Below are 56,101 nucleotides of genomic sequence, written 5' to 3'. Positions count from 1 at the left end.
CGACGCAGCGCAGGCGTAGCCGTACAAGCAAGAGCACCGCAATAGAGCGGTCAGCGCACACCTGACGATGAAATCCGGGCATGACGATGCACCAATGCCGTGCAATACTCGGTGCCGTTAGAGAATGGTGAATTTTCCTACATGGCCAGTTGATCGGACCGGCCTGGCGGCTTGACGCGACAATTCTCGCTGAATCCCGTGTTTTTAAGAGTGAAAAGACCTGCACCAAGGTTTTTATACTGACGTCCCGCTGATCTTTCAGGTTGCCCTGCAAGACGCGTCTGCCCACGAAGCCGACGCGGTTTCCTGCCCAGCCAAGGCCTATCGGCCGACGCTTCGAAACCCGGTGGTCATATCCAATAACAAGACGAGGTTGTACCCCTATGCCAGTTGGCAATCCTCCACCGTACGGCGACACCGCTCAGGGCGGTCCGCTCAAACGTGAACTCGGCGAACGGCATATTCGCCTGATGGCGCTCGGTGCCTGTATCGGCGTCGGTCTGTTTCTCGGTTCGGCCAAGGCCATCGAAATGGCCGGGCCGGCGATCATGCTCTCTTACATTCTTGGCGGTCTGGCGATCCTGGTGATCATGCGCGCCCTCGGTGAAATGGCGGTGCATAACCCCGTGGCTGGTTCGTTCAGCCGCTACGCGCAGGACTATCTTGGCCCGCTGGCCGGATTCCTCACCGGTTGGAACTACTGGTTCCTGTGGCTGGTGACCTGCGTGGCGGAAATCACTGCGGTGGCGGTGTACATGGGCATCTGGTTTCCCGATGTGCCGCGCTGGATCTGGGCGCTTGCAGCGCTGATCAGCATGGGCTCGATCAACCTGATTGCGGTGAAAGCCTTCGGCGAATTCGAATTCTGGTTTGCCCTGATCAAGATCGTCACGATCATCGCGATGGTCATCGGCGGCGTCGGCATCATCGCGTTCGGTTTCGGTAACGATGGCGTGGCGCTGGGGATTTCCAATCTTTGGGCGCATGGCGGGTTCATGCCCAACGGCGTGACCGGTGTGCTGATGTCCCTGCAAATGGTCATGTTCGCCTACCTCGGTGTCGAAATGATCGGCCTGACTGCCGGTGAGGCGAAGAACCCACAGAAGACCATTCCTGACGCAATCGGCTCGGTGTTCTGGCGGATTCTGCTGTTTTACGTTGGCGCGTTGTTCGTGATTCTGTCGATCTATCCGTGGAATGAAATCGGCACCCAGGGCAGTCCGTTCGTGATGACGTTCGAGCGTTTGGGCATCAAGACTGCCGCCGGCATCATCAACTTCGTGGTGATCACCGCCGCGCTGTCGTCGTGCAATGGCGGCATCTTCAGCACCGGGCGCATGCTCTACAGCCTGGCGCAAAACGGCCAGGCCCCGGCCGGTTTCGCCAAGACCTCGGACAACGGCGTGCCACGTCGTGCGCTGCTGCTGTCGATTGCGGTATTGCTGCTGGGTGTGATGCTCAACTATCTGGTGCCGGAGAAAGTCTTCGTCTGGGTCACTTCGATCGCGACTTTCGGTGCGATCTGGACCTGGGTGATGATCCTGCTGGCCCAGCTGAAATTCCGCAAAGGCCTGAGCGCCAGCGAACGTGCCGGCCTCAAATACCGTATGTGGCTGTATCCGGTCAGCTCGTATTTCGCCCTTGCGTTCCTGGTACTGGTGGTCGGCCTGATGGCGTACTTCCCCGATACGCGCGTGGCGCTGTATGTCGGGCCGGCGTTTTTGGTGTTGCTGACGGTGTTGTTTTATGTGTTCAAGTTGCAACCGAATAATCTGTCGCGAGATGAGGTGCGTTCCGCGCCGTAAGTTTTAAAGCGCGCAAGGTCATCGGAAAAGATCGCTGCCTGCAGTAGTGTCTACACGTAAAGTGATGTAGATATTGTTGCAGGAAGCGATCTTTTTTTGTTGTTGCAGTACTTGAAAGGTTCTCTTTTGTAATTTGGGGAATTAGCTTTACGAGTATTCCACGTCATGTGATTTGATGCCTGATGCCGGTTTTAGTGTGAGCGATAGTGGCCAGTTTTACGCGGAATATTATTTGGTGGTATTTATTCGGTAATGCTTTGTATTGTTGCGTAGTTGACTGATGTCTGGTCGTGCTGTTCTGGTTTATTGGTAATACTTCTCGACTTCAGTTTTTGCTGGGTTCTATTGCTTACTTTGGATTCCATTTTATTTCCTTCAAAGTAAGATCCAATGTCAGAATTCAATATGAACGTAGTTGACGAAGTGTCGACGTCCGAGAGTGATCAGCTGGAAAAAATTGCAGCCAGTCTTGAACTCGAAAAAAACAATCCCCACCGATTGGGTGACTTTGCCGGGGCGTTGTCCTGGCCTGTTCCATTGACGGTTGCGCAACAAAAAGAAGTTTTGCAAGCCACCGGTGTTTATCTCGATAGTCTCGATTTCATTGCGCTGCCGGGTGCCGGAGTGCTGGACTATCTGGACGCTGACGAGCGGCTTTCGAATGAGGCGCTGAGTGATCCGCCCACGGCATTGGAGAGCCTCATCAACAGTCCTCGCGGGCAAGCACTGGGACTTGCAATCCAGACCCGCTTGAACGGCATCGCCACCGATGTCAGCGCCAGCGAATACGCAATGGCCGGCATCCATTTGAGTGTGCATCAGGGCGATATAGATCAACCGTTACGCGGCAAAGTTGCCGGTTTCGATCTGGCCGCAGAGACACTCTGGGGCAAACCCGCTCTGCAAGTATTCAATAATCTGGCGGATTACCTGGTCAAGGAGCGTTTGAGCAGCCGCAGACTGGCCGGATTGACCGCCGCCCTGTTGCTGGTTCGCAAGGCGCCCGAGTTTCTCATCGAAAAGTTGCCCCCTGACTTGAAATACGGCACCACGGCATGGTTCAACCTGACCGTCGCGGCGCGAACGATCGAGGCTCACACACCCGGGAAAGTCGCCTACATGACGTTCGCCCAAGTCATGGCCGGCGCTGAAAGCGCTGCGCGGATCAACTCGCAAGTTGTTCAGCACGTCCAGGCCGCCGCGCTGGCCGATTGGGGTGTAGTAACGGGGTGACGAAAAAGAACCACAATGAACATTACACCCATGACGAGCTGGAAAACGCCAAGACACACTTCAACCTGCAACTGGCCGATCGGCTCAATACCTCGATTCTGTTGAACAGCGAATTACCAAGCCGCAAGGCCATCGCTTTGGCGAGACTGAGGACGAAGTTCAAAGGCGACATACCGTTTGAAGAACGCCTTCTGGAGCAGCGCAAGGTCGCCGCAGTCGATGGTTACTTCCTGCATCCGACACTTAACGGGCAATATTCGCTGCTCGACATCGCCATGATGGGAGGGCCTCCCTACTATCAATGGACGACCCGCGATCCACGCTTGTTGCCCCTGCTTGACCAGATCAATGCACCGCTGGAACTTGGCGTGGCAGGGGCCTTCCAGGCGCAATTTGAAAACGCGGTCAGCAATCTCAAGCAGGGCGCGCGGCTGTTTGTCAAACATCTGATCGCCGAGTTGCCGCTGGAGGACAGAAAAAATCTCGAATACGGCCACGTCTCGTTTTACCAATACAAGACCTATCGCTTGAGTCTTGATCTGTGGGGCTGGAACCTGATATCCACAAGCCGCATCCTGAGAGTGAAGGTTAATTTGGGAGACGAATCGAAGCTGTATGAAATCGACCTGAAGAAGGGAGTGATTCAATCCACAAACTATGATTCAGCAGAAGCGACCGAGCGCACCAACCCATCCGTTCCGAGCATCAAGTACACCATCGAGCCATTCACGCTGGCTGACGAGGCGAAAGCCGGGAAGTTGCTGGCACAGACCTCGAACGGTTTGTCGGTGCCCGCCAGTTATTCCAGCGAAAGGACCGAGCTGATTGCCCAGGCTTTCGTTGAACATCTGGATCTGGATAGCGAGGATATTCTCAAGGTAGCCAAGGGCCAGACTACGCAAGACCGGGAAAATGCGATTGCGCAGAAGGTTATCGATTTCATGGTGGACCTGATCCCGTTCAAGTCAGCGATCACCAATTTCCTGAACGGCAAGTATTTCGACGGTGCAGTGGATTTGTTTTTCGATGTATTGGGCTTCGTTACTGCCGGTGCGTCGACGGTGGCGAAGTTGACGCAGATTGTCGGCAGGAGTGCTTCGGCACTCAGCCGGGGGCTCAGGGCGGCAAGGGTCATCGGGGCCTTCGTCATCAGCGAACTCAATCCGATCACTGCAATAGTGTCGGGAGGCAGGCTTCTGGTTACGGGAGGCAAGTATCTGGGCTTGAAAGGTTTGCAGCAATTGGACAGGTTTCGCGACGCTGTGGTTGGCTACGACCTGCTGCTTGGCGTGAGCAAACAGCACGGCCCGGCCGCGCTGGGGACATTCAAAGTGGGTGAGCACAGTTATGAAAGCGTGGCCGTGTTGAAAGGCGCTGGCTGGTATCCCTATAGTCCTCTGACCCAACGGCCGTATGGTGTATCGAGCAACTTTCGGCCCTCTGGACTCGGCGGGTTTGGCAACAGTGAGATGCTTGGTTTCGCCATCAAACCATCGGTCGTTGCCGTTCTTGAAGCCAATGCCAAAGGCATTTTCCGAAGTACTGACGGCCAGAGCTTTTACATTCGCAATATCGATGCAGCCGGCCAACAGGCTTACTACAGAATCAGCAGCGATTTCTCCCTGAATGCAGATTTTACGGATGTCGTCATTGTCGACCGCGCAACCGGTCGAGCGCACGGCAGCCGGCTCAGGCAAGTTGCGCCTGATCAATGGCAAGCGGTGTCGCTGCGCGGCGGCGAACTACCGTCGGGGCCGGGGGAAGTGCCGACGGGGGTAATTGTCGATGAAGGGACGCGTCTGGCCAATCAGCTTGTCCACACCTCGAACAATCCGCTGCGTCCCGACACGGCATTTGTGCGCGAACGTCTGCCCAACGGTTTATGGGAGCCAGCCATTGAGGTTGTTCCAGCCAATCAGGTTGCGCATCTGGGGTACGACTGGGGGAAACCTGCGCTGACGCATTATTCGCTCCAAAGCACCAGAATCCACCAGGCCCTGGCGCCCTCTGAACTGAGCCGGTTCCCGGTGGCGACAGAGTTGCTGCAGCCGGGGCGAGTCAACTACAGCGCCGAAATCGCTGCACAACTGGTCAACAAGGAGGGCGGTTCAAGCTTCGTTTTTGTCATGGAGCGCGTTCAGCCTGCCAATGCGGTTCGGGCTGAATTCAATGCGCTGAAAATTCATGACCCACACATCGACAAGCTGCCCGAACCGTCGAATGCCGTGGTGGGCTACTGGGCGGCTCAAGGAGGCTATGTCGATATCCCTTTACACCCCAAATGGGGCCAGCCGGATCACGTGTTTACGCCTGGTTTCAGTGGTTGCTCGTTGGTGGTGGATCAGATGGATAGCAGCCGCCTGCGGGTCAGACACGTTGAAGGCGGAAAAGAGCTCGCGCAGTACAACGGCCTGGCCAGGCATGAACATGGTCTGGGTCTCAGTGCGTCGATGGAGTATCCCGATTATGGTTTGCGCGTGGATGCAAGCGGTCAGGCGGACTCGAGGATGCTGGGTTTCGCGTTCATGAAATATGACCGTTCGGGGCAAGCCTGGAAGCTTTATTTGCAGTCCAGCGAAGGTGTTGCCTCGATCATGAAATATTCCTCGGCGAAACCCGGCTGGTTAACCACGCCAGACACGCTGGTGAGCGTTTATCCAAACACCAGTGTAAGGAAAACCGTCATCCGGTCACTGACGATAACGGACGGCGCCGTGGCCGCGTGAGGTAACAAATACAAAGCGCCAATCCATCTTTCAGATTGGCGCTTCGTGGTTACGCCGCTACGACCTCCATTGGCTCAAAGCTGTCCGCCCGCGCCATCTGCCACATGCGTGAGTAAAACTCGCCATTTACTTCACCAGTGAGCAATTCCCCCGGTTTCAAAAACACGTGCAGCTGCGAGAACAACTTGATCTCGGTCGCCGACATGCGTCGCACCAGATGCTTGGCGGACAGTTGCGATGGATGTTCGAGACCGGCCGCCGCGAGCATTTCCGCCAGCGCTTTGAGCGTGCTGCGATGGAAGTTGTAGACGCGCTGGGCCTTGTCCGGCACCACCAGGGCACGCTGGCGCAGGGCGTCCTGCGTGGCGACACCGGTCGGGCATTTGTTGGTGTGGCAGCTTTGCGACTGGATACAGCCGATAGCGAACATGAAGCCGCGCGCGGAGTTGGCCCAGTCGGCACCGATGGCCAGTACGCTGGCGATGTCGAAGGCGCTGACGATCTTGCCGCTGGCGCCGAGTTTGATCTTGTCGCGCAGGTTCAGGCCGACCAGCGTGTTGTGCACGAACAGCAGGCCTTCACGCATCGGTACGCCGATGTGGTCGGTGAACTCGACCGGTGCCGCACCAGTGCCGCCTTCCTTGCCATCGACGACGATAAAATCCGGAAGAATGCCGGTTTCCAACATGGCCTTGGCGATGCCCATGAACTCCCACGGATGGCCGAGGCAGAACTTGAAGCCCACCGGTTTGCCACCGGACAGTTCGCGCAGTTGCTGGATGAACTGCATCATTTCGATCGGCGTGGAAAACGCGCTGTGGCGTGACGGCGAAACACAGTCTTCGCCCATCAGGATGCCGCGTGTGTCGGCAATCTCCTTGGTGACCTTGTGCTTGGGCAGGATGCCGCCGTGGCCGGGTTTGGCGCCCTGACTCATCTTGATCTCGATCATTCGCACTTGCGGATTCTGCGCCTGAACGGCGAAGCGCTCCGGGTCGAATCGGCCGTCGCTGGTGCGGCAGCCGAAGTAGCCGCTGCCCAGTTCCCAGGTCAGGTCGCCGCCGTGTTCGCGGTGATACGGGCTGATGCTGCCTTCGCCAGTGTCGTGGGCAAAGTTGCCGAGTTTCGCGCCCTGGTTCAGCGCGCGAATGGCGTTGGCGCTGAGCGAGCCGAAGCTCATCGCCGAAATATTGAAGATCGACGCCGAATACGGCTGCGTGCACTGCGGGCCGCCAACGATGACACGGAAGCCGTTCGGGTCGCTCAACGGCGCCGGGCGCATCGAATGACCAATGAATTCGAAACCCGATTGATAGACATCGATCAGCGTGCCGAACGGTTTGTCAGCGGTTTCGTTTTTCGCTCGCGAATACACCAGCGAACGCTGGGCGCGGGAGAAGGGCAGGGCATCACTGTCGGATTCGAGCAGGTACTGGCGAATCTCCGGGCGGATGCCTTCGACCAGATAACGGATGTTGCCCAGAATCGGGTAATTGCGGCGCACTGCATGGCGCGTCTGCAGCAGGTCGAACACGCCGAGCAGGCTCAGCACGCCAGTAACGGCGGTGATCGGCCACAGCCAGTCATGTTCGAGGAAGGGCAGGCTGGCGAGGGTGAAAATCACACAGACGGCAAAGAAGGCGTAGCGGCTCAGCAGCGACAGGCTCATACGGTTTCCCTGGGTTCGGACTCAAATTTGTACAACGTCACACATCCCTGTGGGAGCGGGCTTGCTCGCGAAGGGGGGGTATCAGATGACATCCATGTTGAAAGTGAAGGCCTCTTCGCGAGCAAGCCCGCTCCCACAAAAGCTGTTCGAGATTGCAATCAGGCGTTCTGCGCCTGTAGAAAAATCGAAAACAGCTCGGACTGGGACTTGATCCCCAGCTTGCTGTACATGTGTTTCTTATGGACTTTCACGGTTTCCACGGAGATTTCCAGCTTACGGGCGATTTCCTTGCTGGAACAACCGCTGAGCATCAAGCGCCCGACATCCAGCTCGCGAGCGGTCAGTTGGGCGCCCTTGAGTTGTTGCACCGACGCCTCCAGTTGCACGCGCCAATTGGCTTGCGCTGGCGCGGCGGCGAGGGCCACGGTTTCGTTGATCTCGTATGGCAGGCGTTGACGCAACAGACCCAGTACCCACGGCTGAATCAAGGACAGCAAAGCGATCTGTTCGCCAGTGAAGTATTTTTCACTGCCCAGCGACAGGCACAGCGTGCGCTCGCCTTCGAGCTGGCAATTGAACTGGATTTCATCGGCCACCACATTCAGACGAAAGTATCGCTGGTAGTACTCGGTCAGCTCGAAATGCTCCGGCGCGACTTCCGACAGCCGATAGAGCCCGGTTCGCGACTGCTCGCGGCAGGCGATGTAGAACGGGTCGAGCAGATACAGGCCGCGCAGATAATCCTGGAACAACGGGTCCGGACTGCCGTCCTCGCCGGGGCATTCGGCGAAGACCTGCGGGTGCTGATCGGCACTGAACAGCAGCACCACCCAGCTATCGAACGCTACGTACTGCTCAAGCAGGCGCACCAGTTGCGCCCAGAAGTTCGGCTTGTCGAGCGCGTCGATCAGTTGCCCGACGGCGCGGTGCCAAGTGATGTCATTCAACGAAAGTGTCATCGATCTACCCCTATCGGGTTACCCCGGCCGCGTGATTCCCTGGCCGGTTCCTTGCTGCGCATACTGGCCCACAGACAGGCACCGGGCAATCTTTCCAGGCCCGGCGCCCATAACAAGGGATACCCATGAAAGTAGAACTCGCCCAATTGGCGGGCCGTGACAACGACACGGCTTACAACCTGGAGCGCGCACTGGCGGCCATCGCTGCCTGCGCGGCCGACACGCAAATGATTGTCTTCCCGGAGACCCACCTGATGGGCTTCCCCAATGCCGGGACCGTGGCGCAGGTCGCCGAAGCGCTCGACGGCCCGACCGTCAGCGCCGTCCTCGCGGCGGCGCGCGAGCGCAACATCGCCGTGGTGATCGGCATGGCCGAAAACGACAACGGCCGCTTCTACAACACCACGCTGCTGATCACCCCCGAAGGCATTGCCCTGAAATACCGCAAGACCCATCTGTGGGCCTCGGATCGCGGCGTATTCGAGCCCGGCGACCGTTACGCCACCTGTGTGTGGAACGGTGTGCGCGTGGGCCTGCTGATCTGCTACGACATCGAGTTTCCGGAGTCGGCCCGCGCCCTGGCGCAACTGGGCGCCGAACTGTTGATCGTGACCAACGGCAACATGGACCCGTACGGCCCGACCCACCGCACCGCGATCATGGCTCGAGCTCAGGAGAATCAGGCGTTTGCATTGATGGTCAATCGTGTCGAAGCGGGGGATGACGGTCTGGTGTTCGCTGGCGGCAGCGCGCTGGTCGATCCGCTGGGGGCGCTGCTGTTCGAGGCTGGGCGCGAAGAAGGGCAGTTCGGGGTCGAGCTGGATCTGCAGCAGTTGGCAGTGGCGCGCAAGGATTACCGCTATCTGGATGATCAGCGTTTGAAGTTGCCGGGTGAGGTGGTGGAACAGGCTTGCGGTGTTCGCGAGCTATTGATTCCCTAATCCCTTACTCCGATCGTTCCCACGCTCTGCGTGGGAATGCAGCCCGGGACGCTCCGCGTCCCAAGAGCGGACGCAGAGCGTCCATTGAGGCGTTCCCACGCAGAGCGTGGGAACGATCAGCCACACCCGAAATTTTCGCCGAACCCGGCTCTGCCATAAATCCAATAACATTCGGAGTAAGTCGCCCATGGCTCGTTTGCAACGCACCCTTTCGCTAGGGTCGGTGGTGCTGTTCGGCATCGCCTACATGACGCCGATCATTGTCCTCGGCACCTTCGGCATCCTCGCCCAGTCCACCGCCGGCATGGTGCCGGCCGCTTACCTGGCGGCGCTGGTGGCGATGTTCTTCACCGCCATGAGCTACGGACGCATGGCCGCCGCTTTCCCGGTCGCTGGCTCGGCTTACAGCTATGTGCGCAAAGCGATCAGCCCGAAACTCGGTTTCATTGCCGGCTGGGCGGTGTTGCTCGATTACCTGTTTCTGCCGATGGCGATCTGGCTGATCGGCTCGGCCTATCTGGCCTCGGCGTTCCCGTCGATTCCGCAGTGGATCTGGGTGCTCGCCTTTATCGGCATCACCAGTGCGATCAACATCGTCGGGCTGAAACTGGCCAACGGCATCAATGCCTTGCTGATGCTGGTGCAGTTCCTCGTATTGATTGCGTTCGTGGCGCTGTGCGTGCACTACATCGGCGGCGACGCGAGCACGCCGCTGTGGTCGATCAAACCGTTCTTCAACGGCGACATGCAGATGCCGCTGATCATGAGCGGCGCGGCGATTGCCTGCTATTCATTCCTTGGCTTTGACGCTGTCAGCACCCTGACCGAAGAGACCCGCGATCCACGCCGCACCATTCCCCGGGCGATCATGCTGATCACCTTGATCGTTGGCCTGATCTTCGTCGGCGTCTCGTACTTCGTGCAGATCGCTCATCCGTCGTTCCAGTTCGACAGCGTCGACTCGGCTGCTTATGAAATTGCGCGCAATATCGGTGGCGACCTCTTCGTGTCGATTTTCCTGATCGGCCTGATTGTCGGCCAGTTCGCCTCGGGGCTGTCGGCCCAGGCCAGCGGTTCGCGACTGTTGTTCGCCATGGGCCGCGACGGGGTTTTGCCGAAGTCGTTTTTCGGCACCTTGCACGCGCGCTTCGGCACCCCGGTCAACAGCATTCTGCTCTGCGCGGCGGTGGCGTTGCTGGCGCTGAAACTCGACGTCACCACCTCGACCTCATTCATCAACTTCGGCGCGTTCCTGGCGTTCAGCCTGGTCAACCTGTCGGTGATCTTCCATTACTGGATCGGCGGCGAGAAAAAAGGCCCGCGCGAGCTGCTGCTGTTTTTGCTTTGCCCGCTGATTGGTCTGGTCGCCGACTTGTGGCTGATGGTCAGCCTCGATCACCTGGCGGTCTGGCTGGGCCTGAGCTGGCTGGCGATTGGCGTGGTGTACCTGGCCGTGCTGACGGGTGGTTTTCGCCGTCAGCCACCGGAACTGGATTTTCAGGAAGCGACCTGAGGCTGGCGGCTTGGCTTACCTCTGACGGGCATGGGATCCTTGGCGCTTTTGCGCCAAGGGATTCCTTTATGTCGACCATTCATATCGCCGCTGCGCTGTTGCTCAACGCCCAAGGCCAGACCCTGCTGGTGCGCAAGCGCGGCACCACGGCGTTCATGCAGCCGGGTGGCAAGATCGAAGCCCACGAGTTGCCAGTACACGCATTGGCCCGTGAACTGGAAGAAGAACTCGGGCTGCAGATCGACCCGGCGCAGGCGACTTTCCTCAACAGTTTTTCCGCCCCCGCCGCCAACGAGCCGGGCTTCATCGTGCATGCCGAGATCTTTCAACTGACGATCGATTGCGACGTCTGCCCGGCGGCGGAAATCGAAGAGGTCATCTGGGTCGATCCGGCCACTGATCCGGCGCTCGAGCTGGCGCCATTGACACGCGAACACATCCTGCCGTTTTATCGCCGTTCACTGACTGCACTCGTCTGACCATTCCCGCAAAGGACGTTGCCATGATCCCGTTGCAAGACCTGCTGATCTTCGCCGCCGCCGCACTGCTGATGGTGCTGACGCCGGGGCCGAACATGATCTACCTGATCTCGCGTTCGATCTGTCAGGGGCGCCGCGCGGGGGTGACTTCGTTGCTTGGTGTGGTCGGCGGGTTCTTCGTGCATATGTTCGCCGCGGCGGCGGGTTTGACGGCGGTGTTTCTGGCCGTGCCGATGGCTTATGAAGTGTTGAAATGGGCCGGCGCGCTGTACCTGCTGTGGCTGGCCTGGCAAGCGCTGAAACCCGGCGCACGTTCGCCGTTCGAAGCGCAGCAATTGCCGCCGGACTCGTCGCGCAAGCTGATCACCATGGGCTTTCTTACCAGCGCACTGAACCCGAAAATTGCTGTGTTCTATCTGTCGGTGTTTCCGCAGTTCATCAGCCCTGAGCACGGATCGGTGTTCACCCAAAGCATCATCCTCGGCCTGACGCAGATCAGCGTCAGCTTCAGCGTCAATCTGTTGATCGCGCTGTTCGCCGCAGGCATCGCCTCGTGGTTTGTGCGCAACCCGACGTGGCTGGCGATGCAGCGTTATTTCATGGGCCTGGTGCTCGGCGGCCTCGCCGTACGGCTGATGCTCGAACAGCGGCGGACCGCCTGAAATGTCGATCGAAAGGCTGGATGCCAGCCATGCCCTGGCTTACCGCGAACTGATGCTTGAAGCCTACGACCTTCATCCGCAGGCGTTCACCTCCAGCGTGCGCGAACGCGCGGTGATGCCGTTGAGTTGGTGGGAAGGGCGCCTGACCAGCAAGTTCGACGTGGTATTGGGCGCGTTCGAGGATGGCAAGCTGGCCGGGATCGTAGGCCTCGCCTTCGAACCGCGGGAAAAGGCCCGGCACAAAGCGACGCTGTTCGGCATGTATGTTTCGACCGATTTTCGCCAGCACGGCCTCGGTTTCGCATTGGTGCAAGCGGCGGTTGGCGAGGCGCAAAAAAACCTCGCGCTGAAGGTCCTGCAACTCACGGTGACCGCCGGCAACGATGCGGCCTTCAACCTCTACCAGCGTTGCGGCTTTATCCAGTACGGCCTCGAACCGCTGGCCATGCGGGTGGGCGAAGAGTATTACGACAAGATCCACATGTGGCGTGAAATCTGAGCCGCGCAGATGATCGTTCCCATGCTCTGCGTGGGAATGCCTCTACGGACGCTCTGCGTTCGGCTTCAGAAGGGACGCGGAGCGTCCCCGGCTGCATTCCCACGCGGAGCGTGGGGAACGATCGAACACGGGCCTCCATGTAGGAGGGGGGCCTCCTACTGCTCAGGCGGTTCAGCGGACGGCGCTGACGCCATCCAGCGTCGAGAACGAGGTGTCTTTCGCCGTCAGCAGGAAATCGCGCATGTACGGCGCATCGAGCATGTCCGTGCGAATCGCCGCATACAGCGTCGCAAACAAGCCTTTCTCGCCCAACCGCTTGCCCTTCACATACCCCCGCGAGCTGTATTCGTGCAGCGCCCAGTGCGGCATGCCGCAGACGCCCCGGCCGCTGGCGACCAGTTGCATCATCATCACCGTCAGCTCGGAAGTGCGCACCTGCGCAGGCTCAATGTCGGCCGGTTCGAGGAAGCGGGTGAAGATGTCCAGGCGATCGCGTTCCACCGGATAGGTGATCAGCGTTTCTGTCAGCAGGTCTTCGGGAACGATGTACGCCTTGCTCGCCAATACATGCTGATTGGCCACCGCGAGCATCGCTTCGTAAGTAAACAGCGGCACGTAAGTGATGCCCACGATGTCCAGCGGATCGGAGGTCACCACCAGATCCAGATCGCCCCGCGCCAGCGCCGGTAAGGGCGCGAAAGCGAAACCAGAGGCGAGATCCAGCTCCACTTCCGGCCAGGCATCGCGGAACTGGTCGATGGTTGGCATCAGCCACTGGAAGCAGCTGTGGCATTCGATGGCCATGTGCAAACGCCCGGCGGTGCCACCGGCCAGACGACTGATGTCGCGCTCGGCAGCGCGCAGTAACGGCAAGGTGGCGTCGGCCAGCTGCAGCAGGCGCAGACCGGCGCTGGTGAAGCGCACCGGTTTGGTCTTGCGCACGAATAGTTGCATGCCCATGCGCTCTTCGAGCTCTTTGAATTGATGGGACAGGGCCGATTGCGTCAGGTGCAAGCGGTCAGCGGCATCAACCAGACTGTCCGCCTCGCGCAGGGCGTGCAGGGTTTTCAAATGTCGGATTTCAAGCACTGGCGGGGCTCCATGAGGAAAACTTGTGACGACGGCGTGGAAGGTGAGTTTGTCTCATGAAGCTCGCTTTGTCGATCTGCCGGCCAAGATCCGGCGATGCAAACTACAGCCGACCGCTCGGCACTCTTCATCAAATTGTCATGTAAGTGTGGCAGCGCGCTCGCACGAACTTCATCACACTCGCGCTCTACTGGGGTGCTGCGTTTTGGTGTTTTTCATGTTCAGGAAATTTGTTTCAGTCGCGGCCGCGTTGGCCGCGCTTTTGTTCGGGGCCGGCTCGTTTGCCGCCGGGCGCTGCGATGTGAACGTGCCGACCGAGCACGCCGAGCTGGCGCAGGTCAGCCTTGCCTATCAGAGCATCGGCCGCCCTTCGGACCCGGCGCTGTTGCTGGTCATGGGCCTGGGCGGGCAGTTGATCCACTGGCCGGACGAAGTGGTGGTCGCGCTGTGTCAGCAGGGTTTTCGGGTGATCCGCTATGACAACCGCGACGTCGGATTGTCGACCTGGCGGCAGGCGCCGATCGAGGCCAATCTGACCTTCGAAGTGCTGCGCTACAAGCTCGGTTTGCCGGTCTCGGCCCCTTACAGCCTGACCGACATGGCCGACGATGCGCTGGGTTTGATGACGGCGCTGAAGGTTGAGCAATTCCACGTGCTTGGCGCGAGCATGGGCGGGATGATCGCCCAGCACATGGCGGCGATGGCGCCGCAGCGTGTGGAAAGCCTGACCCTGATCATGACCACTTCCGGCGCCGAGGGCCTGCCGGCTCCGAGTGCGGCGCTGGTGCAATTGCTCTCGCGGCGGGGCGCGCCGAACCGTGAAGTGGCGCTGGAACAGCAGGCCGATCTGCTCGCTGCCCTGGGCAGCCCGGCGGTGACTGATGATCGGCAGGCCTTGCTGCAACAGGCGGCGGCGTCTTACGACCGCGCGTTCAATCCAGAAGGCGTGAAGCGGCAGATCATGGCGATCCTCGCCGAGCCAAGCCGCGTGGCATTGCTCAATCAGCTGCGCGTGCCGACGCTGGTGGTGCACGGCACGGCTGATCCTTTGTTACCGGTGATGCATGGTGTACACCTGGCGGCGCACATTCAGGGCAGTCAGTTGAAACTGATTCCGGGGCTGGCGCATCGGTTTCAGGAGGCGTTCAAGGAGCCGTTGCTGGCGGCGGTGCTGCCGTATTTGCAGGCGCATCGCGAGGACACTTCGCATTGGGCGCAGGTCGAGCCGGTGGCGAAGCGCAATCTTCTTTAACCGCAGATTTGGGGTGAACGTTCGGGCTCCTTCTCGTTAGTGATTGAAACAGCCAACTCAGCTGTGCAGCCGCACCCAAACCGTTACCAGCACCGTCGCCGCCATCAACCACGCTACCGCCGCCACGGCCAGCGACGCTTCCAGCCGCATGCGGTCGACCATCACGTACAACGTCGCCAGATACACAAAGTACGGAATGATCGACCACATGCCGAACACGATTGTGGTCTTCAGGTCGTCGACCGAGCGGCCCTTGCCGACGATGTAATGCGCAATCAGGGCAAAGGTCGGAAACAGCGGCACGAGACCTGCGATGTAATAGTTTCTGGTCTTCGACAGCGCAGCGAGGATCAGCACCACTGCCGCGCCAATAGCGGCTTTCAGAATCAGATCCATCAGTGGCTCAACCCGTACTTTTTGACTTTGTCGAACAGGGTGGTCTTGGCCATGCTCAGTTCCTGGCTGGCCTGGGTCAGGTTGCCGCCGCTGCGTTGCAAGGCGTCGACCAGCAGATTGCGCTCGAAGGCTTCCACCGCTTCGGCAAACGTCAGGCCCTGACTGGCGCTGGCGCCGGATTTCTTGAAGGCCGGCAGGCCGAGGGCGAAGCGTTCGGCGACGTTGCGCAGTTCGCGCACATTGCCCGGCCAGTCGTGGCTCATCAGGTTTGACAGGGTCTGGTTGTCCAGCTCCGGCAATGCACGATCAAAGCGCAATGCCGATTGCTGGGTGAAGTGTTCGAACAGTTGCAGGATGTCTTCGCGGCGTTCGCGCAGCGGTGGCAATTCGAGGGTCACGACGTTGAGGCGGTAGTACAAATCGCTGCGAAATGCCCCGGCCTTGCTCGCTTCGTCGAGGTCGGATTTGGTCGCCGCAATCACCCGGCAATCCACCGCCACGCTCTGGTTCGAGCCGAGGCGTTCGAGGGTGCGTTCCTGCAACACGCGCAGCAATTTGATCTGCAATGGCAGCGGCATGCTTTCCACTTCGTCGAGGAACAGCGTGCCGCCATCGGCGTGCTCGATTTTGCCGATCCGCCGTTTGCCAGCTCCCGTGAAGGCATTGGCCTCGTGGCCGAATATTTCGCTTTCGAAGAGATTTTCCGGCAGACCGCCGCAGTTCAATGCGACGAATTGTTTGCCGTGGCGGCGACTGAAATCGTGCAGGCAACGGGCGACCAGTTCCTTGCCGGTGCCGGTCTCGCCTTCGATCAAAACGTTGGCCGAGGTGTCGGCGACGTTGGCGATCAGTTCGCGCAGGTTCTGCATTGCCGGCGAACGGCCGATGATCCGGCCTTCCAGGGAGTCACGTTCAGCCAATTGCCGACGCAACGAGGACACTTCGCGGGCGAGCCTGCGTTGCTCCAGCGCACGCCGCGCGACGTCCACCAGACGTTCCGGCGAAAACGGCTTTTCCATGAAATCGTAGGCGCCTTTCTGCATGGCGCCGACGGCCATGGAAATATCGCCATGGCCGGTGATCAACACCACCGGCAGGCTGCGATCGCGTTGCTTGAGACGGGTGAGCAATTCCAGACCATCGATGCCCGGCAGGCGGATGTCGCTGATGACGATGCCGGCAAAGTTGTCGCCGACCTGCTCCAGCGCTTCTTCGGCACTGCCCACGCCGATGCACGGGATATCTTCGAGGGTCAGCGCCTGTTGGCAGCCGAGCAGCACATGGGGGTCGTCTTCGACAATCAGCACACTGAGTTCGGGGTTCATATTGGCTCGGCAGAAAGAGGGCTTACCAACGGTAAACTGAGGACGAAAGTGGTGCCACCGCTCGCCGGGTGTTCGACACCCAGATGCCCGCCGGTGGCGGCGGCGAGGCTCGCGGACAGGGTCAGACCCAGTCCCAGGCCTTGCTCGCCGGGTTTGGTGGTGAAGAACGGTTCGAACAGATGCTTGCGCGCTTCGGCGTCGATGCCGTGGCCATTGTCGCGCACCCGCAAACGATACTTGCCGTTGAACTCTTCACCCTCCAGCCACAATTGCGGCTGCGCTTGTGCGTGCATGGCGTCGAGGGCATTGCCGATGAGGTTGACCAGAATCTGTTCGAGGCGGGTCTGATCGATCAGCAACTGCACATCGGCAAACTGCCGGTGAATCTGCAACGGGTTGTTTTCCAGACGCGCGCCGAGCACTTGCAACGCAGCGTCGACGGCTTTGCCGAGACTGGCCTGGCCCTTGTTGTCGCCGCGTCGGGCAAACGAACGCAGGCTGGCGGTGATCCGGCCCATGCGGTCGATCAGGTCGTTGATGGTCTTGAGATTGGTGCTGGCGACATCGAGCTGGCCGCGCTCGAGAAAGCGCACGGTGTTGCCCGAGAGCGTGCGCATCGCTGCCAGCGGCTGGTTCAATTCATGGGCGATGCTGGTGGACATCTGGCCGATAGCGGCAAGTTTGCCGGCCTGCACCAGTTCGTCCTGAGCGCGCCGCAACGTCTCTTCGGCCTGGCGGCGCTCGCGGATCTGGCTCTTCAGCCGTTCGTTGCTGGCGCGCAGATCGGCCGTACGTTCGGTAATCCGACGCTCCAGTTGGCTGTTGGCTTCCTGCAAGGCCTCGCGGGCGGCGAGGCGGGTGGCGAGGACTTTGCGGCGCTCGTTCCAGGCGATCAAAAGAAAGGCGAACAGGGCGAACGCCACCGCCACCAGAATGCCTTGATTGATCGCTTCGCGGCGCAGATCCTGCAGCGGCGTGAGCAGGGTGAAATTCCACGGTGTGTCGCTCAGCAATCGGGTTTGCGCCAGATAACTGATCTCGTCCTCATCGGGCTGCAATTCGCTGTTGGCCGGAAAGGTCAGTTTCTCCACGCCTTCGGCCAGCGTCTCGCGGGCCAACGGTTGCAGTTCGTTGAGCGGGAACCAGTAGTACTGCAGGCTGCGGGCGAGTTTTTCCTTGACCTCATCGCTGAGCGCAATCACCGATTTCAGCCGCCTGGCCGGGTCGCTGGACAGAATGATGATGCCATTCTCGTCGCTGACGAAGGCTTCCAGACGCGCGCGCTGCCAGCGTTCTTCCATGGCTTCCAGACGCACTTTGACCACCGCGACGCCGATAATTTTGCCGTGCTCTTCGAGGCCGTGGGCGAGGTAGTAACCGGGTTCGCCATTGGTGCTGCCAATGCCGTAGAAACGCCCGGGCTGACCGCGCACGGCATCCTTGAAATAGGCGCGAAAGGACAGGTCTTCACCCAGATAACTGTCGACATCGCGCCAGTTGCTGGTGGCCATGACGCGGCCGGTGGTGTCCATGACGTAGATGGCCCGACTGCGGCTGCGGCGGTTCAGGCCTTCGAGGTAATCGTTGACCGTCTGTCGGTGTTCCGGGGTCGGCTCGGCCAGCAACTGCGGAACACTGGTTTCGAGTTCCAGCAAGCTGGGCAGGTAGGTGTATTTGCTGATTTCACTTTCCACCGCGCGGGCGTGCAGTTCCAACTGACGCTGGCCATTTTCGCCGAGGCTGCGGATGCCGAAATGCTCACTGGTCCAGAAGCCGATGAAACCCAGTCCGACCATCAGGGCGATGATCAGCGGCGGCAGGAACAGATGACGGATCAGACGGGGCTTCACGGCAAGTGATGGCGGCGCTGCGCGATAAAGAGTGGAGTCGCATTTCATCACAGATGCCTTGGGTCAACCACAACACAATCTCGGGATCAGCGTTGATCCAGTGTGGGAGCGGGCTTGCTCGCGAAAGCGGTGGATCAGTCAATGATGATGTTGAAAGTGCCGGCCTCTTCGCGAGCAAGCCGCTCCCACCGTGGGGAGCGGCGCTTTGCCTTAGTGCTGCAGGATTTTCTCGAGGAAGTGCTGCGCGCGTTCGGAGCGAGCGCTGATGTCGCCGAAGAATTCCTCTTTCGGGCAGTCTTCGATGATCTTGCCCTGATCCATGAAGATCACCCGGTCGGCGACTTTGCGGGCGAAGCCCATTTCGTGGGTCACGCACATCATGGTCATGCCTTCGTGGGCCAGTTGCACCATGACGTCGAGCACTTCGTTGACCATTTCCGGGTCAAGCGCCGAGGTCGGTTCGTCGAACAGCATGACGATCGGGTCCATCGCCAGCGCACGGGCAATCGCCACACGTTGTTGCTGGCCACCGGACAGTTGCCCCGGATGCTTGTGGGCGTGCGCCGACAAACCCACGCGCTCCAGCAGTTGCAGACCTTTTTTGGTCGCCTCTTCCTTGCTGCGGCCGAGCACCTTGATCTGCGCGATGGTCAGGTTTTCGGTGATGGTCAGGTGCGGGAACAGTTCGAAGTGCTGGAACACCATGCCGACGCGCGAGCGCAGTTTCGGCAGATTGGTTTTCGGGTCGGCGATCGAGGTGCCGTCTACGACCACGTCACCCTTCTGGAACGGTTCCAGGGCGTTGACGCACTTGATCAGCGTCGACTTGCCGGAACCCGACGGGCCGCAGACCACGATCACTTCGCCTTTCTTCACCTCGGTGCTGCAATCAGTCAGCACCTGGAAGTCCCCATACCACTTGTTGATGTTTTTGATAGAGATCATACGGCGAACCTTTTCTGCAGACGCTTGACCAGCCGCGAGGCGGCGAAGCTGATGATGAAGTACACGAGACCGGCGAAAATCAGGAACTCATTGGAGCGACCGATGATGTCGCCGCTGGCGCGTGAGGCGTTGAGGAAGTCAACCAGGCCCACGGTGTAAACCAGCGAGGTGTCCTGGAACAGGATGATGCTCTGCTGCAGCAGCAGCGGGGTCATCTTGCGGAACGCCTGCGGCAGGATGATCAGGCGCATCATCTGCCCGTAGTTCATGCCCAGTGCTTGCGCGGCACCCATCTGGCCCTTGGAAATCGACTGCACACCGGCACGGACGATTTCGCAGAAGTACGCCGCTTCGAACATCATGAACGCCACGACGCACGAGGTGAACGCACCGATCGGTGTGTCTTCGCCAGTGATCCAGCGCAGCACGAACGGCACCGCCAGGTAGAACCAGGTGATCACCAGCAGCAGTGGAATCGAGCGGAAGTAATTGACGTAGGCGCCAGCAATGCTCGACAGCAGTTTGTTATGAGATAGACGGCACAGCGCGAGGATCGTGCCGAGGATCATCCCGCCGATCACGCCCATGGCCATCAGCTTGAGGGTCATGACCATGCCGTTCCACAAACCGGGAATGGCCGGGACGATGCCACTGAAATCGAATTCCATTATTTACCCCCCACGGAGATCAGGCCGGGCACCGCGACTTTCTTCTCGACCAGGCGCATCAGCAGCATCAGGCTCATGTTGAGGGTGAAATAGATCAGGGTTGCCAGGGTGAACGCTTCGAACAGGTTGGCCGAAAACTCGGCGGTCTGTTTGGTCTGCGCCAGCAATTCCATCAAACCGATCAGGGACGCCACGGAGGAGTTCTTGAACACGTTGAGAAATTCGGAGGTGAGCGGCGGAATGATGATGCGGTAGGCCTGGGGCAGCAGCACGTTCCAGTAGATCTGCGGCAGTTTGAAACCCATCGCGCGGGCGGCGGATTCCTGACCACGGGGCAGCGCCTGGATACCGGTGCGCACTTGCTCGCAGACACGGGCGGCGGTGAACAGACCGAGGCAGACGACAACGCTCAGGTAAGCCGAAGTGGTCGGGTTGAGATCCTGCTTGTACCACTCCTGCAGATCCGGCGGCAGCAGGTCGGGCACCAGGAAGTACCAGATGAACAGCTGCACCAGCAGCGGCACGTTACGGAACAGCTCGACGTAGCAGGTTGCGATGCCCGATACGATGCGGTTCGGCACGGTGCGCATGATGCCCAGCAGCGAGCCGAGCAGCAGGGCGATGATCCACGCCACGATGGCGATGGCGATGGTCCAGCCCAGGCCGGAGATGAACCAGTCGAGATAGGTCTCGCTGCCCACGCCGGTGGACTTGAAGAACACGCCCCAGTCCCAGTTGTAATTCATTAGGGTCTCCCCTCGATTCGATCGATGTACAAGTGCCCGCCTGGGGAACTCCGTTCCCTCCCCGGTCTTTTTTCAAAGACCGGGCACACGCGATCGGCTCGACAGCCACCGGTTCGAGTGTTTCCAGAAAAATGCCAGCAGGGAGTGACCATCCCCTGAAAAGGCAGGTGCCTCTTCAGGGAATAAGGTTAGTCAGAAATCAGGACTTCTTGTCGTCAGCCGCTTTGTCGGTCGGATTGGCGATCAGGTTCTTGAGCTCGTCGCTCATCGGGAAGTTCAGGTTCAGGCCTTTTGGCGGAATTGGCTGCATGAACCACTTCTCGTAGATCTTGTTGATTGCGCCCGAAGCGTAGGTGGCCTTGATCGCGTCATCCACAGCCTTTTTGAACGGCTCGTCGCCTTTGCGCATCATGCAGCCGTAGATTTCGTACGACTGTGGCGTGCCGGTCACTTCCCAATCGGCGGCTTTCTTGGCCTTGGCGGCTTCGCCGGCCAGCAGCGCGTCGTCCATCATGAACGCAACGGCACGGCCCGACTCCAGCATCTGGAAGGACTCGCCGTGGTCTTTGGCGGAGATGACGTTCATGCCCATCTGCTTGTCGGCGTTCATCGCCTTGAGAATGCGCTCGGAGGTGGTGCCGGCGGTGGTGACAACGTTCTTGCCTTTGAGATCGTCGAAATCCTTGTACTTGGAGTCTTTCTTGGACAGAAGACGGGTACCGATTTCGAAGATGCCGACGGAGAAGTCGACCTGCTGCTGACGCTCGACGTTGTTGGTGGTCGAACCGCACTCGACGTCCACGGTGCCGTTCTGCACCAGTGGAATACGGGTTTGCGAGGTGACGAGGTTGTATTTGACTTGCAGGTTCGGCAGGTCGAGGTCTTTCTTGATCGCTTCGACGATGGCCAGCTGGATATCGTGCGAGTAGCCGACCGGCTTGCCGGACGCATCAGCGATGTAGGAGAACGGAATGGAGGCGTCACGGTGGCCCAGGGTGATGACACCGGACTCTTTGATCTTCTTCAGGGTGCCGGTGAGTTCGGCGGCGAAAACTGGCGTGCTGATCAGAGCGGCAGCAATGGCTGCGCCCAGGATATGGGGAACGATGCGCATCAAATTTTCCTCGACATTGTTTTTTTTATGGAGCCAGTTTGTCGGCCCTTTTTGTGCTTCGAATGCCTGACGGCTCCTGAAGTGTTGGCACGGCAGGCATTCGTTGAGAGAGTGTAGAGCATGAGTCGTGCCAGAGCAGGCATCATTGGTTAACGTCTTGTTTTATAAAGGTATTAAAGTTTTGTGGCGGCCATTTGACGGGCAACTGATCCGGTTAACCGAATCGACTGCAGAGTCGCGTTCGGAAAACCGAATAGGTAGTCAGGCGCGCTCTCGGATTTCCCGGCTTAGCGGCGTTTCATGCAAATACACCCACTCCACTCCATCTGGCTGCCCTCTGAGGATCGCCACGGCGAGCCGCGAGTGTTCAGCGCCGTTCAAACGGTGGGTTTCGACGTAACTCACAGCCAGCAGGCCGGCCTGTTGCCATACCGTGTGCACATCGCTGATCGCGATATCGAGTCCCGCCCTGGCGCCCACGGCCCCCCTGAACAGTTGTTCTACTTCGGCGCGGTTCAGCGGGATCGCCGATATACCCATCATGCTGAAATCTTCGGCAAATACTTTCATCAGCGGCTCGAGGCTCGCAGCTCCGATGCCGTCGGCATCAGTGAATACCCGAAGGATCAGCTCGTGGACGTGGTGAATGCTGTGTTCGGCTTGTTCGATCAGAGCGTTTGTCATGGGCATACCTTGGCGCGGTTCAGTTGTTTGATCTGCAGCAACGGCAGCAGCCCGACCAGTGCTGCAATCGCGAAGGTGGCGTGATAGGCCGGCGTGGTGCCAAGCGGTTGGAGCAGCACGTTGAAGATCATCAGAAACAGCGCGGCGCCGAGGCTGAAAGACATCTGCCGGTTGATGTTCCAGATGACACTGGCCTTGTGCGTATCGCCGCCGGCGAAGTCCATCAGTGAGGTGGTCTGCGCGGTATTGGCACCGATGCCGCCGCCGATGCCCATCAGGCTGTAGGCGATCATGATGAGCCAAAAATCCGTTGGCGCATTGACCAGCACCAGGGCGGCGATGCCGACGCTGTGCAACAGCATGCCGAGGGTGAACAGGTGTCCGGCGCCGATCCGGTTGTAGAATCGGCCGCAAACGGTCATCGCGACGAACGCACCGATGGCGTAGAGGATCATGAACATTCCGGTCAGCCGGGCGCTGAAGTGCAGGGTGTTCTGCAAAAAGAAAATGTTCATCAGATTGACCCCGGTGAACACCCCCGGAATCGCGTAGTAGATGAAGATCGAGGTGCTGAGTTTTCTGCTGCTGAGCAGGCTCAAGTCGATGATCGGGTTGTTGCAGCGGCGGTAATGCAGCAGATACAGCGCGATGAATATCAGCCCCGCGATGACAAAACCCAGCGCTGCGAGCGGCGGGTAATCGCTGCCGTACAGCGACATCCCCATCAGCAGACTGGCGAGCGTCGCGCTGACCAGCAACAGGCCTTTGATGTCCGGGCGCTGGCGTTCGGCGGGTGTGCTTTCCCTGATCCACCACCAGGACAGGCCAGCGGCAAGCAGCGAAAACGGGATGGTGCTGTAGAACACCCAGCGCCAGGAGCTGATGTCGACAATGAGGCCGCCCACGGTGGGTGAAATCGCCGGGGCAATCAGGGCAACGGCCATGATCAGCGTGGATATTTTCGCTCTTTGTTCGCCCTGAAAAAGATTGAACGTCAGCGCCTGTCCGACCGGAATCAACAAGCCGCCGCCGATGCCCTGGACGAAGCGCCAGATCACCAGTTCATGGAAGCTGTCGGCGTGGCCGCACAGCCACACCGCGCCACTGAATACCAGCATTGAAGCGGTGAGGATTTCACGACTGCCAAAACGCGCAGCCAGCCAGGTGCTCAGCGCAATGATCAACGTCAGTCCGAGAATGTACGCGTTGGCGACCCACGCCACCGAAGCGCTGCTGACCTGCAAGCTGGCTGACAGACTGGGCAGTGCCACCGCCGACATGAAGATGTTGATGCAATCGATAAAGAAGCCGAGCAGGAAAATCGACGCGACTTTATAGCGGTAACTCATGGTGTTTCCCCTTTGTCGTCGAGCTTAGGGGCGATAGACTCCGGCCGTCGATGCAATGGAGCTGAACACAATGTTTGAAGGGATTGAACCGTGACCCAGGGCGCTCTGCACACGCACTTGAACCGGGTGCAGACATTTCTGGCAATTGCCGAATTGGGTTCATTTACCAAGGCTGCCAGCCATCTGAATCTCAGCCGCGCCATGGTCAGCCTGCATATCAAGGCCCTGGAGGCAGCGTTGTCGACCAGCCTGTTGCTGCGCAACAGTCGTGCTGTGTCGCTGACCGAGGCCGGGCAAAGCTTTTACAACGAATTCAAGACCATCGTTGCCGATATCGACACAGCGTTTGACAGGGTATTGCACGGCACAAACCGCGTCTCGGGAACGCTGCGGATCAGTTCCACCAGTGAATACGGCGAGCGATTCATCCTGCCGCTGATTCCGCTGTTCGCCGAGCGCTATCCCGATATCCGCCTGTGCTACGACTTCAACTCTTCGCTCAATGATCTGCTGGCCGACCGGCTCGATCTGGTGGTTCGCCTGGGCAACCTGGCGGACTCATCTTTCAAAAGCCGGAAACTGGCGGACTATGAAATTGTGCTGGTGGCGACTGAAAAGTTTCTGGTTCGCTACCCGGTAAAGACACCGCAGGATCTCAACATCGTGCCTTGGATTGCCAACAGCAATTTGCCGGCGCCGACGCAGTGGGTTTTGCGCGGTGGCGTGGGGGAGACGGTCGAGATCAGTGGCACGCCTCATTTTCAGTCGAATTCCTCAACGGCGATTCGTTCGATGACCTTGTCGTCCCTGGGCGTGTCGGTGCTGCCGGCGTGGATGGTTGAAGACGATATGGCCTGTGGACATCTGGTACGTGTGTTGCCGGAATACTCGCTGCCCTCACAGCCGATCAGCCTGGTATTTGCGGATACGCCGCACCTGCCGCACAAGTCGCGGGTGTTTATCGATTTTCTTTTGGCGCATTCAGGGCAGTGAGGGAGTGGAGCCGGACCTTGCGGGCATAGCAAAAAGCCCCTGAATCTCGCGATTCAGGGGCTTTCGTTTGAGCGGTGGGGCGAATATCAAGCCGCCTCGATCTTGCGGTTTTGCTCCACCTTGCCCAGATACGTCGCCAGCTTTTGCTGCTCGTCGGCAGTCGTGAACAAGCCGAGTTTGGTGCGGCGCCACAAAATGTCATGCGCCGTAGTGGCCCACTCTTCGCTGCACAGGTAGTCGACTTCGCGGGTGTAGAGCCCGCCGCCGATGTGCTCACCCATGTCTGCCAGCGTTTCCACGCCCTCAAGCATGCGCCATGTGCGGCTGCCGTAAGTGACGGCCCAGCGCCGGGCGATTTCAGTCGGGACGAAATCATACTTGTCGCGAATCCGTGCGCTCAGCGCTTCGGGCGTGGTCATGTCTTCGCCGCCGGGCAGAGTCGCTTTGGCGGTCCAGCTTGGGCGCATCTGGGTGAAGAACGGCATCAACTGCGCCATCGCCGACTCGGCGAGCTTGCGGTAAGTGGTCAGTTTGCCGCCGAACACCGACAGCAGCGGCGCCTCTTCGGCATTGCCCGACAGCGCCAGGGTGTAATCGCGGGTCACTGCCGACGGGTTGTCGGATTCGTCGTTGCACAGCGGACGCACGCCCGAATAGCTGTGCAGGATGTCCTCGCGGCTGAGCTGCTTCTTGAAGTGGGCATTGACCACTTTGAGCAGGTAATCGGTTTCGCCTTCGGTGATCGCCACTTTTGCCGGGTCGCCGGTGTACTCGCGGTCGGTGGTGCCGATCAGGGTGAAATGGTTCAGGTATGGAATAGTGAAAACGATGCGCTGATCTTCATTCTGCAGAATGTGCGCGTGCTCGCCTTCGTACAGCTTCGGCACGATGACGTGGCTGCCCTGAATCAGGCGGATGCCATAAGGCGATTCCATCTTCAGGTCGTCACGAATGAATTTGGCGACCCACGGGCCGGCGGCGTTCACCAGTGCTTTGGCGGTAATCGAAAACAGGCTGCCGTCGGCGCGCTCCAGATGCAGGTGCCACAAACCTTTGCTGCGGCGGGCGCTGACGCAGCGGGTCTGGGTGTGCACGTGGGCACCTTTTTCGCGGGCGGCCATGGCGTTCAGGACGACGAGGCGGGCATCATCGACCCAGCAGTCGGAGTACTCGAAACCTTTTTTGATTTCGCTTTTCAGCGCGCTGTCGGCACCGAACTTCAGGCTCCTGGAACCTGGGAGCTTTTCACGTTTGCCGAGATTGTCGTAAAGGAACAGGCCGGCACGAATCATCCACGCCGGACGCAGGTGCGGGCGGTGCGGCAGCACGAAACGCATCGGTTTGACGATATGCGGCGCCTTGGCCAGCAGCACTTCGCGCTCGGCCAGTGCTTCACGCACCAGACGGAATTCGTAATGTTCCAGATAGCGCAAGCCACCGTGGATCAGCTTGCTGCTGGCCGACGAGGTGTGGCTGGCCAAGTCATCTTTTTCGCAAAGGAACACCGAAAGACCGCGACCGGCGGCATCCGCTGCGATCCCCACGCCATTGATCCCGCCGCCAATCACGGCAACGTCATAGATCTCGGAAAGTGGGGGCGTACGCAAGGTAGAGGTGGACATCGGCTGGCCTCGGTTCTTTTGGTTTTATGTCTTGGAAATCGAACATTAATGTTCATTTGCGAAAATGGTAGCCCATAAAGACGTGCACAGCCAGTCGCGCTCGATTGAAAAAACTCATCGAAGGACAGAGAAAGGAAAATTATCGAACATTAAAAGTAAAAGATCGCAGCCTTCGGCAGCTCCTACAGGGGGAAATGCATTCCAAATGTAGGAGCTGCCGAAGGCTGCGATCTTTTGATCTTGCGGGTTAAACGACTTCCAGACGAATCTTGTGCTGGTTCAACAACTGCACCAGCGCCGGCACCGGCTGCTGATCGGTGACCAGGCAATCAATCAGGCTGATCGGCCCCAGCCGTATCATCGCGTTACGCCCGAACTTGCTCGAGTCTGCCGCCAGAATGACTTGGCGCGCGTTGGCAATAATGGCCTGGCTCACGCGCACTTCCTGATAGTCGAAGTCGAGCAGGCTGCCGTCCTCGTCAATGCCGCTGATCCCGACCAGGGCGAAATCGACCTTGAACTGATTGATGAAATCCACGCTCGCCTGACCGACCACGCCGCCGTCCCGCCGTACGTTACCGCCGGTCAGCAGCACGTCGAAATCATCCTTGGCACTGAGCATCGAAGCCACGTGCAGGTTGTTGGTGATGATTTTCAGGTGGCTGTGATTGAGCAGGGCGCGGGCAATCGATTCGGTGGTGGTACCGATGTTGATGAACAGCGAGGCGTGATCGGGGATCTGCGCGGCGATGGCTTCGCCGATGCGTTGCTTTTCGTCGCGCATCTGATCGGCGCGCATCGCATAGGCGGTGTTTTCAACGCTGGAATCGTAAGCGGCGCCACCGTGATAGCGCCGCAGCAGATTGGCTTCCGCGAGCTGATTGATGTCGCGGCGAATGGTTTGCGGAGTGACAACGAACAGCGTGGCCATTTCCTCGATGCTCACATAGCCGCGTTCGCGGACCAGCTCGAGGATTTGCTGCTGACGGGGAGGCAGATTCATGGGGCTTCCTTTGGGCTGCCAAGCAAAATTTGCCCATGATGCCGCAGGAATCTCCTCCCGACCAGTTTCCAGCTTTAGTCAGTCTTCAGCCTGGCTTACTCAGCGTCCTCACGCGCCCAGTCACGGGTGCGGCTGACAGCTTTTTTCCAGCCTTTGTACAGTTTCTCTTTCGCGGCTTCTTCCAGGCTTGGTTCGAATTCGCGCTCGATTACCGCTTTGCCACGCAGTTCTTCCAGGCTGCCCCAGAAACCGCAGGCCAGGCCGGCCAGATAAGCCGCGCCGAGGGCAGTGGTTTCACGCATTTGCGGGCGCTCGACCTGAGTGCCGAGGATGTCGGCCTGGAACTGCATGAGGAAGTTGTTCGCCACCGCACCGCCGTCCACGCGCAGAGCCTTGAGGCGTTCGCCGGAGTCCTGTTGCATGGCGTCGAGCACGTCGCGGGTCTGGTAGGCAATCGATTCCAGTGCGGCGCGGATGATGTGATCCACACGTACGCCACGGGTCAGGCCGAACAGTGCGCCACGGGCATACGGATCCCAGTACGGCGCGCCCAGGCCGGTAAACGCCGGCACCAGATACACACCGTTGCTGTCCTTGACCTTGTTGGCAAAGTATTCGGTGTCGTGGGCGTCGTTGACGATTTTCAGTTCATCGCGCAGCCATTGCACGGTCGAACCGCCATTGAACACCGCGCCTTCCAGTGCATAAGCCACTTCGCCGCGCGGGCCGCAAGCGATGGTGGTGAGCATGCCGTGCTGGGATTTCACCGCTTTGTCGCCGGTGTTCATCAGCAGGAAGCAACCGGTGCCGTAAGTGTTTTTCGCTTGGCCCGGCTCCACGCACATCTGGCCGAACAGTGCTGCCTGCTGGTCGCCGGCGATACCGCCGATGGCGATGCCGCTCTTGGTGCGACCATAGATTTCCGAGGAGGCTTTGACCTCCGGGAGCATCTCGCGGGGGATGTCGAGGATCTCCAGCATCTTCGAATCCCACTCCAGCGAGTGAATGTTGAAGAGCATGGTGCGCGAGGCGTTGGTGTAGTCGGTGACGTGCACCTTGCCGCCGGTGAATTTCCAGATCAGCCAGCTATCGACGGTGCCGAACAGCAGTTCGCCGTTGCGCGCACGCTCGCGGCTGCCTTCGACGTTGTCGAGGATCCACTTCAGTTTGGTGCCGGAGAAGTACGGGTCGGTGACCAAGCCGGTGGTGTCGCGGATGTAGTCTTCATGACCATCGCGCTTGAGCTGCTGGCAGATCTCGGTGCTGCGACGGCACTGCCAGACAATCGCGTTATAGACCGGGCGGCCGGTGGTCTTGTCCCAGACCACGGTGGTTTCGCGCTGGTTGGTGATACCGATCGCGGCGACCTGGTCATGATGCAGGCCGGCCTGGGCCAGCGCTTCAACCATCACCGCGCTCTGGGTGGCGAAAATTTCCATCGGGTCATGCTCGACCCAACCGGCCTGCGGATAGTGCTGAACAAATTCGCGCTGCGCGGTGCAGACCACGTTCGCGTCGCGGTCGAAAATGATCGCGCGGGAGCTGGTCGTACCCTGATCAAGGGCAATGATGTAGTTCTTGTTCTGAATGTCGGTCATGTCGATTGCCTTGGACGAAAAAAACGAGAGTGGGCCGTGGCGCCGGCTCGGATGGGCAGGAGCCGGCGCCGACTGTTTCAAGAAGTTCTTGGTTTGCCGTCAATGGCCGGTTCTGCATCCTTTGTAGCAGGTGTGGCGCCGGTCAGGTGACGGGCAATCAGCCCGCGATACCCGGCAGCACCGAGGCAGGCACCGACAATCGGTGCAAAAATCGGAATCAGGAAATACGGAATATCTCGGCCGCCAGTGAAGGAAATTTCACCCCAACCGGTAAAGAAAGTCATCAGCTTCGGACCGAAGTCACGCGCAGGGTTCATCGCGAAACCGGTCAGCGGACCCATCGCACTGCCGATCACGGCAATCAGCAAACCGATCAGCAGCGGCGCCATCGGGCCTCGTGGCAAGCCGTTGTTGTCATCGGTCAGGGCCATGATCACGGCCATCAAAATCGCGGTGATGATCATCTCTACCAGGAAAGCCTGAGCCGTCGACAGTACCGGATTCGGGTAAGTCGAGAACACCGACGCCAGTTCCAGGCTAGCGGCCGAACCACGCACCATCTGGTGGGTTTGTTCGTAATCGAAGAAAAGATTGCTGTAGAGCGTGTAGACCAGCAGCGCGCCGCAGAAGGCGCCAGCCATTTGCGAAAGGATGTAAAACGGCAGTTTGCGCTTTTCGAAGTCAGCGAAGATTGCCAGAGCGATGCTCACGGCCGGGTTCAGGTGCGCGCCGGAAACCCCGGCGGTGAGGTAGATCGCCATGCTCACGCCGACGCCCCAGATGATGCTGATTTCCCACAGGCCGAAGCTGGCGCCCGCGACCTTGAGCGCGGCGACACAACCGGTGCCGAAAAAGATCAGAAGGGCAGTGCCCAGGAATTCGGCCATGCATTGGCCGGAAAGCGATGGTTGCGGTAAAGCAGCTGTCATTGAAAACCTCGGTTCTTTTTCTTGTGTAGCGCCCTGCCAACGGAGCAGAGCGCGATCTTCACCGGGTCGCAATTCCCATTCGGTTCCCGGGTTACTGCTGGGTACTGCGCGGAGCATGATTCTTACATTATTCAGATTCGAAAAAATATAGACAAGAAACAAACCTGTCAAAGGTCGAAAGTGAACCGTCGGTCACAATAAAACTATTCGCCTGATGAATGATCAGTGAAGTGGTGCGCGTGAATAGCGCGCGAGCCCACGAGAATCGGGGCTTGGAATAGAGCCTTTTGGCCTGCGATGACCTAGAATCGGCCGTTGGTTTTATCTGTGATTGCCGAACCCGGAGCTGCCATGACCCCAGCGTTGGACTTGTTGAAAAAAGTTCGTGCCGAACATCGCGTGCACAGTTACGAACATGATCCCAAGGCCGCATCCTATGGGCTGGAGGCAGCTGAGAAGCTCGGGCTCGCACCGGCGCAGGTGTTCAAAACCCTGCTGGCCGCCAGTGAAAAAGGCGAACTGCTGGTAGCTGTGGTGCCGGTCGTCGGATCGCTCGACCTCAAAGGCCTGGCGCATGCCGCCGGAGTGAAGAAAGCCGAAATGGCCGACCCGGCTGCCGCGCAACGCTCAACCGGTTATCTGTTGGGCGGTATCAGCCCGCTCGGGCAGAAGAAACGGCTGCGCACCTTCATCGATAATTCCGCTCAGGGTTTTGCGACTATCTATGTGAGTGCCGGACGGCGAGGGCTGGAAGTGGAATTGGCGCCAGCAGTATTGGCCGAGCATACCCAGGCGAAGTTCGCCGACATCGGCCGTGCTTAGTAACAGAATCGGCTGTATGAGGAAAAAAATCAGGTTCTGTCACTGGCACTGATCCGGGCCGCCATTGCATGCTCGGTCGACCAATTCAGGGAGAACATCATGCAGCTTGCGTTTCATCAGGTCGACGCGTTCAGTGATCGGCCGTTCAGTGGCAACCCGGCGATGGTCTATCGGCTCGACAGCTGGCTGGCCGACGACTTGATGCAGAAGATCGCCGCCGAACACAACTTGGCAGAGACCGCGTTTCTGGTCCGCGAAGGCCAGGCCTGGCATATCCGCTGGTTCACGCCGACCACCGAAGTGCCGCTGTGCGGGCATGCGACCTTGGCCAGCGCATTTGTGCTATTCGACATTTATAAGGAAAGCGCCGAGCGCATCGATTTCACTTGCAAGTCCGGCCCGCTGAGTGTCAGCCGGGAAGGCGACCGGCTGTGGCTGGATTTCCCGACCATCGTGCCGTCGGAAATCGGTGTGACGCTGGATGTCGAGCGGGCGCTCGGCGTTGAGGCGGTCGATGTGCTCGGCTCCAACGAGCTGTTTGTAGTGCTGGAGTCAGAGCAGGCTGTGCTCGACTGCAAGCCGGACATGGCCGCACTGGCGAAACTGCCGTGGCTGGGCGCTATCGTCACCGCAAATGGCAACCAGCACGACTTCGTCTCGCGCTATTTTGCCCCGGCGATCGGCATCGACGAAGATCCGGTGACCGGTTCGACTCACTGCAGCCTGATTCCGTACTGGGCCAAGCGTTTGGGCAAGTCGAACCTGACCGCCTCCCAGCGCTCGGCGCGGGGCGGCGAGTTGTTCTGTCGGCTGGAAGGTGAGCGGGTGAAGATTGGTGGCAATGCGACGCTGGTGGCCAGCGGCACCCTTCATCTGAGCTGATCGCAATTTTCCCTGTAGGAGCTGCCGAAGGCTGCGATCTTTTGATCTTGATGTTGAAAGTCAAAAGATCGCAGCCTTCGGCAGCTCCTACAGAGAGTTTCGTTCGATCAGAGGCTGGTGCTGAACCGACGGACGCCGTTTTCCACCGCCGGAATCTGCGCAGCGGTGCTGCCGGATGCCTGGAACAGCACCAGATGATCCGCCGCTACGCGAATCCCGACCTGCGCACCAACCAGATGATCAGCATGGCTGGGGAAGATCGATTCCAGCTGCGCGCCGGTCGGCAGTTGCAGGCGATACAAGGTCGCTGCACCCAAGAACGTCTTGCCGACAATTTGCGCCTGCAATGCGCTGTCCGGCGCATAAACAATGTCATCCGGACGCAGCAGCACATCTACTGCGCCGCCAATCGGCCAGGTGTAAGCGCGATTACCGCGCAGTTCACCCAGTTCGGTCTGTACCGACTCCGGGCTGGCCAACTGACCGCGAATGAAATAGCCCTGACCGATGAAACTGGCGACATACGGCGTTGCCGGTTCGTGGTAGAGGTTGTAGGGCGTGTCCCACTGTTCCAGCCGGCCTTCCTTGAACACACCCACGTGATCGCTGACGGCGAAGGCTTCTTCCTGATCGTGGGTAACCAGAATTGCGCTGGTGCCACGGGCCTTGAGGATGTCGCGCACCTCATGGCTGAGCTTGCGACGCAACTCGCCATCGAGGTTGGAAAACGGCTCGTCGAGCAGCAGCAATTGCGGTTCCGGCGCCAGGGCGCGGGCGAGGGCGACCCGCTGTTGCTGGCCGCCGGAGAGCTCGTGGGGGTAGCGCTTGCCAAGGTTTTTCAGGTTGACCAGTTCCAGCAGCTCCTCGACCACCCGCGATTTGTTCGGGTGCTTGCGGATGCCGAAGGCGATGTTGTCGGCCACGCTCAGGTGCGGAAACAGCGCGTAGTCCTGAAACACCATGCCGATTCGGCGCTTCTCCGGGGCCAGGGTGAAACCGGCACTGGAGAGGGTTTCACCACCGAGGGTGATTTCGCCTTCGTGCACCGGCTCGAAACCGGCGATGGCGCGCAGGGTGGTGGTCTTGCCGCAGCCGGAAGAGCCGAGCAGGCAGCCGATGTCGCCGGCGTTGAGGTGCAGATTGAGGTTCTGCACCACGCGTTGGTCTTGATAGCCGCAAGCGAGGTTGCGCAGGTTCAGCAGTAATTCATGGCTCATGCGTGGTGATATGCCGGTTCGACGAGGAACTCGAGCAGGGCCTTCTGTGCGTGGAGACGGTTTTCTGCCTGATCCCAGGCGACGGAGCGCGGGTCATCGAGCAGGTCGAGACTGATTTCTTCGCCACGGTGCGCCGGCAGGCAGTGCATGAACAGCACGTCCTCGGCAGCGAGGTCGAGCAGGGCACGGTTGACCTGGAACGGCGCGAACAGCTTGAGGCGCTTGGTAGTTTCCTCTTCCTGGCCCATCGAAGTCCAGACGTCGGTGCTGACCAGATGCGCGTCGCGTACGGCATCCTGCGGGTCGCGGACGATGGTCACGCGATCACCCGCCCTGGCGACAAACTCAGGGTTTGGCTCGTAACCTTCTGGGCAGGCAACGCGCAACTGGAAGTCGAACTGGATCGCCGCTTCTATATAGCTGTTGCACATGTTGTTGCCGTCACCGATCCAGGCCACGGTCTTGCCCTGGATCGAGCCACGATGTTCAAGAAAGGTCTGCATGTCGGCGAGCAACTGGCACGGGTGCAGATCATCGGACAGGCCGTTGATCACTGGCACGCGCGAGTTGGCGGCGAATTCGGTGAGGGTGCTATGGGCGAAGGTGCGGATCATGACCGCATCGAGCATGCTCGACATGACGATGGCGCAGTCGCTGATCGGCTCGCCGCGGCCCAGTTGAGTGTCGCGCGGGGACAGAAAAATTGCTTGGCCGCCGAGCTGGATCATGCCGGCCTCGAAGGAGATCCGGGTACGCGTCGAGGATTTCTCGAAGATCATCCCCAGCACGCGGTTTTTCAGTGGCTCGAACAGTACGCCGCGGTTACGCAGGTCCTTGAGCTCAACGCCTCGACGGATCACGCTGACCAGCTCTTCGGGCGTGCAATCCATCAGGGAGAGAAAGTGCCTTGCGCTCATCATTGACTACCTTTTGCTACAGACCGCAGATGCTCAAAGCCTTGTTTAACGGAACAACGGGCGAGACCTGCGGCGTAAGCCGCACGGGGCGACGAAATAGGGGAAGGCGCGATATTGACACTAAATGTCGCGTTACGCCAATAGGCTACGGTTTCAGCGGGATTCGGAGCGCGGACCGAGCATTTCGATCACGCATATTGAAGCCGGATTCAGTACAGCAGCGAGCCTCTTTGTACACTGGCCCCGCCGCGCTTGGCAATCCGGCGCGACGGCATCGGCGCGGCTTTGTTCGCTTCAAGAGCATTGGGCTGCGGATTCGCTTGGTCGGATGTTCAGGCTGAAACATTTGCTAAAGCAAAGTGCTGGGTTATAAATAAGTTTCGAGCGACGCAGGAAGCCTCCGCATGGAATCGAAAGAACAACTGTTAATGGAACTGCTGGGCCACACGGCTCGCTCTCTGACTCATCTCACCGCGTCGGTCACCTCGATGTCTTTCGAGTTGCTGCGCAGTGACGACGAAGTGGTCAAATCCGCTGGCCGGCACATGATCGATCGCATGGCTACCATCAGCGCCGGGCTTGATGAGCACTGGCGATTGATCGGCGAACTCACCGGCGTGCACGTCGCCCACGAGCAGATCGAAACCATCCAGGAAATCCAGCTGGCTGCACCGCCGCAGTTGCCGCCGAACTGATCGCGGCGATTTATCGGCTGCCCTGATAACCGTCGATTCACAAGACGAACGTCGCTGGCGCCGCCTCTGCGCACGGGCCATAGTTTTGTTCCCGCGGGCGTAATTGCCTGCTCCCGAACAAGACAGAGACTGGCCATGACCAAGACTCTCCATCACCGCGCGTGCCACCTGTGCGAAGCCATCTGCGGCCTGACCATCGAAACCACAGAAACCGATGGCAACGTTGCGATCACCTCGATCAAGGGTGATGCCCTGGACACCTTCAGCCGCGGCCATATCTGCCCGAAAGCCGTAGCCCTGCAAGATATTCAGAACGATCCCGACCGCCTGCGCCAGCCAATGCGCCGGGTCGGCAGCGAGTGGCTGCCGATCGAATGGGACGAGGCGTTTGCGCTGGTGGCCGAGAAGTTGGCGGCGATTCAGGAACGTCACGGGCAGAACGCAGTGGCGGTCTATCAAGGCAACCCGAGCGTGCACAACTACGGGCTGATGACTCACAGCAATTACTTCCTGGGTTTGTTGAAAACGCGCAATCGCTACTCGGCAACGTCGGTCGATCAACTGCCGCATCACCTCAGCAGCTATCTGATGTACGGCCACGGCTTGCTATTGCCGATTCCGGACATCGATCACACCGATTTCATGCTGATCCTCGGCGCCAACCCGCTGGCTTCCAACGGCAGCATCATGACCGTGCCGGACGTTGAGAAGCGCCTGAAAGCGATTCAGGCGCGCGGCGGTAAAGTTGTGGTGGTCGATCCGCGCCGCAGCGAAACCGCAGCGATAGCCGACCAGCACGTCTTCGTTCGCCCGGGTGGCGATGCGGCGTTACTGTTCGGCATGCTCAATACGCTGTTCAGCGAAGGCCTGACCCGCGACAACCATTTGCCGGTCGATGGCCTTGATGAGGTGCGCGACGCCGTGGCGTCGTTCACCGCCGAAGCCATGAGTCCATTGTGCGCGGTGCCTGCCGAACAGATCCGCCAACTGGCGCGCGATTTCGCCGCTGCGCCAAGTGCAGTCTGCTACGGGCGCATGGGCGTTTCGACGCAGGCGTTCGGCACCTTGTGCCACTGGGTCGTGCAACTGATCAATCTGGTCACCGGCAACCTCGATCGCGTTGGCGGTGCGCTGTGCACTGAGCCGGCGGTGGATCTGGTGGCGTCGACCTCGGGCGGGCATTTCAACAAATGGCAGAGCCGGGTTTCCGGGCGGCCGGAATACGGCGGCGAGTTGCCGGTCTCGGCGCTCGCCGAAGAAATGCTCACGGAAGGCGAGGGGCAGATCCGCGCCATGATCACCGTGGCTGGTAACCCGGTGCTTTCGACACCCAATGGCCGGCAGTTGGAACAGGCGCTGGACGGCCTCGACTTCATGCTCAGCATCGACCTGTACATCAACGAAACCACGCGTTATGCCGATCTGATCCTGCCGTCGACATCGGCGCTGGAGAACGATCACTACGACACCACTTTCAACCTGTTCGCCGTGCGCAACGTCACCCGCTTCAACCGCGCGATTCTCGCCAAGCCCGAGGGCGCTTTGCATGACTGGGAGATTTTCGTCGGGCTGGCCAAGGCGTTCGCCGAGAAGACCGGCAAAGAGCTGAAACCGACCATGCCGCCAGCGAAGATGATCGATATGGGGCTGCGCATGGGCCGCTACGGTGAGGCGTCTGAGCACAAGTTGTCACTGGCGACGCTGTTCGATCATCCGCACGGCATTGATCTGGGGGCGCTGCAGCCGAATCTGGCGTCACGTCTGAAAACGCCGAATCAGCGCATACAGGCCGCACCGCCGGAGATTCTCGCCGACCTGGCGCGCTTTGCCGCATTGCAAGCGCCGGCTGCCGATGAACTGCTGATGATCGGCCGCCGCCATGTGCGCAGCAACAATTCCTGGATGCACAATTTTCATCGACTGGTGAAAGGCAAGCCGCGGCATCAATTGCTGATGCACCCGGATGACCTGGCCAGTCGTGGGCTGGCCGATGGGCAACGGGTTCGGGTGAGTTCGCGGGTCGGGCAGATCGAAGTGGAAGTACTCGCCAGTCTCGACATGATGAAAGGCGTGGTCAGTCTGCCCCACGGTTGGGGCCATGCGCGCCCGGGCGTGCAGATGGCGATCGCCAGCGGCCAGCCGGGGTCGAGCGCCAACGACCTGACCGATGAATGTCAGCTTGACGAACTGTCGGGCAACGCGGCGTTGAACGGAGTGCCGGTGACAGTGGCGGCAGCTTGAGCAGGTCTGTCGGGGAGACCGAGCGTGGCGCTCGGGATTCCGTTACAATGCGCCACCGTGCCGACCTCTGAGTCGGAAAGTTCAGCCGAGGTGCTCCATGGATATCATCGAAACGATTAAAGAGCAGATTGCCAACAACACCATTCTGCTTTACATGAAAGGCTCGCCGAATGCCCCGCAGTGCGGCTTCTCCGCAAAAGCTGCGCAAGCCGTGATGGCCTGTGGCGAAAAGTTCGCTTACGTGGACATCCTGCAGAACCCGGAAATCCGCGCCAACCTGCCGAAGTACGCCAACTGGCCGACTTTCCCGCAGCTTTGGGTCGGCGGTGAGCTGGTCGGCGGTAGCGACATCATGACCGAGATGGCTGCAGACGGTTCGCTGCAAAGCACCATCAAGGCAGCTGTCGAAGCGGCTGCGGCGAACAAGTCCGAAGCCTGATCAGGCTTTATGTAAGAGCGGGCTTGCTCGCGAATGCGGTGTATCAGTCAACGTCTACTTTTCTGATATACCGCTTTCGCGAGCAAGCCCGCTCCCACAGGATCTGCATCCGATCCGGAACTTGCCAAACAAAAAGCCCCGCACCTCGAAAGAGGGCGGGGCTTTTCAGTGACTTGCGAGTGTCAGATCACTCTTCGCCCATCTGCGACTGCAGATAGTTTTCCAGGCCGATCTTGTCGATCAGGCCGAGCTGGGTTTCCAGCCAGTCGATATGTTCTTCTTCCGACTCGAGAATGTCTTCGAGCAGTTCACGGCTGCCGAAGTCGCCAACGGTTTCGCAATGGGCGATGGCGGCTTTCAGGTCGGCGTGGCCAGTCTTTTCGATGCGCAGGTCGCATTCGAGCATTTCGCGGGTGTGTTCGCCGATGTGCAGCTTGCCCAGGTCCTGCACGTTCGGCAGGCCTTCAAGGAACAGAATGCGCTTGATCAGCTTGTCCGCGTGTTTCATCTCGTCGATGGATTCTTTGTATTCGTGCTTGCCGAGCTTGTTCAGACCCCAATCTTCATACATGCGCGCATGCAGAAAGTACTGATTGATCGCGACCAGCTCATTGGCAAGGATCTTGTTGAGATGCTGGATGACTGTAATGTCGCCTTTCATGATCGGAGTCCTGCCCTGTATTAACCGTATATAGGCGGAGTTTGAGCTTGGTGTTTATAAGTGTCAAACCTAAGTTATTGAATAATAAATGAAAATTAATCGGAATAAGAATGTTTGTGTTCCGCGTCTGGACGCTAAGCAATTGATTTTCAGGCATAAAAAAACCGGACATCAAGTCCGGTTCTTTGAAATGAGGGTGTTTACGCAGCAGTAAATTCTACCGGGTACGGGATGGCTGCCTGGGCGGTTTGCAGCTTGGTCAGGGTTTCGCGCACCACTTCCTTGGCAAGGCAGGCGCATTTGCCACACTGGCTGGCGACGCCGGTGGCTTGGCGAACTTCTTTGTAGCTGCAGCATCCTTCATAGATCGCTTCGCGGATCTGTCCGTCGGTGATGCCGGTGCAGAGGCAAACATACATAAGTAATAACCGTCGCTGGTTGTGACTCAATTGCGATGGATCTTAATGTTAACGAGAATGATTGTCAAAGTGCTTTCGGAACGCTTCGTAACCTATTTGCCTGCGACTGACGAACGGTATTTTTCGGGCACTCGCCTGACCCAATGAATACGCAGTGGATACCCGAACAGGGAAAATCCGTTACGGACAGGCCAAACACCCGGTGTATGATGGTCGTCCCTTGCGAAGAGGGTTCGTGTCACAGGGCTGTCGCCTGAGGGTGGCAGGCTGGCCCGGAGCCTGAACTTCAAGTCTTTACACCAGGAGATATCAATGAGCGTACTCGTAGGCAAACAAGCCCCAGACTTCACCGTCCCGGCCGTACTCGGCAATGGCGAGATCGTTGACAGCTTCACCCTGTCCTCGGCCATCAAAGGCAAATACGGCCTGGTGTTTTTCTACCCACTGGACTTCACCTTCGTCTGCCCGTCCGAGCTGATCGCTCTGGACAACCGCATGGCCGACTTCAAGGCACGCAACGTTGAAGTGATCGCTGTGTCGATCGACTCGCACTTCACCCACAACGCCTGGCGCAATACCCCGGTCAACAATGGCGGCATCGGTCAGGTGAAATACACCATGGCTGCCGACATGAAGCACGACATCGCCAAGGCCTACGACGTTGAATCCGAAGGCGGCGTGGCTTTCCGTGGCGCATTCCTGATCGACGACAAAGGCGTGGTTCGCTCGCAGATCATCAACGACCTGCCGCTGGGCCGTAACATGGAAGAGCTGATCCGTCTGGTCGACGCGCTGCAGTTCCACGAAGAGCACGGCGAAGTCTGCCCGGCCAACTGGAAAAAAGGCGACAAAGGCATGAACGCTTCGCCAGAAGGCGTTGCGGCTTACCTGACCGAGAACGCTGCTGCCCTGTAAGGCGCAACGTCGAGGTAAAAAAAACCGGCCCATGTGGCCGGTTTTTTCATGCGCGGGATTTGATTGACGAGGATCAGTCGTCGAAGTCTTCCCAACCGCCCATTTGCTTCCAGCGATTGACGATGCCGCAGAACAGCTCAGCGGTCTTTTCGGTGTCGTAACGCGCCGAGTGCGCTTCACGACCGTCGAAATCGATGCCAGCGGCCTGGCAGGCTTTGGCCAGCACGGTTTGACCGTATGCCAGACCCGCCAGCGTCGCGGTGTCAAAACTGGAGAACGGGTGGAACGGGTTGCGCTTCATGTCCAGCCGCGCAACTGCTGCGTTGAGGAAGCCCAGATCGAAGCTGCTGTTATGCCCGACAAGAATCGCCCGTTTGCAGCCGTTGGCCTTCAGCGCCTTGCGGATGCCACGGAAGATGTCGGTCAGCGCGGTTTCTTCGCTGACGGCCATACGCAGCGGGTGATCGAGCTTGATCCCGGTGAACTCCAGCGCTGCCGCTTCAACGTTCGCACCTTCGAATGGCTCGACGCGGAAGAAGTAGGTGTGATCCGGGTAGACGAAACCCTTTTCATCCATGGCGATGGTGGTCGCGGCAATCTCCAGCAAGGCGTCGGTGGCCGCGTTGAAGCCACCGGTTTCTACGTCGACGACAACCGGCAGGTAGCCGCGAAAACGTGCTGCCATCGGGTGACGGGAACCGCCGCCGCCATTTTGACCGTCCAGCTCGTCGTCGAAATGCTCTTCACTCACGCGTGTTCCTCCAGCAGGCGCCAGCGCAGTTTTTCACCGGCGCGCAGCGGGATAACGGTCAGCTCGCCGAAAGGCAGGCTGGTCGGGGCGGTCCATTCTTCACGAACCAGGGTGATGCGATCAGTGTTAGCCGGCAGGCCGTAGAAGCGCGGGCCGTTGAGGCTGGCGAAGGCTTCGAGCTTGTCCAAAGCGTTACGCTGTTCGAACGCTTCGGCGTACATCTCGATGGCGGCGTAGGCGGTGTAGCAACCGGCGCAACCGCAGGCGGCTTCCTTCGCGTGCTGGGCGTGGGGCGCCGAATCGGTACCGAGGAAGAATTTGGCGCTGCCGCTGGTGGCCGCGTCGAGCAAGGCTTCCTGGTGCGTATTGCGCTTGAGAATTGGCAGGCAGTAGAAATGCGGCCGAATCCCGCCCACCAGCATGTGGTTGCGGTTGTACAGCAGGTGATGCGCGGTGATGGTCGCGCCAACGTTGGCCGAAGCCTCGTTGACGAACTGCACGGCGTCGCCGGTGGTGATGTGTTCGAACACCACTTTCAGCGTCGGGAAACGCTCGACCACGCGGCGCATGTGTTCATCGATGAAGATCTTTTCGCGGTCGAACACATCGACGTCGCCACGGGTGACTTCACCGTGGATCAACAGCGGCATGCCGACGTCGGCCATGGCTTCGAGCGCCGGGAAGATCTTGTCGATGCTGGTCACGCCGGAATCGGAGTTGGTGGTCGCGCCGGCCGGGTAAAGCTTGGCGGCATAGACGAAACCGCTGGCCTTGGCCTGCCGAATTTCTTCCGGTTGGGTGCGGTCGGTGAGGTACAGCACCATCAACGGTTCGAACTGACTGCCGGCCGGGCGGGCAGCGAGAATCCGCTGACGATAGCCGTCGGCTTCAGCGGCGTTGCGCACCGGCGGTACCAGGTTCGGCATGATGATCGCGCGCCCGAAGGTGCGGGCCACATCGGCAACGGTATTGGTCAACACGGCACCATCGCGAAGATGAATGTGCCAGTCGTCGGGACGCAGCAGGGTCAGGCGGTCGGACATGAGGGGCTTCCAGGCGGGTCAAACTGAGGCGAATGCTACCGGAAAAGACTCTTGCAGGCACCCGCTATCAAGTTTTGCCACAAGCGTCCGATATCCCGAAGGTATGCCGTAAACATTGTGTGAATCGGTGTTTGTGTTTCACAAGCCAATGGAGCCTCCCGTGCGCCAGCGTTATTTAGCCCTGCTCAGTGTGTTTGCCAGCCTTCCTGCGATGGCGCTGACTTACCAGACTCGTCTGGAGAACATTGAGTGGACGGTCGCCGGCGACCAGTTTGAGTGCCGTCTGACCCAGCCGATCACCGATTTCGGTTCGGGTGAGTTCGTGCGCAAGGCCGGTGAGCAGGCGATCTTTCGTCTGAATGCCTACAACGCCATGCTCGGCGGCGGTTCAGCGACCTTGTTGGCGGCGGCTGCACCGTGGCAGCCTGGGCGTGGCGACATCAATCTGGGCTCTGTGCGCCTGGGCAGTGGCAACGTCTTGTTCAACAGCTCGCAGTCGCAGGCAGGTGGCTTGATCAGCGGTCTGCTGGACGGCCGTAGTCCGGTGGTACGCCGTGCATCTGGCGATGGCCGAGTCTCCGAAGTGCGTTTGTTGCCGGTGAAATTCAGCAAGGCGTTCAACGACTATCAAGGCTGTGTGGCGAAGTTGCTGCCGCAGAATTTCGACCAGATCAAGCAGTCGCAGATCGGCTTCCCCGGCGAAGGCGTCGATCTGGACCCGGCCGCCAAGGCGAAACTGCAAGTGATGCTCGACTACATGAAGGCTGATCCGACGGTGAACCACATCGAACTCGACGGCCACTCGGACAACAGCGGCAATCGCCTGACCAACCGTGAACTGTCGCGCCGCCGGGCGCTGGCGGTGGTCGACTTCTTCAAGGCCAATGGCATTCAGGAGTCGCAGATTACCGTGCGTTTCCATGGGGAGCAGTATCCAATCGTGCCCAACACCAGCAAGGCCAACCGCGCAAAGAACCGTCGGGTCAACGTGAAACTGGCGCGCGTGGCACCAACCACGGCACCGGCACCGGCACCGCAAGCGAGTACGCCGGCCACCGCTGCAGCGACTTCCTGACTCGCCGGTCATCGTCGCGCTCTCGACAGATTCTGTCGCTTTGTCGTCTTAAGCTGTCGCGCCTCTGTAAATTATCGCGTTTGAGCGGTAGACTCCCCGGCTTTCCGTAGAACCCCGTGGAGTGATGGCATGGCGGACGTAAACAAGGTCGTTCTGGCGTATTCCGGCGGCCTGGACACTTCGGTGATCCTCAAGTGGCTGCAGGATACTTATAACTGTGAAGTGGTGACCTTCACCGCCGATCTCGGTCAAGGCGAAGAGGTCGAGCCGGCCCGCGCCAAGGCTCAGGCCATGGGCGTCAAAGAAATCTACATCGACGATCTGCGCGAAGAGTTCGTGCGTGATTTCGTGTTCCCGATGTTCCGCGCCAACACCGTTTACGAAGGCGAGTACCTGCTGGGTACGTCGATCGCCCGTCCGCTGATCGCCAAACGCCTGATCGAAATCGCCAACGAAACCGGCGCCGATGCCATTTCCCACGGCGCCACCGGCAAGGGTAACGACCAGGTGCGTTTCGAACTGGGCGCCTACGCGCTCAAGCCTGGTGTGAAAGTCATTGCCCCTTGGCGCGAGTGGGACTTGCTGTCGCGCGAGAAGCTGATGGACTACGCCGAGAAGCACGCGATCCCGATCGAACGCCACGGCAAGAAGAAATCCCCGTACTCGATGGACGCCAACCTGCTGCACATCTCCTATGAAGGCGGTGTGCTGGAAGACACCTGGACCGAGCACGAAGAGGACATGTGGCGCTGGACCGTCTCCCCGGAGAAAGCGCCTGATACCCCGCAATACCTGGAACTGACTTACCGCAACGGCGACATCGTCGCGCTGGACGGCGTCGAGATGACCCCGGCCACGGTTCTGGCGACGCTGAACAAGATCGGCGGCGAGCACGGCATTGGTCGTCTCGATATCGTTGAAAACCGCTATGTCGGCATGAAATCCCGTGGCTGCTACGAAACCCCGGGCGGCACCATCATGCTGCGCGCGCACCGCGCCATCGAATCGATCACTCTGGATCGCGAAGTCGCTCACTTGAAAGACGAGCTGATGCCGAAATACGCCAGCCTGATCTACACCGGCTACTGGTGGAGCCCTGAGCGTCTGATGCTGCAACAAATGATCGACGCTTCGCAGGTCAACGTGAACGGTGTGGTGCGTCTCAAGCTGTACAAGGGCAACGTCATCGTCACCGGCCGCAAGTCCGATGACTCGCTGTTCGATGCCAACATCGCGACCTTCGAAGAAGACGGCGGCGCTTACAACCAGGCGGACGCGGCGGGCTTCATCAAGCTCAACGCGCTGCGCATGCGCATTGCTGCCAACAAGGGCCGCAAGTTGTTCTGAGCGACTTAGATCGACGCGTAATAAAAAAGGCGGCCTTGTTCAGGGCCGCCTTTTTTTTGGAACTTTCATCTGGTTCATCAAGCCGTTTCTCTTGTCTGCCTGTTTGCGGGATGCGCCTTGCCTGTCAACTGGTTCGCCCCAACAGAGTCACTGTCTGCGTGCACAGGTTGTAAACGACACACAGTGTTGCACCCGAGTTTTTCTTCGCCTGTTTGATTTGTTGCACTGCAGTATGTGCCAAAGCGTCCGAAACGTGATTCGACAGGAAAACCAGCACTCGCGGATCTTTTTTACCAGCGCTGCGGAGCGTGTCGAGAATCGCATCGAACTCCCGGGAAGCGTCTACGCCTCTGGCATCGATGATGTTCAGTTCACTTATCAGTGGTGACAGTCTGATCGTCTGGACCACCGGGTTGGCTTGGCCGTCTATACCGAGTGGTGGGTCAGGCGCGTTGTGAATCCTGCATGTACGCCGGAATCCGCCGCCCGCAGTGTTGCTGGAAACCACGCAGCTGGTTATCTCGAAAGTGCACGGTCCATCGGTTTTGCGCACCGGTTTTCGTTCGCTGTCACGTTCCGTATGTTCAGCCGCTTTGAGGAAGTTCTTGTCCTTGCCGAAATCCGAGGGCGAGTAGAGTGAGCGGTGATTGAAGTTGAGAGTGATAAAAAAAAGAAATAACAAGTAAAACGGAAAGCTGATCAGAAACCAGACATAAATCTCTCGATCCTCGTTGTCGAGAAACGGCAGCGAGACTGCCGCCGAAGTTTCCGAAAGAATGGCGAATATCGCAATAACCGTCATTGGGTTGGTAATTTTTTGCTTTATCCTAAGCATATTATAAGTTCCTTTTTATGTATGTGGGGTCGAGTTCTATATATAGCAAAAGCCTTCGTTAAAGTTTCAGCCTGTTGTTTCAAGTTTTATAGGAGGATTGCTGGCGAGTCGAATTTGCAGTAGTGGTGGATCGTTACGTCATATGTCGGATCGGTCGCCAGACGAAAACAGTTGTGAAAGTTGCGAATGGCTGAACGTGAATGCAGCGCTGCGTAGGAAGCGTGCGCAGTAAACGGCCGGCTAGGTTCGGTCTTGATGGGCAGGGAGCGGTCGCGGTGGGTGTGGAGGTGTCTATTTGTGGGAATTATCCTCAATGCGTGTAGGGAATGTCTCTCGATGCAACCGCGTGGAAAAGTTGTTATGCGTTCGAGCAAGTGAGTGGGATATCGTGCGTGTTCTAAAAATTCGAACAGCGAAAACTGGACTTGCCCATGAATAAAGTGCTGATCGTGGATGACCACCCCGTCATTCGACTTGCGGTACGTATGCTGATGGAACGGCATGGTTACGAAGTCATTGCAGAAACGGATAATGGCGTTGATGCGCTACAAATTGCGCGCGAACAAATGCCCGATCTTGTCATTCTGGATATTGGGATACCGAAACTCGATGGGCTGGAAGTTATTGCGCGCCTGACTTCCATCGCCATGCCAGTAAAAGTGCTGGTCCTGACTTCCCAGGCTCCCGGACATTTTTCAATGCGATGCATGCAATCGGGTGCAGCCGGTTATGTGTGCAAGCAGCAGGACCTGACCGAGTTGCTGAGTGCGATCAAGGCCGTTCTATCCGGTTACAGCTATTTCCCCAATCAGGCTCTGCATACCGTGCGAACCAGTCTGGGCAATGCGAGTGAGGCGGACATGGTCGATCGTCTGTCCGGGCGGGAGATGATGGTGTTGCAGCAGTTGGCGCGCGGCAAGACCAACAAGGAAATCGCCGACGGCATGTTTTTAAGCAACAAGACGGTGAGTACTTACAAGACTCGCTTGTTGTTGAAGCTCAATGCGCGATCTCTGGTTGATCTGATCGAACTGGCGCAACGCAATGGTCTGGTCTGAACGAATCGACAGCTGAGAACGTCATGGGCCGATCAAGCTCAGTTGTCGCAGAAAATAAAAAGCCTCCGGTTCGGGAGGCCTTCAGGTATCACAGATCAAAATCGTAATCGGCCAATTGCCGTTGCAGTCGGCGCTCCTCAAGCAGGTTGTCGATTGTGCGACGCTTGCTGAGGTTGGTCTTGGCCACTTCAACCACCGGTTCGACCTCATCGGCCTCGACGGCAATAAAATCTTCTTCTACATCCAGTTGCTCTTTGTCGGTACTCATGAAGTCAACTCCCGGCTAAGACTGCCTTTGGCGCTCCTTATATCGACATTAGTGCGGCGGGTAAAAAAGATTTTTTCAATCGGTGCATGCAAAAAACCGATGACGGCTCAATCGTCGGAAGTTTTATGTTTGTATTCGCACAAATCTTCAATGCGGCAGCTGCCGCAGCGCGGTTTGCGCGCCAGACACACATAACGCCCGTGCAGAATCAACCAATGGTGCGAGTCGAGCAGGAATTCTTTCGGTACAAACTTCATCAACTTCATTTCAACTTCCACCACATTTTTCCCCGGCGCGATGCCGGTGCGGTTGCTGACGCGGAAGATGTGCGTGTCGACCGCCATGGTCAATTGACGGAACGCGGTGTTGAGCACCACATTGGCGGTCTTGCGCCCGACGCCGGGCAAGGCTTCCAGTTCTTCACGGGTCTGCGGGACTTCGCCGCCATGGCGTTCAACCAGCAAACGGCAGGTTTCGATGACGTTCTTCGCCTTGCTGTTGTAGAGGCCGATCGTCTTGATGTACTCCGATAGCCCCTCGACACCCAGCGCATGGATAGCGGCGGGGGTATTGGCGACGGGGAAAAGCCTGGCGGTGGCCTTGTTCACGCCGACATCGGTGGACTGCGCCGAAAGAATCACCGCAATCAGCAGCTCGAACGGCGAAGAGTAGGCCAGTTCGGTTTTCGGCTCGGGATTGTCTTCGTGCAGTCGGCGAAATATCTCAAGACGTTTTGCAGCATTCATGGGCGATGCGTTTCCTTGATGACAGAGTTGCGGCGTGTCCACGCCTGACCAGCGGCGAGAAGCAGACCCAGTAATACAAAAGCGCCGGGGACCAGGGTAATCAGATGCAGCCCCTCGTCAAATAAAACCAGGCCTTGCCATTGCGTCGAAAAACCTCGGCCAAGGGTGCCATGACCGATGATCTCCCGCAGCCCGCCGATCAACACCATAAACGTGCCGAACATGGCGCAGCGTTTGAAGCTGGCCGTGACGGGCTTGCGGAAGAAACCGTGGTATTCAAGCACGACGCAGTGCAAGGCGATCAGCCCTATATAAAGCTCAGACGTCTGCTGCCATGGCAAAAGCCAGCGTTGCGCCAGGAGGTCTGCACAACTGGTCAACGTTGCGGCGAGTATCACGCTGGCCAGCAAAACGCTTGTATCCGCCAGGCGATCGCGTAACGGCGCCATGCACACGACAAACAAACCAGTAACCACGCTGAGCATCAAGGTCATCCCCAGCGCAGCGTTTAACGTTTGTGTGGCGCCCAGAAGTGGCACCAGCAGCAAAAAATTCGCTGCACGCGTCATGTCCCAGCTCCCAGCAACAGCGCACGATGCTCATCGAAATAACGCAGTGCATCATGGATTGCATTGACGGCGGCACGGGAGGTAACGGTTGCACCGGCGATTTGATCGAATTGCCCTTGATCCTTTTTCAGCGCCCAACCCGCGTCCGTCGGTTCGCTGCGCGATTGACCGGTGAAACTGCGCAGCCAGGCATTCGGCCAGTCGCCAATGTCACCGCCCAGCCCCGGCGTTTCGCGCTGCTCAAGGGTTTTGACACCGAGGAGTTTGCCGTTGACATCAATGGCGATCAGCAGCTCGAGCATACCCGCATAACCTACGCTGCGACTGCGCAACAGCACGGCCACGGTTTGCCCGGACCGCATGGCGCGATAGCCGCCCGCCAGCGTGCTGTGGCGCAAGGTTGAGTCGACGAGCGTCAGTGGTTGCTCCAGTGGCTGGTTGTCGTAGTACCCGGCAGCAAGCACATCGAGCAGTTTGCGGCTGTCGAGCAAACGCAGCTCGGCGGCAATCTGCGGCGCGCTGTTGAGCTGCAGCAGGTAAGTTGCGCTCGCCCCGCCCAGCGTCAGGAGCAGCACCGTCACCACACTCGCCGAGCGGTTCATGTGCTCACCGGCGGCTGGCGGCTGGCGGCGAAGCGCTCCAGCGTCGGCACCAGAAGATTCATCAGCAATACCGCAAACGCGACGCCGTCCGGGTAACCACCCCAAGTGCGAATCAGATAAGTCAGCAGGCCAACGCCGACCCCGAACAGCAGGCGAGCGAGGGCGCTTCTCGCGCCTGATATCGGTTCGGTGACGATAAAAAACGCACCGAGCATTGTGGCGCCGCTGAACAGATGAAACAGCGGCGAGCCATGGGAATCCGAGCCCGAGCCGTTCCAGCACAACAAGCTGATGACGAACAGACTGGCGAGCATCCCCACCGGTGCGTGCCAGGAAAAGACTCGCCGCTGCAACAGCCACAGGCCGCCGAGCAGAAACGCCAGATTCACCCATTCCCCACCGCGCCCGCCGAAACGACCGAAGGCCGCGTTACTGGCGAACAGCTCATCCATGGTCAGGCTTTTGTTGAGGCGCAGGCTGTCCAGCGCCGTGGCCTGCACCCAGGCGTCCGGTGCTTGAGCTGGATTGAAAACCTGTTGCAGCGCGCTAACAAAATCCAGTCCATGACCTGGCCAATGGATCATCGCTTGCGGGAACAGCGCGATGCTCAGGGCGAAGCCAAGCATTGCCGGGTTGAAGGGGTTTTTGCCGACGCCGCCATACAGGTGCTTGCCGAACAACAAGCCCGAAGCGGTCGCGATAACCGTCAGCCACCATGGGCAATAAGCCGGCAGCGAAATGGCCAGCAACATCGCACTGACCAGCGCACTGCCATCGCGCAAGGCCGATTGCACGGCTTGTCGCCGCAGACTGGCGACGCTCGCCTCGACGAGCAAAGCGCTGATAACCGCCAGCAGCAGATTGATCACAACCCCCCAGCCATAAAGCCAGAACATCGCGAGCAGCCCCGGCAGTGCAGCGAGCAGCACGGTATTCATCGCCTGTCGCAGGCGATCATCCGCTGCCTCAAGGGGCGGCATGGTCTTGCACCCGACGCTCGGCGTCAGCCACGGCTTGCTCCAGTGTTGCGATCTGCTGCGGCGCTACTGCCGCTGCCTGGGCTTTTTTCAGCTCGGCGCGGCGCATGGCCAGTTGAATCTTGGCTCGCTTGAGTTCGGCGTCGTTGCTCGGGGCAGGGACGACGGGAACCGACGGTTGGCTACTTTCCAGGATCGCCAACGCTTGCTCGGCAGTTTCGAAGTGTTGCTGCAGGACGATCAATTGCGACTGTTGCTCGAACGTCGGCGGATGACCGAAGGCTTTCAGCGATTTGTGCAACTGAGCCCGACTCATCGCTACATCGACCTTGGCCTTCTTCAGCGCCGTATCAGCGCTCGCGGCTTTTTGCGCACGCACCCGCTCAAGTGCAGCCTGCACCGGGTCAGCGGTCGAAACCTGCGGCTGTGCCGCACGTGCGGCTCGCGCTTCACGTTCAGCCTGCTTTTGCTGTTCTTCGCGCAGCAAGCGCTGGTTGCGCCGCTCGAAACGCTGGCGCGCGTGGTCACGCTTTTCGGCGCGGACGCGCTGCCCTTCAAGATCGAACGCAAGGCCGCCAACCACAGCAATCGTGTTCGCAGGCAAAGGATGCATTTCGATGCAGTCGACCGGGCAAGGCGCCACGCACAGATCACAACCGGTGCATTCATCGATCAGCACGGTGTGCATGAGTTTTGCCGCGCCGACAATGGCATCGACCGGGCAGGCCTGAATGCACTTGGTGCAGCCGATGCATTCAGCCTCGCGGATGAACGCGATTTGCGGCGGTGCCGGGCCACGGCTGATGTCCAGTTCCAGCACCGGTATTTTCAACAACTCGGCCAGGGTTGCGATGGTTTCCTCGCCGCCCGGCGGGCACTTGTTGATCGGCTCGCCGTCAACGATGCCTTGTGCATACGGTTTGCACCCGGGATGGCCGCATTTGCCGCATTGGGTCTGCGGTAAAAGGGCATCGATGCGTTGAATCAGACTCATGTTTTGATCAATCCACTGAATCCGAGAAATATCACTGCGATCAGTCCGGCGCTGATCAGATCGATCGGCAGGCCGCGAAAGGGCAGGGGAATATCGTCATCGGCCGTGCGCTCGCGCAGATCGCTGAACAGGCTGAGCACCAGCCAGAAACCCAGCCCGGCGCCGAGGCTCAGCGCCGTCGCGTGCAGCAGGCCCTGATCGTTTTGCGCGTTGATCAGCGCCAGTCCGAGTACGCCTGCGTTGCCGAGCAAGAGCGGCCATAATCCATTGAACGGCCAATCCGGCAGCCCGCGCGCCAGCAGTTTCAGCAGCGGCGTCATCAACAACACGCTCAATGGCAGAAACACGAACAGGCGCAGCGACTCAAGCTGCAATGGCAGCAGTATCCAGTGCCAGATCGCGTGCCCGATGACGCCGACAAACACCATCAGGCACAACGTCGCCAACCCCAGCGCATGCACCTGGCGTCGGTTGCCCGCCAACAGCGGATCGACGCCCAGCGGCCAGTGCAACACGAAGTTGTTAAGCAGCGCAGCACTGATCAGCGTTAACACGAGTTCGGTCATGGTTCTGCCAGCGAAACGGGCGGGTCTCTTTTAAGGTTAGGCACTGTCGGGCCAGATATGAAAAATCCCACCGGCATGCAAAGCACGTCGGTGGGATCGTTTTACGGCAAGGCCTTACTTGATGCGCTGACCCGGCTTGGCGCCGCTGTCCGGGCTCAGCAAGTAAATCTCTTCACCGCCGGGACCTGCCGCCATCACCATGCCTTCGGAGATACCGAACTTCATTTTCCGTGGCTTGAGGTTGGCGATCATCATGGTCAGGCGACCGTCGAGTTTGGACGGGTCCGGATACGCGCTCTTGATCCCGGAGAACACGTTGCGTTGCTCGTCACCGATGTCGAGGGTCAGGCGCAGCAGCTTGTCCGCGCCCTCGACGTGCTCAGCCTTGACGATCAGCGCCACGCGCAGGTCGATGGCGGCGAACGCGTCGAAATCGATTTCCGGCGACAGCGGATCCTTGGCCAGTTCGCCATTACCCGCAGGTGCGTCAGCGCCGGTGTCGGTCTGGCTGGCGGTCAGGTCTTCCCTGGAGGCGTCGGTCATGGCTTGCACTTTTACCGGGTCGATGCGGGTCATCAACGGTTTGAACTCATTCAACTGATGGTTGGCCAGCAGCGTGGTGTGATCGTTCCAGGTCAGCGGTGCGACGTTGAGGAACGCCTCCGCATCGGCGGCGAGCAACGGCAGCACCGGTTTGAGGAAGATCACCAACTGGCGGAACAGGTTGACGCCGGTGGCGCAGATCGCCTGGACTTCATCCTGCTTGCCTTCCTGCTTGTTCAGCGACCACGGTGCCTTGTCGGCAATCCACGCGTTGGCGCGGTCGGCCAGGGCCATGGTTTCGCGCATGGCACGGGCGAAGTCGCGGGCCTCATAAGCGTCGGCAATGCTCGGTGCAGCGGCGAGGAAAGCCTCGGTCAGCTCCGGCGCGGCATTGTGGTCGACCAGCAGACCACCGTTGCCCTTGTGGATGAAACCGGCGCAACGGCTGGCGATGTTGACCACTTTGCCGACCAGGTCGGAGTTGACCTTCTGCACGAAATCTTCGAGGTTCAGGTCGAGGTCATCGACGCCACGGCCAAGCTTGGCCGCGTAGTAGTAGCGCAGGTATTCCGGTGACAGGTGATCCAGGTACGTGCGGGCCTTGATGAAGGTGCCGCGCGACTTGGACATTTTCTGGCCGTTGACGGTCAGGTAGCCGTGCACGTTGATCGCGGTCGGCTTGCGGAAGCCGGCGCCTTCAAGCATCGCGGGCCAGAACAGCGCGTGGAAATTGACGATGTCCTTGCCGATGAAGTGATACAGCTCGGCAGTCGAATCCTTGCCCCAGAACGCGTCGAAATCCAGCGCAGGCGTGCGGTTGCAGAGGTTCTTGAAGCTGGCCATGTAGCCGATCGGCGCATCCAGCCACACGTAGAAATATTTGCCCGGCTCGCCCGGAATCTCGAAGCCGAAGTACGGCGCATCGCGGGAGATGTCCCACTGTTGCAGGCCGGCATCGAGCCATTCGGCGATCTTGTTGGCCACGGCGTCCTGCAGCGTGCCACTGCGGGTCCAGGCCTGCAGCATGTCCTGGAAGTCCGGCAGCTTGAAGAAGAAGTGCTGGGAATCCTTGAGCACCGGGGTGGCGCCGGAGATCGCCGATTTCGGATCCTTCAGGTCGGTCGGTGCGTAGGTCGCGCCGCATTTTTCGCAGTTGTCGCCGTACTGGTCTTCGGTGCCGCATTTCGGGCAGGTGCCCTTGATGAAGCGGTCGGCCAGGAACATTTTCTTTTCCGGGTCGAAATACTGGGTGATCGAGCGCTGGGCGATGTGCCCGGCGTCACGCAGCTTGAGGTAGATCTGGCTCGACAGCTCACGGTTTTCTTCGGCGTGAGTGGAATGGAAATTGTCGAAATCGACCAGGAAGTCGGCAAAGTCGGCGCTGTGTTCAGCCTGCACATTGGCGATCAGTTGTTCCGGGGTGATGCCTTCCTTTTCTGCGCGCAGCATGATCGCCGAACCGTGGGCGTCGTCGGCGCAGACATAGATGCATTGGTTGCCGCGATGCTTCTGGAAGCGCACCCACATATCGGTCTGGATGTATTCCAGCATGTGGCCAAGGTGGATCGAACCGTTGGCGTAGGGCAGGGCGCTGGTGACGAGGATCTTGCGTGGCTCGGACATGTAGGGCTTCGCTACTTGATGAAACGGAGGTCGGCCACTATAAAGCGCCGGACAAGATATTTCACCCCTGCAAATCGTTGCCGGGCATGCCGTCCGGAGGATAGAAGGGGTAGGATAGCCGCCATCTTTTCCCAGTCTTGTTATCGGAGTTGCCCATGAGCGCCGTCACTCGCGCAGCGGTGGAAGCCGTCCTCAGCCAATACACCGACCCTTACCTGAACCAGGACCCGGTCAGCGCCGGTTGCGTGAAAAACATCGAGATCATCGGTGACCGCGTCAATGTGCAGCTGGAAATCGGTTACGCCGCCGGACTGTTCAAGAGCGGTTGGGCGCAATTGCTGCAACTGGCCATCGAAAACATCGACGGCGTGGTCATCGCTCGCGTCGAGGTCAACAGCGTGATCGCCGCGCATAAGGCCCAGGCGCAGATTCCGGGGCTGGCCAACGTCAAGAACGTCGTCGCCGTCGCTTCCGGCAAGGGTGGCGTGGGCAAATCCACCACCGCTGCCAACCTCGCACTGGCGCTGGCGCGTGAAGGCGCCAAGGTGGGGATTCTCGACGCCGATATCTACGGCCCGAGCCAGGGCATCATGTTCGGCATCCCCGAGCGCACCCGGCCAGAGGTCAGGGACCAGAAATGGTTTGTGCCGCTCAAGGCTCACGGTGTGGAAGTCATGTCGATGGCTTTTCTGACCGACGACAACACGCCGATGGTCTGGCGCGGGCCGATGGTCTCCGGGGCGTTGCTGCAACTGGTTACGCAGACCGCATGGGGCGATCTGGATTATCTGGTCATCGACATGCCACCAGGCACCGGCGACATTCAACTGACCCTGGCACAGAAAGTCCCGGTGGCGGGCGCGGTGATCGTCACCACGCCGCAGGATCTGGCGCTGCTCGACGCACGCAAAGGCGTGGAAATGTTCCGCAAGGTCAACATTCCGGTGTTGGGCGTGGTGGAAAACATGGCCGTGCACATCTGCTCGAACTGCGGGCATGCCGAGCATCTGTTCGGTGAGGGCGGTGGCGAGAAGCTTGCCACCCAGTACGGCGTCGAACTGCTGGCCTCGCTGCCGCTGTCGATGCTGATCCGCGAACAGGCCGATGGCGGCAAGCCGACGGTGATCGCCGAGCCGGACAGCCAGATCGCCATGGTTTACCAGGAACTGGCCCGCCACGTCGGCGCGCGGATCGTGCTGCAGGAAGCGGCTACGCCGGCGATGCCGAATATCACCATCAGCGACGATTGATCAGCGTCGCCTGCAAAAAGATCGCAGCCTCGCTTCGCTCGTCAGCTCCTACACATTTGCCGTAGGAGCTGACGAGCGGAGCGAGGCTGCGATCTTTTGACTTTGCTTTAGATTCGCAACCCGCCATCCATCTCCAGAATCCGCCCGGTGTAGTAGTCGTTTTCGAAGATGTACGCCGCCGAATGGGCGATCTCTTGCGGTTTGCCCATGCGCTTGAGCGGGATGCCCGAGGTCATTTTCTCCAGCGCTTCGGGTTTCATGCCCAGGGTCATTTCGGTTTCGATGAAGCCCGGCGCGATGCCGGCCACGCGAATGCCGTAACGCGCCAGCTCCTTGGCCCAGGTCACGGTCGCTGCGGCGACACCGGCCTTGGCCGCGGAATAGTTGGTCTGGCCGACGTTGCCGGCGCGGGAGATCGACGAGATGTTGATAATCGCGCCGCTGTTCTTCAACTCGACCATTTTCGCCGCCACCTCACGGGTGCACAGGAAGACGCCGGTCAGGTTCACATCGATGACTGCCTGCCACTGGGCCAGGCTCATTTTGCTCATTTCGCCGTCCTTGACCTTCAGCAACAGGCCGTCACGCAGAATCCCGGCGTTGTTGATCAGACCGTGAATCGCGCCAAAGTCAGCGGCAACCTGGGCGACCATGTGCTCGACCTGCTCTTCATTGGCGACGTTGCACAGATAGCTGCGCGCCTCGACGCCCCTGGCTTTGCACGCGGCGACGGCGTCGTCGAGCTTTTCCTGATTCAGATCGACCAGCGCGAGCTTCGCACCTTTGCCGGCGAAGTACTCGGCCATGGAGCGGCCCAAACCCTGGCAACCGCCGGTGATAATGATTACTTTGTCGTTGAGTTGCATGTGCGTGCCCCGAGTGCTGGTCTGATGGTTTTTATTCTTGGCGGCTCCCGTTCCGCCCCGGCCATGGCTGGGTCGCGCAGAAGCATTGCCCGATGGCGTGGCCGACCTGTTGTCGTGCGCCTGTCCGTTTTTTCGACGGATTCTATTCAAGGAGTCATAAATTGAGCGTTGAAGTGGCGAAGAATGCCCGAGAATTGCTTCTCAAGGAATACCGTGGAGTGCTCTCGACCCACTCCAAATCGATGCCCGGTTTCCCGTTCGGCTCCGTGGTTCCCTATTGCCTGGATGAGCAGGGCCGGCCGCTGATCCTCATCAGCCGTATCGCCCAGCACACCCACAACCTGCAAAAAGACCCGAAGTGCTCGATGCTGGTCGGCGAGCGCGAGGCCGACGATGTACAGGCGGTCGGGCGTCTGACGTATCTGGCCGAGGCGCAAAAGCTTGAAGACCCGACCGCCATCGAGTCAGCCGCCGAGCGTTACTACCGCTATTTCCCCGACTCGCAGAATTATCACCAGGCCCACGATTTCGATTTTTGGGTACTCAATCCGGTGCGCCACCGCTACATCGGCGGGTTCGGCGCGATCCACTGGATCGACGATCTGACCTTGGCCAACCCGTTCGCCGGCAAGGCCGAAATCAGCATGGTCGAGCACATGAACAGCGATCACGCCAAGGCCATCGCCCATTACGTCGAGCTCGCCGGGCTGCCAGGCAATGTGCCGGCACAACTGGCCGGGGTCGACAGCGAAGGGATGCATTTACGCATCGGTCAGGCGTTGTACTGGCTAGGCTTCCCAAGCCCTTGCAATACGCCGACACACGTGCGCGAAGCCTTGGTTTCATTGGCTCACGTCGAGGTCTGGCCAAAAAAAGCGGATTCTTAAGGTTGAATTCACGCAAGGGCGACGTCATCTAAGGCTTACTGCAAGGCATTTCTTGCGTTGAGGACATTTTGATGCGCCCTTTTCTGTTGCTCTTTCTGCTGTTTCCAGTGCTGGAGCTGTTCGTATTCGTCAAAGTGGCAGGGGCGATCGGGTTCTTCCCGGCCCTGCTGCTGATCATTCTCGGCTCGATGTTCGGCGTGTTCGTGCTGCGCGTCGCCGGCCTGGCCACGGCACTGCGTGCCCGGGAAAGCCTGAACCGCGGCGAATTGCCCGCGCAAACCATGCTCGAAGGCCTGATGCTGGCGTTGGCCGGTGGCCTGTTGATCATTCCCGGGTTCATCAGTGACGTCGTCGGTCTGGTGATGCTGTTGCCGGTCACCCGGCGTCTGCTGGCGAACAAGATGCGCCAGCGCGCCGAAGACCAGGCCATGCGCCAGCGCGCCTTCGCCGATGACCTGCAGCCGCGTGGCGGGCCGGCGCCGCGCGAGCCGCTGGGCCGTGAGCCCAATGTGATCGAAGGCGAGTTCGAACACCGCGACCACAAGTAACATCAGCCTCGACACGGCACCTTCGGGTGCCGTGCTCGTTTATGGCTGTTATTCACCGTGCCTGGATGAAAAATTTTTTCGGCCAGCCCTTGTAATCGGCTTGTACGCCCCTATGTATCGGTCACCGAAAGGTTTCCGGTATTCAACCGGACAGACTTGCGCGGTTCGCTCGACGAGCCGCACCCGGCACAGGCCGGATTTGTTAAACCCGCCGGGACTACACCGGCCGATGAAAACCACAATTAGGAGAGATCGACAATGAAGCTTCGTCCTCTGCATGACCGCGTCGTCAACCG

The 56,101-nt window shown here is 59.3% G+C and carries 54 protein-coding genes; 22 read left to right on the top strand and 32 right to left on the bottom strand.

What is annotated here, in order from left to right; translation table 11 throughout:
• Nucleotides 1-383: 383 nt before the first annotated feature.
• The 3 genes from ACIGDJ_RS17270 to ACIGDJ_RS17260 all read left to right on the top strand — a co-directional run bounded on the left by ACIGDJ_RS17270 (nt 384) and on the right by ACIGDJ_RS17260 (nt 5,764).
• A complete protein-coding gene (locus ACIGDJ_RS17270) occupies nt 384-1,805 on the top strand; it encodes an amino acid permease (RefSeq protein WP_397478946.1) in 1,422 nt (473 codons plus the stop codon).
• A gap of 405 nt (nt 1,806-2,210) precedes the next feature.
• Nucleotides 2,211-3,038 carry a hypothetical protein gene (locus ACIGDJ_RS17265; protein WP_397478945.1) on the top strand — a complete coding sequence of 276 codons (828 nt, stop codon included), beginning with the start codon at nt 2,211-2,213 and terminating at the stop codon, nt 3,036-3,038.
• Nucleotides 3,035-5,764: a hypothetical protein gene (locus tag ACIGDJ_RS17260; protein ID WP_397478944.1), complete on the top strand. Its 2,730-nt coding sequence runs from the start codon at nt 3,035-3,037 to the stop codon at nt 5,762-5,764. The genes ACIGDJ_RS17265 and ACIGDJ_RS17260 overlap by 4 nt, the downstream gene beginning before the upstream one ends.
• A gap of 49 nt (nt 5,765-5,813) precedes the next feature.
• Here the strand turns inward: ACIGDJ_RS17260 and ACIGDJ_RS17255 are convergent, their stop codons facing one another.
• On the bottom strand, nt 5,814-7,433 hold the full coding sequence (locus tag ACIGDJ_RS17255) for an FMN-binding glutamate synthase family protein (protein WP_101162099.1): 1,620 nt from the start codon (nt 7,431-7,433) through the stop codon (nt 5,814-5,816).
• 158 nt (nt 7,434-7,591) lie between these two features.
• The gene (locus ACIGDJ_RS17250; RefSeq protein WP_101162101.1) at nt 7,592-8,392 is read right to left on the bottom strand and encodes a LuxR C-terminal-related transcriptional regulator; all 801 of its coding nucleotides are present in this window, start codon (nt 8,390-8,392) and stop codon (nt 7,592-7,594) included.
• 125 nt (nt 8,393-8,517) lie between these two features.
• Here ACIGDJ_RS17250 and ACIGDJ_RS17245 point away from each other — a divergent pair, with 125 nt between their 5' ends.
• From ACIGDJ_RS17245 to ACIGDJ_RS17225, 5 genes are all read left to right on the top strand, one after another.
• Nucleotides 8,518-9,333: a carbon-nitrogen hydrolase family protein gene (locus ACIGDJ_RS17245; protein ID WP_397478943.1), complete on the top strand. Its 816-nt coding sequence runs from the start codon at nt 8,518-8,520 to the stop codon at nt 9,331-9,333.
• Between the two features lie 187 nt (nt 9,334-9,520).
• Nucleotides 9,521-10,846: an APC family permease gene (locus ACIGDJ_RS17240; RefSeq protein ID WP_397478942.1), complete on the top strand. Its 1,326-nt coding sequence runs from the start codon at nt 9,521-9,523 to the stop codon at nt 10,844-10,846.
• A gap of 68 nt (nt 10,847-10,914) precedes the next feature.
• The gene (locus ACIGDJ_RS17235) at nt 10,915-11,325 is read left to right on the top strand and encodes an NUDIX domain-containing protein (protein ID WP_397478941.1); all 411 of its coding nucleotides are present in this window, start codon (nt 10,915-10,917) and stop codon (nt 11,323-11,325) included.
• A gap of 23 nt (nt 11,326-11,348) precedes the next feature.
• Nucleotides 11,349-11,987: a LysE family translocator gene (locus tag ACIGDJ_RS17230; protein WP_101162108.1), complete on the top strand. Its 639-nt coding sequence runs from the start codon at nt 11,349-11,351 to the stop codon at nt 11,985-11,987.
• 1 nt (nt 11,988) lies between these two features.
• Nucleotides 11,989-12,486, top strand: coding sequence for a GNAT family N-acetyltransferase (locus ACIGDJ_RS17225; RefSeq protein WP_397478940.1), 498 nt, complete (start codon nt 11,989-11,991; stop codon nt 12,484-12,486).
• A 171-nt stretch (nt 12,487-12,657) separates the two neighbouring features.
• Here the strand turns inward: ACIGDJ_RS17225 and metR are convergent, their stop codons facing one another.
• Nucleotides 12,658-13,575, bottom strand: coding sequence for a transcriptional regulator MetR (gene metR / locus ACIGDJ_RS17220; protein ID WP_313001014.1), 918 nt, complete (start codon nt 13,573-13,575; stop codon nt 12,658-12,660).
• Nucleotides 13,576-13,792: 217 nt separating this feature from the next.
• Here metR and ACIGDJ_RS17215 point away from each other — a divergent pair, with 217 nt between their 5' ends.
• On the top strand, nt 13,793-14,827 hold the full coding sequence (locus tag ACIGDJ_RS17215) for an alpha/beta fold hydrolase (protein ID WP_101162121.1): 1,035 nt from the start codon (nt 13,793-13,795) through the stop codon (nt 14,825-14,827).
• 57 nt (nt 14,828-14,884) lie between these two features.
• Here the strand turns inward: ACIGDJ_RS17215 and ACIGDJ_RS17210 are convergent, their stop codons facing one another.
• From ACIGDJ_RS17210 to ACIGDJ_RS17170, 9 genes are all read right to left on the bottom strand, one after another.
• A complete protein-coding gene (locus tag ACIGDJ_RS17210; protein WP_172828174.1) occupies nt 14,885-15,214 on the bottom strand; it encodes a GlpM family protein in 330 nt (109 codons plus the stop codon).
• 8 nt (nt 15,215-15,222) lie between these two features.
• Nucleotides 15,223-16,500: a sigma-54-dependent transcriptional regulator gene (locus tag ACIGDJ_RS17205; RefSeq protein ID WP_371918398.1), complete on the bottom strand. Its 1,278-nt coding sequence runs from the start codon at nt 16,498-16,500 to the stop codon at nt 15,223-15,225.
• A 44-nt stretch (nt 16,501-16,544) separates the two neighbouring features.
• Entirely contained in the window at nt 16,545-18,446 is a 1,902-nt protein-coding gene (locus tag ACIGDJ_RS17200) for an ATP-binding protein (RefSeq protein WP_397478939.1), read from the bottom strand.
• A gap of 162 nt (nt 18,447-18,608) precedes the next feature.
• Nucleotides 18,609-19,343 (bottom strand): amino acid ABC transporter ATP-binding protein, encoded by a 735-nt coding sequence (locus ACIGDJ_RS17195; protein WP_016773390.1) that lies wholly within the window; start codon nt 19,341-19,343, stop codon nt 18,609-18,611.
• A complete protein-coding gene (locus ACIGDJ_RS17190) occupies nt 19,340-20,011 on the bottom strand; it encodes an amino acid ABC transporter permease (RefSeq protein WP_016773391.1) in 672 nt (223 codons plus the stop codon). Before ACIGDJ_RS17190 ends, ACIGDJ_RS17195 begins: the two co-directional genes overlap by 4 nt.
• Nucleotides 20,011-20,757 carry an amino acid ABC transporter permease gene (locus tag ACIGDJ_RS17185; protein ID WP_016773392.1) on the bottom strand — a complete coding sequence of 249 codons (747 nt, stop codon included), beginning with the start codon at nt 20,755-20,757 and terminating at the stop codon, nt 20,011-20,013. The genes ACIGDJ_RS17190 and ACIGDJ_RS17185 overlap by 1 nt, the downstream gene beginning before the upstream one ends.
• Before the next feature lie 199 nt (nt 20,758-20,956).
• Nucleotides 20,957-21,871, bottom strand: a complete 915-nt coding sequence (locus ACIGDJ_RS17180; protein ID WP_101162128.1) for a glutamate/aspartate ABC transporter substrate-binding protein — start codon at nt 21,869-21,871, stop codon at nt 20,957-20,959.
• A 261-nt stretch (nt 21,872-22,132) separates the two neighbouring features.
• Nucleotides 22,133-22,555 (bottom strand): DUF4440 domain-containing protein, encoded by a 423-nt coding sequence (locus ACIGDJ_RS17175; protein ID WP_397478938.1) that lies wholly within the window; start codon nt 22,553-22,555, stop codon nt 22,133-22,135.
• Nucleotides 22,552-23,904 (bottom strand): MFS transporter, encoded by a 1,353-nt coding sequence (locus ACIGDJ_RS17170; RefSeq protein WP_397478937.1) that lies wholly within the window; start codon nt 23,902-23,904, stop codon nt 22,552-22,554. Before ACIGDJ_RS17170 ends, ACIGDJ_RS17175 begins: the two co-directional genes overlap by 4 nt.
• 105 nt (nt 23,905-24,009) lie before the next feature.
• Between ACIGDJ_RS17170 and ACIGDJ_RS17165 the strand changes: the two genes are divergently transcribed.
• Nucleotides 24,010-24,897: a LysR family transcriptional regulator gene (locus tag ACIGDJ_RS17165; RefSeq protein ID WP_101162267.1), complete on the top strand. Its 888-nt coding sequence runs from the start codon at nt 24,010-24,012 to the stop codon at nt 24,895-24,897.
• A gap of 86 nt (nt 24,898-24,983) precedes the next feature.
• On the opposite strand, the gene glpD is transcribed toward ACIGDJ_RS17165, so the two are convergent.
• The 4 genes from glpD to ACIGDJ_RS17145 all read right to left on the bottom strand — a co-directional run bounded on the left by glpD (nt 24,984) and on the right by ACIGDJ_RS17145 (nt 30,049).
• Entirely contained in the window at nt 24,984-26,519 is a 1,536-nt protein-coding gene (glpD, locus tag ACIGDJ_RS17160) for a glycerol-3-phosphate dehydrogenase (RefSeq protein WP_101162132.1), read from the bottom strand.
• Between the two features lie 247 nt (nt 26,520-26,766).
• The gene (locus ACIGDJ_RS17155) at nt 26,767-27,522 is read right to left on the bottom strand and encodes a DeoR/GlpR family transcriptional regulator (protein ID WP_397478936.1); all 756 of its coding nucleotides are present in this window, start codon (nt 27,520-27,522) and stop codon (nt 26,767-26,769) included.
• 95 nt (nt 27,523-27,617) lie between these two features.
• The gene (gene glpK, locus ACIGDJ_RS17150) at nt 27,618-29,120 is read right to left on the bottom strand and encodes a glycerol kinase GlpK (RefSeq protein ID WP_397478935.1); all 1,503 of its coding nucleotides are present in this window, start codon (nt 29,118-29,120) and stop codon (nt 27,618-27,620) included.
• A gap of 77 nt (nt 29,121-29,197) precedes the next feature.
• Entirely contained in the window at nt 29,198-30,049 is an 852-nt protein-coding gene (locus ACIGDJ_RS17145; RefSeq protein ID WP_397478934.1) for an MIP/aquaporin family protein, read from the bottom strand.
• Nucleotides 30,050-30,400: 351 nt separating this feature from the next.
• Here ACIGDJ_RS17145 and ybaK point away from each other — a divergent pair, with 351 nt between their 5' ends.
• Nucleotides 30,401-30,871 (top strand): Cys-tRNA(Pro) deacylase, encoded by a 471-nt coding sequence (gene ybaK / locus ACIGDJ_RS17140; RefSeq protein ID WP_101162139.1) that lies wholly within the window; start codon nt 30,401-30,403, stop codon nt 30,869-30,871.
• A 99-nt stretch (nt 30,872-30,970) separates the two neighbouring features.
• Nucleotides 30,971-31,753 carry a PhzF family phenazine biosynthesis protein gene (locus ACIGDJ_RS17135; RefSeq protein WP_397478933.1) on the top strand — a complete coding sequence of 261 codons (783 nt, stop codon included), beginning with the start codon at nt 30,971-30,973 and terminating at the stop codon, nt 31,751-31,753.
• A gap of 107 nt (nt 31,754-31,860) precedes the next feature.
• On the opposite strand, the gene ACIGDJ_RS17130 is transcribed toward ACIGDJ_RS17135, so the two are convergent.
• Nucleotides 31,861-32,970 carry an ABC transporter ATP-binding protein gene (locus ACIGDJ_RS17130; protein WP_101162143.1) on the bottom strand — a complete coding sequence of 370 codons (1,110 nt, stop codon included), beginning with the start codon at nt 32,968-32,970 and terminating at the stop codon, nt 31,861-31,863.
• Nucleotides 32,967-33,887, bottom strand: a complete 921-nt coding sequence (argF, locus tag ACIGDJ_RS17125; protein WP_101162152.1) for an ornithine carbamoyltransferase — start codon at nt 33,885-33,887, stop codon at nt 32,967-32,969. The genes ACIGDJ_RS17130 and argF overlap by 4 nt, the downstream gene beginning before the upstream one ends.
• A 404-nt stretch (nt 33,888-34,291) precedes the next feature.
• Here argF and ACIGDJ_RS17120 point away from each other — a divergent pair, with 404 nt between their 5' ends.
• From ACIGDJ_RS17120 to grxD, 3 genes are all read left to right on the top strand, one after another.
• On the top strand, nt 34,292-34,582 hold the full coding sequence (locus ACIGDJ_RS17120) for a hypothetical protein (protein ID WP_016773401.1): 291 nt from the start codon (nt 34,292-34,294) through the stop codon (nt 34,580-34,582).
• Nucleotides 34,583-34,717: 135 nt separating this feature from the next.
• Nucleotides 34,718-36,823, top strand: a complete 2,106-nt coding sequence (locus tag ACIGDJ_RS17115; RefSeq protein ID WP_313001074.1) for a molybdopterin oxidoreductase family protein — start codon at nt 34,718-34,720, stop codon at nt 36,821-36,823.
• A gap of 97 nt (nt 36,824-36,920) precedes the next feature.
• The gene (grxD, locus tag ACIGDJ_RS17110) at nt 36,921-37,262 is read left to right on the top strand and encodes a Grx4 family monothiol glutaredoxin (protein ID WP_016773402.1); all 342 of its coding nucleotides are present in this window, start codon (nt 36,921-36,923) and stop codon (nt 37,260-37,262) included.
• Between the two features lie 187 nt (nt 37,263-37,449).
• Here the strand turns inward: grxD and bfr are convergent, their stop codons facing one another.
• Both bfr and ACIGDJ_RS17100 read right to left on the bottom strand, forming a co-directional pair.
• Complete coding sequence (gene bfr, locus ACIGDJ_RS17105; RefSeq protein ID WP_042607368.1) at nt 37,450-37,923, bottom strand: bacterioferritin; 474 nt, start codon at nt 37,921-37,923, stop codon at nt 37,450-37,452.
• A 200-nt stretch (nt 37,924-38,123) separates the two neighbouring features.
• Entirely contained in the window at nt 38,124-38,342 is a 219-nt protein-coding gene (locus ACIGDJ_RS17100; RefSeq protein WP_313001081.1) for a bacterioferritin-associated ferredoxin, read from the bottom strand.
• Nucleotides 38,343-38,654: 312 nt separating this feature from the next.
• On the opposite strand from ACIGDJ_RS17100, the gene ACIGDJ_RS17095 reads away from it, so the two are divergent.
• Nucleotides 38,655-39,257, top strand: coding sequence for a peroxiredoxin (locus ACIGDJ_RS17095; RefSeq protein ID WP_003227723.1), 603 nt, complete (start codon nt 38,655-38,657; stop codon nt 39,255-39,257).
• 73 nt (nt 39,258-39,330) lie between these two features.
• Here the strand turns inward: ACIGDJ_RS17095 and rnt are convergent, their stop codons facing one another.
• Together rnt and pyrC are read right to left on the bottom strand one after the other, a co-directional pair.
• Nucleotides 39,331-40,008: a ribonuclease T gene (gene rnt, locus ACIGDJ_RS17090; protein WP_090285860.1), complete on the bottom strand. Its 678-nt coding sequence runs from the start codon at nt 40,006-40,008 to the stop codon at nt 39,331-39,333.
• On the bottom strand, nt 40,005-41,051 hold the full coding sequence (gene pyrC, locus ACIGDJ_RS17085) for a dihydroorotase (RefSeq protein WP_101162158.1): 1,047 nt from the start codon (nt 41,049-41,051) through the stop codon (nt 40,005-40,007). The genes rnt and pyrC overlap by 4 nt, the downstream gene beginning before the upstream one ends.
• Nucleotides 41,052-41,211: 160 nt before the next feature.
• Between pyrC and ACIGDJ_RS17080 the strand changes: the two genes are divergently transcribed.
• A complete protein-coding gene (locus ACIGDJ_RS17080) occupies nt 41,212-42,126 on the top strand; it encodes an OmpA family protein (RefSeq protein WP_101162160.1) in 915 nt (304 codons plus the stop codon).
• 129 nt (nt 42,127-42,255) lie between these two features.
• Nucleotides 42,256-43,473: an argininosuccinate synthase gene (locus ACIGDJ_RS17075; protein WP_007953201.1), complete on the top strand. Its 1,218-nt coding sequence runs from the start codon at nt 42,256-42,258 to the stop codon at nt 43,471-43,473.
• A gap of 124 nt (nt 43,474-43,597) precedes the next feature.
• On the opposite strand, the gene ACIGDJ_RS17070 is transcribed toward ACIGDJ_RS17075, so the two are convergent.
• Nucleotides 43,598-44,308: a hypothetical protein gene (locus ACIGDJ_RS17070; RefSeq protein ID WP_101162162.1), complete on the bottom strand. Its 711-nt coding sequence runs from the start codon at nt 44,306-44,308 to the stop codon at nt 43,598-43,600.
• Nucleotides 44,309-44,739: 431 nt separating this feature from the next.
• Between ACIGDJ_RS17070 and ACIGDJ_RS17065 the strand changes: the two genes are divergently transcribed.
• Nucleotides 44,740-45,366: a response regulator transcription factor gene (locus ACIGDJ_RS17065; protein ID WP_101162163.1), complete on the top strand. Its 627-nt coding sequence runs from the start codon at nt 44,740-44,742 to the stop codon at nt 45,364-45,366.
• Nucleotides 45,367-45,454: 88 nt separating this feature from the next.
• Here the strand turns inward: ACIGDJ_RS17065 and ACIGDJ_RS17060 are convergent, their stop codons facing one another.
• The 8 genes from ACIGDJ_RS17060 to metG form a co-directional block, all read right to left on the bottom strand.
• Nucleotides 45,455-45,634 (bottom strand): PA3496 family putative envelope integrity protein, encoded by a 180-nt coding sequence (locus tag ACIGDJ_RS17060; RefSeq protein ID WP_016773409.1) that lies wholly within the window; start codon nt 45,632-45,634, stop codon nt 45,455-45,457.
• Between the two features lie 107 nt (nt 45,635-45,741).
• Nucleotides 45,742-46,380 (bottom strand): endonuclease III, encoded by a 639-nt coding sequence (gene nth / locus ACIGDJ_RS17055; RefSeq protein WP_039758344.1) that lies wholly within the window; start codon nt 46,378-46,380, stop codon nt 45,742-45,744.
• A complete protein-coding gene (locus ACIGDJ_RS17050) occupies nt 46,377-46,949 on the bottom strand; it encodes an Rnf-Nqr domain containing protein (protein ID WP_101162165.1) in 573 nt (190 codons plus the stop codon). Before ACIGDJ_RS17050 ends, nth begins: the two co-directional genes overlap by 4 nt.
• Entirely contained in the window at nt 46,946-47,551 is a 606-nt protein-coding gene (locus ACIGDJ_RS17045) for an RnfABCDGE type electron transport complex subunit G (RefSeq protein WP_397478932.1), read from the bottom strand. The genes ACIGDJ_RS17050 and ACIGDJ_RS17045 overlap by 4 nt, the downstream gene beginning before the upstream one ends.
• Nucleotides 47,548-48,531 (bottom strand): RnfABCDGE type electron transport complex subunit D, encoded by a 984-nt coding sequence (locus ACIGDJ_RS17040; RefSeq protein ID WP_397478931.1) that lies wholly within the window; start codon nt 48,529-48,531, stop codon nt 47,548-47,550. The genes ACIGDJ_RS17045 and ACIGDJ_RS17040 overlap by 4 nt, the downstream gene beginning before the upstream one ends.
• A complete protein-coding gene (rsxB, locus tag ACIGDJ_RS17035; RefSeq protein ID WP_397478930.1) occupies nt 48,518-49,522 on the bottom strand; it encodes an electron transport complex subunit RsxB in 1,005 nt (334 codons plus the stop codon). The genes ACIGDJ_RS17040 and rsxB overlap by 14 nt, the downstream gene beginning before the upstream one ends.
• Entirely contained in the window at nt 49,519-50,088 is a 570-nt protein-coding gene (locus ACIGDJ_RS17030; RefSeq protein WP_397478929.1) for an Rnf-Nqr domain containing protein, read from the bottom strand. Before ACIGDJ_RS17030 ends, rsxB begins: the two co-directional genes overlap by 4 nt.
• A gap of 114 nt (nt 50,089-50,202) precedes the next feature.
• Nucleotides 50,203-52,254, bottom strand: coding sequence for a methionine--tRNA ligase (gene metG / locus ACIGDJ_RS17025; protein WP_397504576.1), 2,052 nt, complete (start codon nt 52,252-52,254; stop codon nt 50,203-50,205).
• Between the two features lie 155 nt (nt 52,255-52,409).
• On the opposite strand from metG, the gene apbC reads away from it, so the two are divergent.
• Nucleotides 52,410-53,504, top strand: coding sequence for an iron-sulfur cluster carrier protein ApbC (gene apbC, locus ACIGDJ_RS17020; protein ID WP_101162177.1), 1,095 nt, complete (start codon nt 52,410-52,412; stop codon nt 53,502-53,504).
• A gap of 107 nt (nt 53,505-53,611) precedes the next feature.
• On the opposite strand, the gene ACIGDJ_RS17015 is transcribed toward apbC, so the two are convergent.
• Nucleotides 53,612-54,370, bottom strand: a complete 759-nt coding sequence (locus ACIGDJ_RS17015) for an SDR family oxidoreductase (RefSeq protein ID WP_101162189.1) — start codon at nt 54,368-54,370, stop codon at nt 53,612-53,614.
• A gap of 161 nt (nt 54,371-54,531) precedes the next feature.
• Between ACIGDJ_RS17015 and ACIGDJ_RS17010 the strand changes: the two genes are divergently transcribed.
• Entirely contained in the window at nt 54,532-55,257 is a 726-nt protein-coding gene (locus ACIGDJ_RS17010) for a HugZ family protein (RefSeq protein WP_397478928.1), read from the top strand.
• A 71-nt stretch (nt 55,258-55,328) separates the two neighbouring features.
• Nucleotides 55,329-55,805, top strand: a complete 477-nt coding sequence (locus ACIGDJ_RS17005) for an FxsA family protein (protein ID WP_101162193.1) — start codon at nt 55,329-55,331, stop codon at nt 55,803-55,805.
• Nucleotides 55,806-56,101 lie beyond the last annotated feature (296 nt).

The organism is Pseudomonas sp. NPDC079367, from assembly GCF_044542195.1.
Lineage (GTDB): Bacteria > Pseudomonadota > Gammaproteobacteria > Pseudomonadales > Pseudomonadaceae > Aquipseudomonas.
Note: the sequence above shows the minus strand (reverse complement) of the source record. Positions and strands in the feature narration are given on the sequence as shown.

What these genes read in the sequence shown, in the direction of transcription:
- ACIGDJ_RS17050 (WP_101162165.1), bottom strand. Translation starts at nt 46,949, where the DNA reads ATGACGCGTGCAGCGAATTTTTTGCTGCTGGTGCCACTTCTGGGCGCC.
- ACIGDJ_RS17135 (WP_397478933.1), top strand. Translation starts at nt 30,971, where the DNA reads ATGCAGCTTGCGTTTCATCAGGTCGACGCGTTCAGTGATCGGCCGTTC.
- ACIGDJ_RS17145 (WP_397478934.1), bottom strand. Translation starts at nt 30,049, where the DNA reads ATGACAGCTGCTTTACCGCAACCATCGCTTTCCGGCCAATGCATGGCC.
- ACIGDJ_RS17255 (WP_101162099.1), bottom strand. Translation starts at nt 7,433, where the DNA reads ATGAGCCTGTCGCTGCTGAGCCGCTACGCCTTCTTTGCCGTCTGTGTG.
- ACIGDJ_RS17040 (WP_397478931.1), bottom strand. Translation starts at nt 48,531, where the DNA reads ATGCCGCCCCTTGAGGCAGCGGATGATCGCCTGCGACAGGCGATGAAT.
- glpK (WP_397478935.1), bottom strand. Translation starts at nt 29,120, where the DNA reads ATGACCGACATTCAGAACAAGAACTACATCATTGCCCTTGATCAGGGT.
- ACIGDJ_RS17170 (WP_397478937.1), bottom strand. Translation starts at nt 23,904, where the DNA reads ATGAGTTACCGCTATAAAGTCGCGTCGATTTTCCTGCTCGGCTTCTTT.
- rsxB (WP_397478930.1), bottom strand. Translation starts at nt 49,522, where the DNA reads ATGAGTCTGATTCAACGCATCGATGCCCTTTTACCGCAGACCCAATGC.
- ACIGDJ_RS17155 (WP_397478936.1), bottom strand. Translation starts at nt 27,522, where the DNA reads ATGAATCTGCCTCCCCGTCAGCAGCAAATCCTCGAGCTGGTCCGCGAA.
- ACIGDJ_RS17240 (WP_397478942.1), top strand. Translation starts at nt 9,521, where the DNA reads ATGGCTCGTTTGCAACGCACCCTTTCGCTAGGGTCGGTGGTGCTGTTC.
- ybaK (WP_101162139.1), top strand. Translation starts at nt 30,401, where the DNA reads ATGACCCCAGCGTTGGACTTGTTGAAAAAAGTTCGTGCCGAACATCGC.
- metG (WP_397504576.1), bottom strand. Translation starts at nt 52,254, where the DNA reads ATGTCCGAGCCACGCAAGATCCTCGTCACCAGCGCCCTGCCCTACGCC.
- ACIGDJ_RS17200 (WP_397478939.1), bottom strand. Translation starts at nt 18,446, where the DNA reads ATGAAATGCGACTCCACTCTTTATCGCGCAGCGCCGCCATCACTTGCC.
- pyrC (WP_101162158.1), bottom strand. Translation starts at nt 41,051, where the DNA reads ATGTCCGACCGCCTGACCCTGCTGCGTCCCGACGACTGGCACATTCAT.
- ACIGDJ_RS17225 (WP_397478940.1), top strand. Translation starts at nt 11,989, where the DNA reads ATGTCGATCGAAAGGCTGGATGCCAGCCATGCCCTGGCTTACCGCGAA.
- ACIGDJ_RS17180 (WP_101162128.1), bottom strand. Translation starts at nt 21,871, where the DNA reads ATGCGCATCGTTCCCCATATCCTGGGCGCAGCCATTGCTGCCGCTCTG.
- grxD (WP_016773402.1), top strand. Translation starts at nt 36,921, where the DNA reads ATGGATATCATCGAAACGATTAAAGAGCAGATTGCCAACAACACCATT.
- ACIGDJ_RS17185 (WP_016773392.1), bottom strand. Translation starts at nt 20,757, where the DNA reads ATGAATTACAACTGGGACTGGGGCGTGTTCTTCAAGTCCACCGGCGTG.
- ACIGDJ_RS17230 (WP_101162108.1), top strand. Translation starts at nt 11,349, where the DNA reads ATGATCCCGTTGCAAGACCTGCTGATCTTCGCCGCCGCCGCACTGCTG.
- ACIGDJ_RS17265 (WP_397478945.1), top strand. Translation starts at nt 2,211, where the DNA reads ATGAACGTAGTTGACGAAGTGTCGACGTCCGAGAGTGATCAGCTGGAA.
- ACIGDJ_RS17130 (WP_101162143.1), bottom strand. Translation starts at nt 32,970, where the DNA reads ATGAGCCATGAATTACTGCTGAACCTGCGCAACCTCGCTTGCGGCTAT.
- ACIGDJ_RS17095 (WP_003227723.1), top strand. Translation starts at nt 38,655, where the DNA reads ATGAGCGTACTCGTAGGCAAACAAGCCCCAGACTTCACCGTCCCGGCC.
- argF (WP_101162152.1), bottom strand. Translation starts at nt 33,887, where the DNA reads ATGAGCGCAAGGCACTTTCTCTCCCTGATGGATTGCACGCCCGAAGAG.
- ACIGDJ_RS17060 (WP_016773409.1), bottom strand. Translation starts at nt 45,634, where the DNA reads ATGAGTACCGACAAAGAGCAACTGGATGTAGAAGAAGATTTTATTGCC.
- apbC (WP_101162177.1), top strand. Translation starts at nt 52,410, where the DNA reads ATGAGCGCCGTCACTCGCGCAGCGGTGGAAGCCGTCCTCAGCCAATAC.
- nth (WP_039758344.1), bottom strand. Translation starts at nt 46,380, where the DNA reads ATGAATGCTGCAAAACGTCTTGAGATATTTCGCCGACTGCACGAAGAC.
- ACIGDJ_RS17195 (WP_016773390.1), bottom strand. Translation starts at nt 19,343, where the DNA reads ATGATCTCTATCAAAAACATCAACAAGTGGTATGGGGACTTCCAGGTG.
- ACIGDJ_RS17250 (WP_101162101.1), bottom strand. Translation starts at nt 8,392, where the DNA reads ATGACACTTTCGTTGAATGACATCACTTGGCACCGCGCCGTCGGGCAA.
- ACIGDJ_RS17215 (WP_101162121.1), top strand. Translation starts at nt 13,793, where the DNA reads ATGTTCAGGAAATTTGTTTCAGTCGCGGCCGCGTTGGCCGCGCTTTTG.
- ACIGDJ_RS17015 (WP_101162189.1), bottom strand. Translation starts at nt 54,370, where the DNA reads ATGCAACTCAACGACAAAGTAATCATTATCACCGGCGGTTGCCAGGGT.
- ACIGDJ_RS17045 (WP_397478932.1), bottom strand. Translation starts at nt 47,551, where the DNA reads ATGAACCGCTCGGCGAGTGTGGTGACGGTGCTGCTCCTGACGCTGGGC.
- ACIGDJ_RS17075 (WP_007953201.1), top strand. Translation starts at nt 42,256, where the DNA reads ATGGCGGACGTAAACAAGGTCGTTCTGGCGTATTCCGGCGGCCTGGAC.
- bfr (WP_042607368.1), bottom strand. Translation starts at nt 37,923, where the DNA reads ATGAAAGGCGACATTACAGTCATCCAGCATCTCAACAAGATCCTTGCC.
- ACIGDJ_RS17190 (WP_016773391.1), bottom strand. Translation starts at nt 20,011, where the DNA reads ATGGAATTCGATTTCAGTGGCATCGTCCCGGCCATTCCCGGTTTGTGG.
- ACIGDJ_RS17270 (WP_397478946.1), top strand. Translation starts at nt 384, where the DNA reads ATGCCAGTTGGCAATCCTCCACCGTACGGCGACACCGCTCAGGGCGGT.
- ACIGDJ_RS17030 (WP_397478929.1), bottom strand. Translation starts at nt 50,088, where the DNA reads ATGACCGAACTCGTGTTAACGCTGATCAGTGCTGCGCTGCTTAACAAC.
- ACIGDJ_RS17245 (WP_397478943.1), top strand. Translation starts at nt 8,518, where the DNA reads ATGAAAGTAGAACTCGCCCAATTGGCGGGCCGTGACAACGACACGGCT.
- ACIGDJ_RS17070 (WP_101162162.1), bottom strand. Translation starts at nt 44,308, where the DNA reads ATGCTTAGGATAAAGCAAAAAATTACCAACCCAATGACGGTTATTGCG.
- ACIGDJ_RS17235 (WP_397478941.1), top strand. Translation starts at nt 10,915, where the DNA reads ATGTCGACCATTCATATCGCCGCTGCGCTGTTGCTCAACGCCCAAGGC.
- ACIGDJ_RS17005 (WP_101162193.1), top strand. Translation starts at nt 55,329, where the DNA reads ATGCGCCCTTTTCTGTTGCTCTTTCTGCTGTTTCCAGTGCTGGAGCTG.
- ACIGDJ_RS17120 (WP_016773401.1), top strand. Translation starts at nt 34,292, where the DNA reads ATGGAATCGAAAGAACAACTGTTAATGGAACTGCTGGGCCACACGGCT.
- ACIGDJ_RS17065 (WP_101162163.1), top strand. Translation starts at nt 44,740, where the DNA reads ATGAATAAAGTGCTGATCGTGGATGACCACCCCGTCATTCGACTTGCG.
- glpD (WP_101162132.1), bottom strand. Translation starts at nt 26,519, where the DNA reads ATGTCCACCTCTACCTTGCGTACGCCCCCACTTTCCGAGATCTATGAC.
- ACIGDJ_RS17115 (WP_313001074.1), top strand. Translation starts at nt 34,718, where the DNA reads ATGACCAAGACTCTCCATCACCGCGCGTGCCACCTGTGCGAAGCCATC.
- ACIGDJ_RS17100 (WP_313001081.1), bottom strand. Translation starts at nt 38,342, where the DNA reads ATGTATGTTTGCCTCTGCACCGGCATCACCGACGGACAGATCCGCGAA.
- ACIGDJ_RS17175 (WP_397478938.1), bottom strand. Translation starts at nt 22,555, where the DNA reads ATGACAAACGCTCTGATCGAACAAGCCGAACACAGCATTCACCACGTC.